Origin of the sequence: Flavobacterium chungangensis (assembly GCF_042654045.1) — a bacterium.
GTDB lineage: Bacteria > Bacteroidota > Bacteroidia > Flavobacteriales > Flavobacteriaceae > Flavobacterium > Flavobacterium chungangensis.
On sequence record NZ_JBHSFY010000021.1, the window covers coordinates 1 to 57,671 of the forward strand.

Annotated in this window: 53 protein-coding genes (1 of these 53 running past the window's edge); 39 read left to right on the plus strand and 14 right to left on the minus strand. The window is 33.3% G+C overall.

The window, feature by feature from the left end; genetic code table 11:
- Positions 1-14 precede the first annotated feature (14 nt).
- Positions 15-161, plus strand: coding sequence for an IS3 family transposase (locus ACFO3N_RS23350; RefSeq protein WP_379795188.1), 147 nt, complete (start codon positions 15-17; stop codon positions 159-161).
- Between the two features lie 95 nt (positions 162-256).
- Here the strand turns inward: ACFO3N_RS23350 and ACFO3N_RS23355 are convergent, their stop codons facing one another.
- Positions 257-1,516, minus strand: coding sequence for an aspartate kinase (locus tag ACFO3N_RS23355; RefSeq protein WP_095928265.1), 1,260 nt, complete (start codon positions 1,514-1,516; stop codon positions 257-259).
- Positions 1,517-1,705: 189 nt separating this feature from the next.
- The gene (locus ACFO3N_RS23360) at positions 1,706-2,194 is read right to left on the minus strand and encodes a GNAT family N-acetyltransferase (protein ID WP_379801280.1); all 489 of its coding nucleotides are present in this window, start codon (positions 2,192-2,194) and stop codon (positions 1,706-1,708) included.
- Positions 2,195-2,365: 171 nt separating this feature from the next.
- Here ACFO3N_RS23360 and fbp point away from each other — a divergent pair, with 171 nt between their 5' ends.
- Positions 2,366-3,370, plus strand: coding sequence for a class 1 fructose-bisphosphatase (gene fbp, locus ACFO3N_RS23365; protein ID WP_379801281.1), 1,005 nt, complete (start codon positions 2,366-2,368; stop codon positions 3,368-3,370).
- A 293-nt stretch (positions 3,371-3,663) separates the two neighbouring features.
- Here fbp and ACFO3N_RS23370 read toward each other — a convergent pair whose 3' ends face one another.
- Entirely contained in the window at positions 3,664-4,095 is a 432-nt protein-coding gene (locus tag ACFO3N_RS23370) for a TerB family tellurite resistance protein (protein WP_379801282.1), read from the minus strand.
- Between the two features lie 168 nt (positions 4,096-4,263).
- On the opposite strand from ACFO3N_RS23370, the gene ACFO3N_RS23375 reads away from it, so the two are divergent.
- The 6 genes from ACFO3N_RS23375 (at position 4,264) to ACFO3N_RS23400 (ending at position 8,313) form a co-directional block, all read left to right on the plus strand.
- Positions 4,264-4,857, plus strand: coding sequence for a HupE/UreJ family protein (locus tag ACFO3N_RS23375; RefSeq protein ID WP_095928261.1), 594 nt, complete (start codon positions 4,264-4,266; stop codon positions 4,855-4,857).
- Between the two features lie 5 nt (positions 4,858-4,862).
- A complete protein-coding gene (locus ACFO3N_RS23380; protein WP_379801283.1) occupies positions 4,863-5,294 on the plus strand; it encodes a deoxycytidylate deaminase in 432 nt (143 codons plus the stop codon).
- The gene (locus ACFO3N_RS23385; RefSeq protein WP_379801284.1) at positions 5,294-6,871 is read left to right on the plus strand and encodes a S41 family peptidase; all 1,578 of its coding nucleotides are present in this window, start codon (positions 5,294-5,296) and stop codon (positions 6,869-6,871) included. Before ACFO3N_RS23380 ends, ACFO3N_RS23385 begins: the two co-directional genes overlap by 1 nt.
- Positions 6,872-6,887: 16 nt before the next feature.
- Positions 6,888-7,253, plus strand: coding sequence for a nuclear transport factor 2 family protein (locus ACFO3N_RS23390; protein WP_379801286.1), 366 nt, complete (start codon positions 6,888-6,890; stop codon positions 7,251-7,253).
- A 91-nt stretch (positions 7,254-7,344) separates the two neighbouring features.
- A complete protein-coding gene (locus tag ACFO3N_RS23395; protein ID WP_379801287.1) occupies positions 7,345-7,662 on the plus strand; it encodes a hypothetical protein in 318 nt (105 codons plus the stop codon).
- A gap of 36 nt (positions 7,663-7,698) precedes the next feature.
- A complete protein-coding gene (locus ACFO3N_RS23400) occupies positions 7,699-8,313 on the plus strand; it encodes a hypothetical protein (protein ID WP_379801289.1) in 615 nt (204 codons plus the stop codon).
- 5 nt (positions 8,314-8,318) lie between these two features.
- Here ACFO3N_RS23400 and ACFO3N_RS23405 read toward each other — a convergent pair whose 3' ends face one another.
- The 3 genes from ACFO3N_RS23405 to ACFO3N_RS23415 form a co-directional block, all read right to left on the minus strand.
- Complete coding sequence (locus ACFO3N_RS23405; RefSeq protein ID WP_379801330.1) at positions 8,319-8,924, minus strand: FAD-dependent oxidoreductase; 606 nt, start codon at positions 8,922-8,924, stop codon at positions 8,319-8,321.
- Between the two features lies 1 nt (position 8,925).
- Complete coding sequence (locus ACFO3N_RS23410) at positions 8,926-9,129, minus strand: hypothetical protein (RefSeq protein ID WP_095928256.1); 204 nt, start codon at positions 9,127-9,129, stop codon at positions 8,926-8,928.
- A 107-nt stretch (positions 9,130-9,236) separates the two neighbouring features.
- Entirely contained in the window at positions 9,237-9,815 is a 579-nt protein-coding gene (locus tag ACFO3N_RS23415) for a MarC family protein (RefSeq protein ID WP_008465051.1), read from the minus strand.
- 408 nt (positions 9,816-10,223) lie between these two features.
- Here ACFO3N_RS23415 and ACFO3N_RS23420 point away from each other — a divergent pair, with 408 nt between their 5' ends.
- The 24 genes from ACFO3N_RS23420 to ACFO3N_RS23535 all read left to right on the plus strand — a co-directional run bounded on the left by ACFO3N_RS23420 (position 10,224) and on the right by ACFO3N_RS23535 (position 38,200).
- A complete protein-coding gene (locus ACFO3N_RS23420) occupies positions 10,224-10,793 on the plus strand; it encodes a DUF3109 family protein (protein ID WP_379801291.1) in 570 nt (189 codons plus the stop codon).
- A gap of 336 nt (positions 10,794-11,129) precedes the next feature.
- Positions 11,130-12,107, plus strand: coding sequence for a ribonucleotide-diphosphate reductase subunit beta (locus tag ACFO3N_RS23425; protein WP_248728436.1), 978 nt, complete (start codon positions 11,130-11,132; stop codon positions 12,105-12,107).
- 264 nt (positions 12,108-12,371) lie between these two features.
- Entirely contained in the window at positions 12,372-14,765 is a 2,394-nt protein-coding gene (locus ACFO3N_RS23430; protein ID WP_379801292.1) for a ribonucleoside-diphosphate reductase subunit alpha, read from the plus strand.
- A gap of 120 nt (positions 14,766-14,885) precedes the next feature.
- Positions 14,886-15,146 carry a histidine kinase gene (locus tag ACFO3N_RS23435; protein WP_379801293.1) on the plus strand — a complete coding sequence of 87 codons (261 nt, stop codon included), beginning with the start codon at positions 14,886-14,888 and terminating at the stop codon, positions 15,144-15,146.
- Between the two features lie 65 nt (positions 15,147-15,211).
- Positions 15,212-15,559: a type II toxin-antitoxin system RelE/ParE family toxin gene (locus ACFO3N_RS23440; RefSeq protein WP_379801294.1), complete on the plus strand. Its 348-nt coding sequence runs from the start codon at positions 15,212-15,214 to the stop codon at positions 15,557-15,559.
- A complete protein-coding gene (locus ACFO3N_RS23445; RefSeq protein WP_379801295.1) occupies positions 15,543-15,848 on the plus strand; it encodes a helix-turn-helix domain-containing protein in 306 nt (101 codons plus the stop codon). The genes ACFO3N_RS23440 and ACFO3N_RS23445 overlap by 17 nt, the downstream gene beginning before the upstream one ends.
- Positions 15,849-15,858: 10 nt before the next feature.
- A complete protein-coding gene (locus ACFO3N_RS23450) occupies positions 15,859-16,131 on the plus strand; it encodes a hypothetical protein (RefSeq protein WP_379801296.1) in 273 nt (90 codons plus the stop codon).
- A 195-nt stretch (positions 16,132-16,326) separates the two neighbouring features.
- Entirely contained in the window at positions 16,327-17,724 is a 1,398-nt protein-coding gene (locus ACFO3N_RS23455; RefSeq protein WP_379801297.1) for a DUF1800 domain-containing protein, read from the plus strand.
- Between the two features lie 12 nt (positions 17,725-17,736).
- Positions 17,737-18,903, plus strand: a complete 1,167-nt coding sequence (locus tag ACFO3N_RS23460) for a DUF1501 domain-containing protein (RefSeq protein ID WP_379801298.1) — start codon at positions 17,737-17,739, stop codon at positions 18,901-18,903.
- Between the two features lie 545 nt (positions 18,904-19,448).
- Entirely contained in the window at positions 19,449-20,288 is an 840-nt protein-coding gene (locus ACFO3N_RS23465; RefSeq protein WP_379801299.1) for a prephenate dehydratase, read from the plus strand.
- A gap of 180 nt (positions 20,289-20,468) precedes the next feature.
- Entirely contained in the window at positions 20,469-21,614 is a 1,146-nt protein-coding gene (locus ACFO3N_RS23470) for a pyridoxal phosphate-dependent aminotransferase (RefSeq protein WP_379801300.1), read from the plus strand.
- An 85-nt stretch (positions 21,615-21,699) separates the two neighbouring features.
- A complete protein-coding gene (locus tag ACFO3N_RS23475) occupies positions 21,700-22,815 on the plus strand; it encodes a DUF7151 family protein (protein ID WP_379801301.1) in 1,116 nt (371 codons plus the stop codon).
- A 63-nt stretch (positions 22,816-22,878) separates the two neighbouring features.
- A complete protein-coding gene (locus ACFO3N_RS23480) occupies positions 22,879-23,739 on the plus strand; it encodes a prephenate dehydrogenase (protein WP_095928248.1) in 861 nt (286 codons plus the stop codon).
- A gap of 12 nt (positions 23,740-23,751) precedes the next feature.
- Positions 23,752-24,834: a bifunctional 3-deoxy-7-phosphoheptulonate synthase/chorismate mutase type II gene (locus tag ACFO3N_RS23485; RefSeq protein WP_095928247.1), complete on the plus strand. Its 1,083-nt coding sequence runs from the start codon at positions 23,752-23,754 to the stop codon at positions 24,832-24,834.
- Between the two features lie 261 nt (positions 24,835-25,095).
- Complete coding sequence (gene rsgA / locus ACFO3N_RS23490) at positions 25,096-26,073, plus strand: ribosome small subunit-dependent GTPase A (RefSeq protein ID WP_379801302.1); 978 nt, start codon at positions 25,096-25,098, stop codon at positions 26,071-26,073.
- Positions 26,074-26,197: 124 nt separating this feature from the next.
- Positions 26,198-26,650: a D-aminoacyl-tRNA deacylase gene (gene dtd, locus ACFO3N_RS23495; RefSeq protein ID WP_379801303.1), complete on the plus strand. Its 453-nt coding sequence runs from the start codon at positions 26,198-26,200 to the stop codon at positions 26,648-26,650.
- 65 nt (positions 26,651-26,715) lie between these two features.
- Complete coding sequence (locus ACFO3N_RS23500) at positions 26,716-28,623, plus strand: DUF3857 domain-containing protein (RefSeq protein WP_379801304.1); 1,908 nt, start codon at positions 26,716-26,718, stop codon at positions 28,621-28,623.
- 32 nt (positions 28,624-28,655) lie between these two features.
- Positions 28,656-30,665 carry a transglutaminase domain-containing protein gene (locus ACFO3N_RS23505; protein ID WP_379801305.1) on the plus strand — a complete coding sequence of 670 codons (2,010 nt, stop codon included), beginning with the start codon at positions 28,656-28,658 and terminating at the stop codon, positions 30,663-30,665.
- A gap of 2 nt (positions 30,666-30,667) precedes the next feature.
- On the plus strand, positions 30,668-32,656 hold the full coding sequence (locus tag ACFO3N_RS23510; RefSeq protein WP_379801306.1) for a DUF3857 domain-containing protein: 1,989 nt from the start codon (positions 30,668-30,670) through the stop codon (positions 32,654-32,656).
- Between the two features lie 4 nt (positions 32,657-32,660).
- The gene (locus tag ACFO3N_RS23515; protein WP_095928239.1) at positions 32,661-32,987 is read left to right on the plus strand and encodes a nucleotide pyrophosphohydrolase; all 327 of its coding nucleotides are present in this window, start codon (positions 32,661-32,663) and stop codon (positions 32,985-32,987) included.
- Positions 32,988-33,121: 134 nt separating this feature from the next.
- Positions 33,122-34,351 (plus strand): 3-phosphoshikimate 1-carboxyvinyltransferase, encoded by a 1,230-nt coding sequence (locus ACFO3N_RS23520; protein WP_379801307.1) that lies wholly within the window; start codon positions 33,122-33,124, stop codon positions 34,349-34,351.
- A 406-nt stretch (positions 34,352-34,757) separates the two neighbouring features.
- Positions 34,758-35,807, plus strand: coding sequence for a tRNA preQ1(34) S-adenosylmethionine ribosyltransferase-isomerase QueA (gene queA, locus ACFO3N_RS23525; RefSeq protein ID WP_095928237.1), 1,050 nt, complete (start codon positions 34,758-34,760; stop codon positions 35,805-35,807).
- Positions 35,808-36,134: 327 nt separating this feature from the next.
- Entirely contained in the window at positions 36,135-37,409 is a 1,275-nt protein-coding gene (kynU, locus tag ACFO3N_RS23530) for a kynureninase (RefSeq protein ID WP_379801308.1), read from the plus strand.
- A 356-nt stretch (positions 37,410-37,765) separates the two neighbouring features.
- Positions 37,766-38,200, plus strand: a complete 435-nt coding sequence (locus tag ACFO3N_RS23535) for a YMGG-like glycine zipper-containing protein (RefSeq protein WP_379801309.1) — start codon at positions 37,766-37,768, stop codon at positions 38,198-38,200.
- Positions 38,201-38,257: 57 nt separating this feature from the next.
- Here ACFO3N_RS23535 and ACFO3N_RS23540 read toward each other — a convergent pair whose 3' ends face one another.
- Positions 38,258-40,054: a hypothetical protein gene (locus tag ACFO3N_RS23540; RefSeq protein WP_379801310.1), complete on the minus strand. Its 1,797-nt coding sequence runs from the start codon at positions 40,052-40,054 to the stop codon at positions 38,258-38,260.
- A 372-nt stretch (positions 40,055-40,426) separates the two neighbouring features.
- Positions 40,427-41,983, minus strand: coding sequence for a hypothetical protein (locus ACFO3N_RS23545; protein WP_379801311.1), 1,557 nt, complete (start codon positions 41,981-41,983; stop codon positions 40,427-40,429).
- A gap of 108 nt (positions 41,984-42,091) precedes the next feature.
- On the opposite strand from ACFO3N_RS23545, the gene ACFO3N_RS23550 reads away from it, so the two are divergent.
- Positions 42,092-44,482 carry a penicillin acylase family protein gene (locus ACFO3N_RS23550; RefSeq protein WP_379801312.1) on the plus strand — a complete coding sequence of 797 codons (2,391 nt, stop codon included), beginning with the start codon at positions 42,092-42,094 and terminating at the stop codon, positions 44,480-44,482.
- A gap of 340 nt (positions 44,483-44,822) precedes the next feature.
- Here ACFO3N_RS23550 and ACFO3N_RS23555 read toward each other — a convergent pair whose 3' ends face one another.
- The 4 genes from ACFO3N_RS23555 to ACFO3N_RS23570 form a co-directional block, all read right to left on the minus strand.
- A complete protein-coding gene (locus ACFO3N_RS23555) occupies positions 44,823-45,266 on the minus strand; it encodes a hypothetical protein (protein ID WP_379801314.1) in 444 nt (147 codons plus the stop codon).
- Between the two features lie 159 nt (positions 45,267-45,425).
- Complete coding sequence (locus ACFO3N_RS23560) at positions 45,426-46,874, minus strand: serine hydrolase (RefSeq protein WP_379801315.1); 1,449 nt, start codon at positions 46,872-46,874, stop codon at positions 45,426-45,428.
- 322 nt (positions 46,875-47,196) lie between these two features.
- Complete coding sequence (locus tag ACFO3N_RS23565; RefSeq protein ID WP_379801316.1) at positions 47,197-48,708, minus strand: serine hydrolase; 1,512 nt, start codon at positions 48,706-48,708, stop codon at positions 47,197-47,199.
- Between the two features lie 78 nt (positions 48,709-48,786).
- Positions 48,787-49,575, minus strand: coding sequence for a helix-turn-helix domain-containing protein (locus ACFO3N_RS23570; protein WP_379801317.1), 789 nt, complete (start codon positions 49,573-49,575; stop codon positions 48,787-48,789).
- 195 nt (positions 49,576-49,770) lie between these two features.
- On the opposite strand from ACFO3N_RS23570, the gene ACFO3N_RS23575 reads away from it, so the two are divergent.
- Complete coding sequence (locus ACFO3N_RS23575) at positions 49,771-51,222, plus strand: DUF1254 domain-containing protein (RefSeq protein WP_379801318.1); 1,452 nt, start codon at positions 49,771-49,773, stop codon at positions 51,220-51,222.
- Between the two features lie 50 nt (positions 51,223-51,272).
- Here the strand turns inward: ACFO3N_RS23575 and ACFO3N_RS23580 are convergent, their stop codons facing one another.
- Positions 51,273-51,866 (minus strand): GNAT family N-acetyltransferase, encoded by a 594-nt coding sequence (locus ACFO3N_RS23580; RefSeq protein ID WP_379801319.1) that lies wholly within the window; start codon positions 51,864-51,866, stop codon positions 51,273-51,275.
- A gap of 218 nt (positions 51,867-52,084) precedes the next feature.
- On the opposite strand from ACFO3N_RS23580, the gene ACFO3N_RS23585 reads away from it, so the two are divergent.
- The gene (locus ACFO3N_RS23585; protein WP_379801320.1) at positions 52,085-53,428 is read left to right on the plus strand and encodes an FAD-dependent oxidoreductase; all 1,344 of its coding nucleotides are present in this window, start codon (positions 52,085-52,087) and stop codon (positions 53,426-53,428) included.
- Between the two features lie 108 nt (positions 53,429-53,536).
- On the opposite strand, the gene ACFO3N_RS23590 is transcribed toward ACFO3N_RS23585, so the two are convergent.
- A complete protein-coding gene (locus ACFO3N_RS23590; protein WP_379801321.1) occupies positions 53,537-55,054 on the minus strand; it encodes a helicase HerA-like domain-containing protein in 1,518 nt (505 codons plus the stop codon).
- A 381-nt stretch (positions 55,055-55,435) separates the two neighbouring features.
- Between ACFO3N_RS23590 and ACFO3N_RS23595 the strand changes: the two genes are divergently transcribed.
- The 4 genes in view from ACFO3N_RS23595 to ACFO3N_RS23610 are tightly spaced (at most 41 nt apart) and all read left to right on the plus strand, a layout consistent with a single transcriptional unit that may run on beyond the window.
- On the plus strand, positions 55,436-56,260 hold the full coding sequence (locus ACFO3N_RS23595; RefSeq protein ID WP_008464979.1) for a MotA/TolQ/ExbB proton channel family protein: 825 nt from the start codon (positions 55,436-55,438) through the stop codon (positions 56,258-56,260).
- A 41-nt stretch (positions 56,261-56,301) separates the two neighbouring features.
- Positions 56,302-56,913, plus strand: coding sequence for an ExbD/TolR family protein (locus ACFO3N_RS23600; RefSeq protein WP_095928222.1), 612 nt, complete (start codon positions 56,302-56,304; stop codon positions 56,911-56,913).
- 19 nt (positions 56,914-56,932) lie between these two features.
- Positions 56,933-57,493, plus strand: a complete 561-nt coding sequence (locus tag ACFO3N_RS23605; protein ID WP_198855497.1) for an ExbD/TolR family protein — start codon at positions 56,933-56,935, stop codon at positions 57,491-57,493.
- Positions 57,494-57,531: 38 nt separating this feature from the next.
- Positions 57,532-57,671 carry the start of an energy transducer TonB gene (locus ACFO3N_RS23610; protein WP_379801322.1) on the plus strand. It continues 661 nt past the right edge of the window, so the window shows 140 of its 801 coding nt (coding positions 1-140); its start codon is at positions 57,532-57,534; its stop codon lies beyond the right edge, outside the window.

Sequence of the window (57,671 nt, forward strand, 5' to 3'; positions counted from 1 at the left end):
CATTAAAATCAGAGTTGTTTTATCTTAAAAAATACAGTTCCATTGGTCAATTAAAACAAGAGATTATTGAGTATATTAATTATTATAATAATGACAGAATAAAACTTAATCTAAAAGCAATGAGCCCCATACAATATCGAGCTCATTATTATAAAACTTAGTTATTAATTTGTCTAAACTTTTGGGTGCAGTCTATAATTAAGAAGAGCCTTTTCAATAATTTTTGAATTAAATAATTACCTTTTATAAAGCAATATTAGATTAATTCTTTAGTCACAATCTGCATCGTTTCGCGGCTAACTTGTTTCAATAAAACTTCTTTGTTAGCTTCAACCGTTTGAGCAGCTTCTTCTGTAAAGTGACGAATGGTATATAAGGTTACATTTTCGCTATATTCTACTTTGAATTTTTTAGAAAGAATCGAATTCAATTCTGGGAAATTTCCAAATTTATCTTCTACACAAACAGAGAAACTAATGGCAGAGTTCTGAATCAAGTTTACTTTGATTTTGAATTCGTGGAATAAACCGAAAATCTCACTGATGTTTTCTTCCATAATGAAAGAGAAATCAATTGATGAAAGCGAAATTAAAAGTTGTTCTCTTTTTACAATAAAACATGGATATTGTGGTTCCAAATCAACTCCTTTAGAAACACAAGTTCCTTTTAATAGCGGATTGATAAACGATTTTACGTATAATGGAATTTCTTTCTTCTGTAACGGCTGTAATGTTTTTGGGTGAATAACCGTTGCTCCGTAAAATGCTAATTCGATAGCTTCACGATATGAAATCTGGTTCAATAAACTTGCATTTTCAAAATAACGCGGATCGGCATTCATAACTCCTGGAACGTCTTTCCAGATCGTTACACTTTCGGCATTTAGGCAGTAAGCAAAAATTCCCGCAGTATAATCAGAACCTTCACGTCCAAGAGTTGTAGTGAAGTTATTTTCGTCGGCACCTAAGAATCCTTGCGTAATATTTAATTGTTTTCTAGGTACATTTTTGCTGATGTTTTGTTGCGTTGTTTCCCAATCAACCTCTGCATCTCTATAGTTTGCATTGGTTTTGATGAAATTGCGAACGTCAAGCCATTGTGTCTGAATTCCCATGAAATTCATAAAATGACTTAAAATATTAGTCGAAATCAACTCACCAAAACTAACAACCTGATCATAAACAAAGTTGTAATTTGGAGATTTATTATGTGCTAAGAAATATTCTAGTTCAGCAAACTGTGCATTTACAGCAGCAAAAACCGCATGATTTTCATCTTCAAACAAATCTAATAAGATTTGATTGTGGTATTTTTTGATTTCCTGAACAGAAGAATTCAATTCTGTCGATTTTTCAAAGTAATTCTTGATTACTACTTCAAGAGCATTTGTTGTTTTTCCCATAGCCGAAACTACAAGAATTACGTCTTCGTAACCTACTTTTTGTAAAACGTCGTATACGTTTTTAATTCCATCTGCATCTTTTACCGATGCTCCTCCAAATTTAAATACTCTCATTTTTTAATTAATAGATTTTTAGATTTTAGATTTCAGATTCAAATCGAAACCTATGTATTTTGTTTTTTTGCCACGAATTCACGAATTATTTTTTTCTAATCTTTACGAATAAAAATCGTGAATTCGTGGTTAATTGCCAAAGACTTTAAAATCATTTTAATCCTTATAATCTGTGGCTAAATATTTTTTTTATAATTTTTCTAAGAACGAATTAATGCCTGCCTCATCCATTTGAACCACTTGCCAGTCTTCTAGAATTCTGGCGCCAGAATTCTTGTAAAAATTAACAGCTGGTGTGTTCCATGCCAAAACATTCCACTCCACTCTTCTCACATTATCTTTTTTTCCTTGCTTCATGATTTCAGCATAAAGTGCAGAGCCCAAACCTGTGCCACGCATTTTTTCTTTTACAATTAAATCTTCAAGATGAATTGTCTTTCCTTTCCAGGTAGAATAGCGATAATAATACAATGCAATTCCAACAATTTCTTTCTGTTTTTCTTCGTTTTCGATCTCTGCTACAAAAACGTGAAATAATGGCTTTTCACCAAAACCATCACGGATTAAATCTTCTTCAGTAATGACAACCGCATCAGGCTCTTTTTCGAATATAGCCAGCTCCTGAATAAGCTCTAACACCGATTTCATGTCTTCAGGATTTCCTTTTCTAATATTCATATATTCCTATTTTTAACTATTTAATATCTAAAAAAGCTTCGTTTTATTGGTCACTTTTTGCAGATTATTAGCAAATATACAATAGTAACAAACTAACAAAATAATTTTTAAATCATTCTCACAAAATAGACGATATTTGTGACTTAAAAATAAAACTATAACGATTTAGCAATGGAAGAACGCAATAAAACACTGGGAGAGTTTATTATTGAGCACCAAAAAGCATTTCAGTATTCGTCGGGAGAACTTTCCCGAATTATTAACTCGATACGTTTGGCAGCAAAGGTTGTCAATCATAAGGTTAATCAAGCAGGTTTAGTAGACATTATTGGCGCCGTAGGCGAGCAGAATGTTCAAGGAGAAGACCAGCAAAAATTAGATGTCTATGCAAACGAAGTATTTATCCAGACGTTAATAAACCGTGAGATTGTCTGTGGTATTGCTTCTGAAGAAAACGACGATTTTATTACAGTTCAGGGGAGCGACAACTGTCATAATAATAAGTACGTGATCTTAATGGATCCGCTTGACGGATCTTCAAACATTGATGTTAATGTTTCTGTCGGAACTATTTTTTCTGTTTTCAGAAGAATTACTCCAATAGGAACCCCGGTAACTAGCGAGGATTTTTTACAGCCGGGAATCAATCAAGTTGCAGCAGGCTATGTAATTTATGGAACTTCAACGATGCTTGTTTATACGACTGGACATGGGGTGAATGGTTTTACACTAAATCCTGCGATTGGTACATTTTACCTTTCGCACCCAAACATGAAATTTCCAAAAAATGGAAATATTTACTCGGTAAACGAGGGGAATTATGTTCATTTTCCGCAGGGAGTAAAAAATTACATTAAATACTGCCAGCGTGAAGAAGAAGACAGGCCGTATACTTCGAGATACATTGGAAGTTTAGTAGCCGATTTTCACCGAAATATGATTAAAGGTGGAGTTTATATTTATCCAACAAGTTCAAAAGCACCAAAAGGGAAATTACGTTTGCTTTACGAATGTAATCCAATGGCGTTTTTGGCAGAGCAAGCTGGAGGAAAAGCAACAGACGGTTTCGGAAGAATTATGGAAATCCAGCCAACCGAATTGCACCAAAGAGTGCCTTTCTTCTGCGGAAGCTATAATATGGTAGAAAAAGCTGAGGAGTTTATGGCGGCTGAGTGAAAGTATTCAGTATTCAGTTTTTAGTGATCAGTCACAGTCGCAGTTTTCGGTCTGGACTATAAATAGCAAACCCGACAGGTTTTTTAAAACCTGTCGGGTTTTTGTTTGAAGTCGAATTTTTATGAATTATTGTATTAGTTTTTAGTGATCAGTCACAGTCGCAGTTTTCAGTATGGACTATAAATAGCAAACCCGACAGGTTTTTTTAAAACTTGTCGGGTCTTTGTTTTTTAATTTTCATTGGCAGTCAAGTTTCAGTACAAAACTGAAGACTAAAAACTGAACACTGAATACTATTTATGCATATGCTGCATTTCGTAGATAAAAGTATCTGCATCTACTTTTTTGTCAACCAATGACAATGCTTTTGCGATAATGTAATCTACGTTGCTTGGTGTGAATCCTAGTGCAACACTTATTTTTTTCAATAATACTTCTTGTTTATCTTCAAGATGATGATCAACATGAACCATTTTTGTTAAATCATATAAACGCTCTAAACGTTGAACATATGAATAAGGTGGATTGATAGGATATTTTAATGGATCGGTAAGAATTTCTTCGTATTCCGATTCTGTAATTTCTAAACGAGAAGCAAGTTTGTCCAAAAAGGCTTTTTCCTCTGGATATACAACTCCATCTGCTAATGCTACACGAACGATAGCAGAAAAGTGTCCTTTGTTTCTTTGCTTGAATTCGCTATCAAATAATTCTGAAAATGACATAATTATTAAGTTTTTATATCACAAATATAAATTTTATTTTACATTAACGATTTTAAATTTCTCATAAAATTTAACTTATTTTTATTGCAGGAATTGGATGCTTGAATCTTTAATTTTGAAAATTAATCGTAAGTTTACAACCCCTAATTATTTAATTACAATATACCTATGTCACAATTTTGGATTTATTTTCAAATAGGATTAAAACACGTTTTAGATATCAATGCTTACGATCACGTTCTTTTTTTAATCGCCTTAACCGTTCCGTATCTTTTTAAAGACTGGAAAAAGATTTTTCTTCTGGTTTCTATTTTTACAATTGGTCATACTTTGGCTCTAGTGCTTTCTGTTTACGGTATTATTGCCATAAAAGTAGATGTTGTAGAATTCCTGATTCCGATTACAATTCTCGTAACCGCTCTTTATCATTTGTTTACGGCTGGAAAGACCTCAAAAAATGATGGCGTAAATCTGGTATTTTTCATAACTTTATTCTTTGGAATTATTCACGGACTAGGTTTTTCTAATTATTTCAAAACAATTTTAGGCGGTTCTGCAACCTCAAAATTGTTACCTTTGGGAGAGTTTGCCTTAGGGATAGAAGCTGCTCAGCTTGTAGTGGTTTTTGTTGTTCTGGTAATTTCATATATAGTGCAGACGGTTTTTCGTTTTTCAAAACGCGACTGGGCGCTTGTAATGTCGGCTTTCATTATTGGAGTTGTAATTCCGATGATTATTGAAAGTCCAATTTGGAACAGATAAATTAAATGGAAGTAAAAAAAGTGAATAAATACGATAAAGCATATCTGCGAATTGCAAAAGAGTGGAGCCTGCTTTCTTACTGTAAACGTAAACAAGTTGGTGCCATTATCGTAAAAGACAGAATGATCATTTCTGATGGCTACAACGGAACGCCGTCTGGATTTGAAAATTGTTGTGAAGACGAAGACGGATTAACACGCTGGGATGTTTTACACGCCGAAGCAAATGCGATCCTGAAAGTAGCCAGATCAACGCAGTCTTGCGAAGGCGCAACATTGTATATTACGCTTTCGCCTTGCAAAGAATGCAGCAAATTAATACATCAATCTGGAATAAAAAGGGTGGTGTATAAAGATGGATATCGTGATGATTCTGGAATTCAATTTTTAATAAAAGCAGGCATAGAAGTAGAACATATTCCTGTTTTAGAAGAGTAATGAAATTTAACTCAAAATATTTACCAATAGTCATAGGAGCCACTTTTGCTCTTGGAACAATTGCCGGAAGCGTTATGAATGCTCCCGCAAGCGACCAGCTTTTGGCTAAAAATTACTCTAAAACCAAATTGAATAAACTTATTGATTTTATTAATACAGAATATGTTGATAGTGTCAATACCGATTCGATTGTAAATCTTACGGTCGATAATATTCTTTCTAAATTAGATCCCCATTCGGTTTATATTCCGCCAAACGAACAAGCTGAGGTTGCGGAAAGCATGAAAGGAGATTTTGTCGGAATCGGAATCAATTTTTATATGTATAAAGATTCGGTGGCCATTATAAAACCAGTTGAAAACGGACCTTCGGCAAAAGCGGGAATAAAATCTGGAGATCGTATTTTATTTGCTGGAAAAACAAAATTATACGGTAGAAAACTGCCTTCAGATAGTTTGTTTTCTAAATTAAAAGGGCTTCAAGGTTCAGAAATTGAGCTGACTGTTTTTAGGAAATCTGAACAAAAGAAACTAAAGTTTAAAGTTAAGCGGGACATCATTCCAATTAAAAGTGTAGATGCTTCTTTGTTATTAGGAAATAATGTTGGTTACATCAAAATTAACCGTTTTGCAGAAACTACTTTCAACGAATTCAAAACAGGTTTAACGAGATTAAAACAAAAAGGAATTCAGTCGCTTGTAATTGACCTTCGTGATAATGGCGGTGGTTATATGGAAGAAGCAATTGCTATTGCCGATGAATTTTTAAAAGATAAACAATTAATTGTTTTCACGAAAAGCAAAAACGGTTCTACCGAAAAAACATACGCGACAAAAGCAGGAAGTTTTGAAACAGGAAAAGTGTATGTTTTAATTAATGAAAATAGTGCTTCTGCAAGCGAAATTTTAGCAGGTGCTATTCAAGATAATGATCGCGGAACCATCGTTGGTCGCCGTTCTTTCGGAAAAGGATTAGTTCAAAGGGAAATGGATTTTAATGACGGATCTGCCGTGAGATTGACCGTAGCACGTTATTATACACCAACAGGAAGATCAATTCAGAAACCATATAAAAAAGGAAACGAAGAATATTTTAAAGAATCAGAATCTAGAATTGCTACTGGAGAATTTTATGCAAAAGACAGCATAAAAGTGGCAGATTCTTTAAAATTCAAAACTCCAAAGGGAAAAATAGTGTACGGCGGCGGCGGAATTGTTCCTGATGTTTTTGTGCCCTTAGAAGCAGAGCACGGGAATGAAAATGTTGCTTATTTGCTGCAAACGGGAATTGTGGGCCATTTTGTTTTTGAAGAATTGGATAAAAATAGAAATGCTTTTGCAGGGGATAGTTTTGCTGATTTTTTAGCTAAAATGAAAAGCTCAGACCTCTATTTCAAAAAATTCAAAAATTATATCTTGATGACGGGTCTGGATTTAAAAATGGATAAAACAAAAGCACTTGTCAACCGTCATATTACGGCTGAATTTGCCCGACAGCTTTATGGAGAATTGTACTATTATGATGTAATCTTAAAAGAAGACGCCATGATAAAAACAATTCTGACTCCAAAGAAATAACTTCAATCTTTATATCATGAAAATAGAAACCGTTGTTAATGCAGAAATCGAACTTCTAACTGCTATTAAAAAATCGGATGTTTTGGCTTTGGAAACCATCCTTCATGATGATTTATTGTTTAATATGCCCGACGGACAAACCATCACTAAAGATTACGATTTACAAACATACCATTCTGGAAAAATTAAAATTGATTCTTTGGAAGGTTCTGATCAAATTGTTAGCATAATTGGTGATTCGGCTGTAGTGACTGTTACAGTCGCTTTAAATGGAACTTATGATAACACTCCGATTAATGGCGTTTTCAAATACATAAGAGTTTGGAAGAAAATAGGGAAAAATCTAAAAGTTATCGCAGGAAGCTGCGTTCAGCTGGCATAAAGTTTGAAGCTGGAGAAATAATATTAACTTAAAACATAATTAGGCAATCTGAGTATAAATAAGAGCTTAATTTGCGGTAAAATTTAATTATATGAAAAATCTAAAAAGAATAAGTTTATTAGTGATTTTAATGACTTTTGTAATCTCTTGTAAAACAATGAAAAACGATACCAATATCGCAGTTTCTGGAAAAGTAGATTCTATTGAGGCAGGAAAAGACGGTTACACAGCAAAAATTACTACAGATGCTAAAGAAGTCTATTTTGCAACAATTAGTATCGTAAACGTTGGCGGTCCTCAAAACTACAAACAATTAAAAATTGGAGATGTAGTATCTGTAAAAGGAGAAAAATGGAAAAGTGAGGACGAAAACCATATTAAAGTAACCCAAATCGTTTCAGTGAAGTAAAGATTGAATTTCATTAAAAGAGATTAGTTTTATTGTATGAAAAAACTTCTGATAGGTTTGATATTTTTTAGTTTTGGATGTTCTTCAAATCAGAAAGATATTAGAAGTATTGAACTTATCTGTTATAACTGGGATTTAAAATATCCTACAGAGTCTTTTAAAGGGAAATTTTATATTCAGCCAAAATTATATTCGATTATAAATTTAAATGGGGAGAATCAAACTTATGTCTGCGAATTCTCTCCAAATAAAACTGAATTTTATTTTCATTCGAAGGTTGATGCGAAATTAATAACTGATTTGGTGAAGTGTTTACCTGAAATTGATAAAAACAAAGCTATTATAAGTTCGTATAAACAAGATGGATGTATGGAAAGTTCTCCAACGTTTAGGCTAAAAGTGCTTCATTCTAACAACGAAGAAAAGTATTATGAATATTATTTTCAAAAAAAGAACAATATAGATTCGGTTATAAAGAAATTATATGTCGCTTTAAAAATAAATCAGATTGAGAGAAAATATGAAAAGATAAAAGACACTCTTTCTTTTGCTGAAAAAAAGAAAGCTATAATATCTTTTTCAATGCATAAAGATACTTTATCAATGCCTTTGCCAGGATTGCCAACTTACAATAAAGTTAAATTCAAATAGTAATTTTATCGAATACTATCGTGAGCGTGAGTTTGCACGCCATTATTCCATAAAGTAAGAATATCTGTTGCTACTGCAGCGCCACTTCCGGCAGCAATTGCCAATTGACTTCTCCAGCCCGCCAAAGTCCCGATTACATAAATGCCGTCAGCAACTTTATGGTCTTCATTTTTAAGCTGAATACGTTGTTTTTCTGGTAGTGCTTTTTTATGTGGTTCAATGTATTGCATTAAACCTTCAATGTCAAAAGTATTGGCAGAACCAATTCCGACTACGATATTTTTTGTTTGGTATGAATTCTTGTTGGTTACAACAGTAAATTCAGGATAACTGCCCTCAATTTTCATTACTTTTTCATTTGGAATCTGAGTAATGTGTGGGTAAGCTGTAGCTAGATCCTGTGTGCTTTCAGTTAAAAGTTCAGAACCTAATTTCCCTGGTGTAATTCCGTAAGCGTTATAAAATATTGCTTCTTGTAAAGAAGAATTTTTCTGGTGGGTAAAAATTCCGATTTTTTTATCAGTAACAAAAGTTTTGTTTTTTGCGGACCCTAAGACAAGAGCACATGACATTCCTGATACTCCTCCTCCGATAATTAAAACATCAAACATATTATCTGTTGTCATTCATTTTTTCTTCAATTCTTTTTGAAATTCTAAAAATCAAAAGAATCAAAACAGCGCAAAATGAAGCGGCGATTCCAATAAAAGCTACCATACTATCTCCTTGAAAAGGGTTCTGAAAGTCTAATAGCGTAATATTAAAAACAATTAAAGCTAGTGCCAAAAGCACTAAGATTGAAGTGAAAATTTTCATAAGGTTGTTTTGTTTTTGCCTAAAATAATAAAGTAGAACTTTAATGGGGAAAATGCCTTAAAGTTGTATTTTAGAAATTTTACGGGGTAAATTTATAAAAATAAAATTTAGACAAACAAACCTTTAACATTAGCAGCGAATAATTTAACAGCAATCGCCAAAAGTATTACTCCAAATGTCTTGCGAACTACTCCAAGTCCGTTTTCTCCCAATAGATTTTCGATTTTTTTAGAAGACTTCAAGACAATGTAAACCAAGATAATATTTAGAACAATCGCGATGATGATATTAATGGTGTGAAATTGAGATCGAAGCGATAACAAAGTCGTCATTGTTCCTGCTCCAGCAATTAGCGGGAAAGCCAAAGGAACGATAGAGGCAGATCCTGGTTCTTCGTCACGGTAGATTCTGATTCCTAAAATCATTTCTAGCGCCAAAAAGAATAAAACGAAAGATCCGGCAACGGCAAACGAGTGAACGTCGATACCAATTAAGTTTAGTAAACCTTCTCCAACAAAGAGAAAAACAATCATAATAGCTCCTGCAACAATAGAAGCTTTTTCAGATTCGATGTGTCCAACCTTAGCTCTTAAATTCACAATAATCGGAATTGAACCAACAATATCAATTACGGCAAAAAGCACCATACTAACGGTAATGATTTCTTTAAAATCGATTTCTAACATATCGCTTTGATTTTTAGGGTTTAAAAAACTGCTGCAAAAGTAGTTAATAAAGTTAGGTGTTTTTTCGATACAATGTATTTTTGTTATAAAAACATGTTTTACGGGTTAAAAAAGTGATATTTGTAACAATTGTATGGTTTAGATTGCTAAATCAAAGACAACTCTGAAGATTTTTTTTGGATAGTATAAAAAATTTTCACGCAGATTTAGTGGATTTGAGCTGATTTTCAATTTTTCTAGATTTTAATATATAGCATAAATCATTTTCATCGTTTTTTAAGATTTGCCTAAAAAATAAATCTTTTTTTTCTGCTTGTATCTGCTAAATCTGCGTGAAAAAAAAAGAATAAAAATATATCTGTTTTCTTTGACTATCTTTGCATTTTAAAATTTACAGTATTTAATATCATGTTTCAGTTAGGTAAAACTATTATTTCAGAGGACATTCTGGAAAAAGAATTTGTGTGCAACTTGTCTGCTTGTAAAGGAGCTTGTTGTGTTGATGGAGATGCGGGCGCGCCTTTAAATGAGGCTGAAACTAAAATCTTAGAAGAAATTTATCCAAAAGTGAAACCTTTTTTAAGAAAAGAAGGAATCGAAGCAATCGAGGCTCAAGGTACCTGGGTAAAAGGAACCGATGGAGATCTCGAAACTCCGCTTATCGATAATAAAGATTGTGCTTACGTTATTTTTGACGGAAAAACTGCTCTTTGCGGAATCGAGCAAGCTTATAATCAAGGACTCGTTGATTGGAAAAAACCAGTTTCTTGTCATTTATATCCAATTCGTGTGAAAGACTTCACGGAATTTGCGGCTGTAAATTATGATAAATGGGATATCTGCGATGATGCTTGTTCATTAGGTGCAGCATTAGAAGTTCCAGTTTACAAATTTGTTAAAGAAGCACTGATAAGACGCTTTGGCGAAGATTGGTATTTGGAGTTGGAAAAAGTTGCCGAAGAACTTAAAAATTCATAAAAATCTACAGTTGAATTTATAGTCTTTTTGACTACATCTTTTGACTCAAAAAAATAAAGTTTTGACTCAAAAAAAACTTTTTAAAACTATTTAAAATTTCTTGCTTTTTATTCGAAAAAGTCTATATTTTACGGGGCTTTTGAAGTGTAAAATAGCTTTTAAATCATTCATTTGCAGTAAATTAATTATTGTCTGAAAAGTTTTTCAAATTTTAGGCTTTGTTAAAAACTACGTCCGATTGTGAATAAGTTTGGCTTTTATTTTTGCCGTTAATTGACAATCTTTGTAGTGCACTGAATGTGTAAAAATTCAATAAAAAAATTAACAGAATCTGTCATGTCACAAATCGAACCAATATTACAAGAAAATAAAAATCGTTTCGTTATTTTTCCGATTAAACATCATGATATTTGGGAGTGGTATAAAAAGATGGAAGCAAGTTTTTGGACTGCAGAAGAAATCGATTTACACCAAGATTTGACAGACTGGAATAACAAATTGAATGACGACGAAAGATATTTTATTAAACATATCTTAGCATTCTTTGCTGCTTCTGACGGAATCGTAAACGAAAATTTGGCTGAGAACTTTGTAAACGAAGTTCAATATGCTGAAGCAAAGTTTTTTTATGGTTTCCAAATTATGATGGAAAATATTCATAGTGAAACGTATTCTTTATTGATTGACACTTATGTGAAAGACGAAGCAGAAAAAGCAGAATTATTTAATGCTTTGGAAGTATTCCCAGCAATTGGTAAAAAAGCAGAATGGGCTTTAAAATGGATTGAGTCAGATTCATTTGCAGAAAGACTTATTGCTTTTGCCGCAGTTGAAGGAATCTTTTTCTCAGGAGCCTTCTGTTCCATTTATTGGTTGAAAAAACGTGGTTTAATGCCAGGTTTAACTTTCTCTAATGAGTTGATTTCTCGTGACGAAGGCGTACATTGTGATTTTGCAGTTCACCTGCACAATCATCACTTAGTAAACAAAGTGCCAAAAGAAAGAATTAAAGAAATTATTGTCGATGCCTTAGATATCGAAAGACAGTTTGTTACAGAATCTCTTCCGGTAAGTTTAATTGGTATGAATGCTGGTTTAATGACACAGTATTTAGAGTTTGTTGCCGATAGACTTTTGGTTGAATTAGGATGCGAGCGTGTTTACGGATCAGCGAATCCATTTGATTTCATGGACATGATTTCTCTTCAAGGAAAAACTAATTTCTTTGAAAAACGTGTTGCAGAGTATCAAAAGTCAGGTGTTATGAACAATGACAGTGATGCTCAAAAAATTTCATTCGATGCAGATTTTTAGACAACAAAAAATACTTTTAGCGTCTATCTTCTAGAGACGCTAAAAAAAAGATTACAGGAATATTTTAAAGGTTGAATCTCTTTCCCCAAGTCGTAGATTCAATAGCAATTTTTGACGCATTTAAATTCGAATTTCGAATTTGAAATGAGTAACTATTGAGAATTTGGTAATTCTCCAAAATTAATTTAAAAACACGCAATGTTTAAGTACTAGAGCTCGTTCTCTAGGTACTTTCATTTTTTCAATAACTAAAAAGGTAAGCTTATGTATGTAGTAAAAAGAGATGGCCACAGAGAGCCCGTAATGTTTGATAAGATTACAGAAAGAATCAAAAAATTGTGTTACGGCTTAAATGAGCTTGTAGATCCAGTTAAGGTAGCGATGAGAGTTATCGAAGGATTGTATGATGGGGTTTCGACTTCTGAGTTGGATAATCTTGCAGCAGAAACGGCGGCTTCTATGACAATTGCGCATCCAGATTATGCTCAATTGGCAGCTCGTATAGCTATTTCTAATCTACATTCAAATACTAAAAAATCTTTCTCTGAAACGATGAAAGATATGTACAACTATGTGAATCCAAGAAATGGACAAGACGCTCCATTAATTGCTGACGATGTGTACAAAGTGATTCAAGAAAATGCTGCTTTTTTAGATTCTCATATCATTTATACAAGAGATTTTAATTACGACTACTTCGGTTTTAAAACTTTAGAGCGTTCTTATCTTCTTAAAATAAACGGAAAAATCGTGGAGCGTCCGCAGCATATGCTAATGCGTGTTTCTGTTGGTATTCACTTAGACGATTTAAAATCGGTTATTGAAACTTACGATTTAATGTCGAAAAAGTTCTTTACGCATGCAACGCCAACGTTGTTTAATGCAGGAACTCCAAAGCCTCAAATGTCTTCTTGTTTCCTTTTGGCAATGCAAGATGATAGTATTGATGGTATTTATGATACATTAAAACAAACAGCAAAAATCTCGCAATCAGCAGGAGGAATTGGACTTTCTATTCATAACGTTCGTGCAACAGGATCTTACATTCGTGGTACAAACGGAACTTCAAACGGAATTGTTCCGATGTTGAGAGTTTTCAACGATACCGCTCGTTATGTAGATCAAGGTGGCGGAAAACGTAAAGGAAGTTTTGCGATTTACATCGAAACTTGGCATGCTGATATTTTTGATTTCTTGGATTTGAAGAAAAATACAGGAAAAGAAGAAATGCGTGCGAGAGATTTATTCTTCGCGATGTGGACTTCAGATTTATTCATGAAACGTGTTCAGGAAGATTCAACTTGGACTTTAATGTGTCCTAACGAATGTCCAGGATTATATGATGTTTACGGAGATGAATTCGAAGCATTATATACCGATTACGAATTTAGAGGAAAAGGAAGAAAAACAATTCGTGCTCGTGAATTATGGGAGAAAATCCTAGAATCTCAGATCGAGACGGGAACACCATATATGTTGTACAAAGATGCGGCAAACCGTAAATCGAACCACAAGAATTTAGGAACAATTCGTTCTTCGAACTTGTGTACAGAGATTATGGAGTTTACTTCTAAAGATGAAATTGCAGTTTGTAACTTGGCTTCTATCTCATTGCCAATGTTCATCGAAAATGGACAATTTGATCACCAAGCACTTTACAATGTTACAAAACGTGTAACTCGTAACTTGAACAAAGTAATCGACAGAAACTACTATCCAGTAAAAGAAGCGGAAAACTCTAACATGCGTCACCGTCCTGTTGGTTTAGGTGTTCAAGGTTTAGCAGATGCTTTCATTATGTTGCGTATGCCGTTTACAAGCGATGAAGCTAAAAAATTAAACCAAGAGATTTTCGAAACTTTATACTTCGCTGCTGTAACCGCTTCTATGGAAATGGCAAAAGAAGAAGGGCCATATTCAACTTTCGAAGGTTCGCCAATGTCTAAAGGAGAATTCCAATACAATATGTGGGGAATGAAAGATGAAGAATTATCAGGCCGTTGGGACTGGGCTTCATTAAGAAAAGAAGTGGTTGAACACGGAGTTCGTAACTCTCTATTGGTTGCGCCAATGCCAACTGCATCGACTTCTCAGATTCTTGGAAACAACGAAGCTTTTGAACCCTATACATCAAACATTTACACTCGTCGTGTATTGTCTGGAGAGTTCATTGTAGTAAACAAACACTTACTAGAAGACTTGGTAAAACTAGGTTTGTGGAACGAAGATTTGAAACAAGAAATTATGCGTCATAATGGATCTGTTCAAAACATTGATAGAATTCCGCAAGACTTAAAAGATCTTTATAAAACAGTTTGGGAAATGTCGATGAAAGATATTATCGATATGTCTCGTCAAAGAGGATATTTTATTGACCAGTCTCAATCTTTGAACTTGTTCATGCAGGATGCAAACTATTCTAAATTGACGTCAATGCACTTCTACGCTTGGCAGTCAGGTTTAAAAACAGGAATGTATTACTTAAGAACAAAAGCGGCTGTAGATGCGATTAAATTCACATTAAACAACGATAAAAAAGAAGAAACAGCTCCATCTTTAGTTGCAGAAACGGAAGCAATCAGCGTTGAGGATTATAAAGCAATGCTTTTAAAAGCACAAGCAGCAGATCCTGAAGATTGTGAGATGTGTGGGTCTTAATTGATTTTAGATTGTAGATCTGAGATTTTAGATTTTTAAAATATGAAAAGCAGTTATTGTAATGATAGCTGCTTTTTTTATTTTATATTTGTTTTTTTAATAGTAAAAATAGTACAAACAATGAAATTAGAAATTGAAAATTACAATAGAATTGCAAAACAATTAAAAGATAAATATTCAAAACTATCAGATTTTGAAATTTTATCATTAGCGATTCAAATACAGAGGAATCAAATTTTAGAAAATGGATTAGTAGTTAGTTCATCAGATAAACATCCAAGTGCGTTAGAAGCAATAGCTATTGCATTAGGTTATGAAGGAAGTAATTCAGTAACTATCACTGATGCTTTGCGAAATATTTCAAATAGAGAGGAGGTTTAACTGTTTCAAATGTTTTTTGAATTTACAAGTTGCACTTCGGTACAACTTTAATATATTTGTAATTTATGAATAATAATGAGAAGATTAGGTCTGTTTTTTTCTTTAAAGATTATTTTAAAAAGTTTTTTGATAATCAAGAGGAAAAAGTTAAAGCAAAAATAATCTGGATAATAAGAGTGATTGAATATGTTGAAAAAATCCCATCAGCATACTTAAAACATATTGAAAATACAGATGGACTTTTTGAAATTCGAATCCAGGTAGGAAGTAATATATTTAGGGTGTTTTGTTTTTTTGATGAAGGAAGATTAGTTGTTTTGGCTAATGGATTCCAAAAGAAAACTCAGAAAACACCAAAGAAAGAAATTAAAAAAGCGTTGAAAATTAAGAAAGAATATGAAAGCGAAAAATAAAAATTTGGTTAGCTTAGAAGATTTTGTAGAACAACATTATGGAAAAACTGGAACACCAAAACGTGACGAACTAGAAGCCGGTTATGAAATTTTTAAAATTGGGGTGTTGCTTCAAGAAGCGAGACTTCAAAAAGGAATGACTCAAGAAGAACTTGCTGTAAAGGCAGGAACAACAAGATCATATATTTCTAAGATTGAGAATAATATAAAAGAAGTTAAATTTTCGACACTACAGAAAATTGTAGAACTTGGATTAGGAGGTCATTTAGAGCTATCAATTAAATTATAATTTGAAATAAATGGATTTGCTAGAAAGAATATTTCATTATAAAAAAGAGTTTTACAGTCTTGCTTTGGAATATTTTCATAATATAAATTCCCAAGAACAAGAAAATATTGATTATGATGAAATTATTCCAAAATCTATTTCACTTTTAGTTGATCACGATTTTATTCCGACTCCTTGTATTGAAATCAAATTAGAACTTTCTAAAGATGAAAAAAAGAATGGGAACTATTTTCTTTATGTTAATGAAAACAAAGAATTCATAGATGAATTTTTAATAATATAACCCGTGGTTGAAACCACGGGCTATGTTTGATTATGATTATTAATATTAAAGAAACAATATCCCCAAAAATTCTCCGTTCTAATTATTACCAAAGACTTTTTCAAAACTTAGCACCTCAGAATCTTAGCGACTTAGCACCTTTTAAAATTAAACCTTTAAAAGAAACTCAAGTCTTATTGTAATAATTTCTGAATAATGAAAAAAAGCAGTCTTTGGTCCTTACGATTAGGTTTTTCAGGAAAACAAACTTCAAAAATTGAAAAACTCGGTTTAGAAAAATTTCTAAAGCAATCTTATAATTCAAAATTTGATACAGCACTTCCAGATTTTCTGCAAGATCAGCCTAAAACCACTTTAGAGTTGAAACAAGTGCGGGAAATAATCAAAACTTCAGGTCCCGAAACCAAAAAAGAAATTCAGAAAAAAGAAAATCAAGCCACTGCCGAATTTAAAAGATGGTGGATTGCTAAAATGCGCAATGATGAATTTCCATTGCGCGAAAACATGGTTTGTTTCTGGCACAATCACTTTGTTTCGACTTCTCAAAAAGTAAAAATCAATTACTGGATTTATCAGCACAATATGATTTTGCGCGAAAATGCCTTTGGCAATTTTAAAGAATTAACCAAACAGATTCTAAAATCAAATGCCATGGTTCGGTATCTCGATAATGGCGATAATAAAAAAGGAAAAGTAAACGAAAACCTAAGCCGTGAATTACTCGAATTATTCACAATTGGAATTGGAAATTATACAGAAAACGACATTAAAAATGGTGCAAAAGCTTTGGCTGGTCTAAATGTTGGAGATGAAGGTGCCGTTTATAGAAAAAATATTGAAGATAACAGCGATAAAATTTACTTCGGGAAAACCGGAAACTGGAAAGCAGATGATTTGGTCGATATTATTTTCGAACAAAAAAACATTCCGTATCTCATTACCCGAAAAATTTTGAAATGGTTTATTTATGATAATCCGCCCGAAGATTTGGTGGTTTATTATGGAGATTACTTTCGAAAGAAAAACTTCGAAATTGAACCTTTGCTGACTAAGATTTTTAACGAAGAATTTAAAAAAGAGAATTCAGGAAATAAAATCAAAAATCCGCTAGTTTATATTTTACAGCTTTGCGACGAGTTGCAGATGGAGAATGTTGATGATGCTGCAATTATGGCGTTTGTAAAACAGCAGGGAATGGATTTGTACAATCAGGTAAATGTAAAAGGCTGGGATGGCGGAAATTCATGGCTCACTTCGCAGATTTATCTCCAAAGAAATAATACAGCCGATTTATTATGCAGTGGAAAAAGTCTGAATCGAAAGGTTTTGAAAACGATGATGAATGGAGTTGAAAAAGAAAAATCAGAATACGAGAAAATCGATGTTAAAATAGCTTTTGATTCTGACGGAAATAACAAAACGATTATTTCTGAATTATCAGACCGGTTATTATTTGCCGTCAGTGATTCGGCTCAGAAAGACATGGAAAATCTTTTGAAATACGATTTTGATCCCAAAGATCCACACGCCGATTTTGCTGTGGTCCGACTTTTCAACTACATCACAAAACTTCCCGAATATCAATTAATCTAAAAAGCAGTAATCATGAACAGAAGAAATTTTCTAACATTGACCGGAACTTTTACAGGCGGATTACTTGTGCTTCCTGATTTTTTACATGCTTTTGGTTCTCAGAACAATTTGATTGTGGGAGAGCAATGTGTCGTTTTTGTACAGCTGAATGGCGGAAACGACGGTTTAAATACTTTTATTCCGTACGATGATCCTTTGTATTACGATTTACGAACCAAGATTGCTTTAAACAAAGATTTGGTTGTTGGAAAGAATAAAGGAATGGCATTTCACCCTTCGTTAAAAGATTTTGCCCAAATGCAACAAAATGGAGATTTAACCGTAATTCAGAATGTGGGTTATCCAGAACCTATTCGTTCGCATTTTAGAAGTCAGGAAATTTGGCAGACGGCAACCGATTCTAATAAATATATAAATGATGGCTGGCTCGGAAGATTTCTGGATTTGCAATGCAACGGTCATCAAGCAACAGCTGGAATAAATTTAGATTCGATTGATAATTTGGCTTTAAAAGGAGTAGAGCCGAATTTTATAACCGTAAAAGATCCAGATCGTTTTAAAGTAAAATCAAAAGAAGAAAATGTGACTTTATCTAAAAATCCGCATTTGGATTTTGTTCGAAAAATTGCCAATTCGGTTACGGAGGGTTCAGATGAAATCCAGAAAGCTTTAGTGAAGTCTAAAACGGAAATCAGTTATCCGAAAACAGAATTATCCAAAAACCTAGAATGGATTGCGCGATTGATAAAAGGAAATCTAAACTCAAAAGTGTATTATACGTCTCTGAACGGATTTGATACACACGATAATCAGCTCTCAATTCACGAAAGAAAATTGACAGATTTAAATGATTCCTTATATAGTTTTTATTCTGATTTAAAACAATCTCAATTATTGCAGAATGTCACAATAGTAGTTTTCTCAGAATTCGGAAGACGAGTAAAAGACAACGGAAACGGAACCGATCACGGAACTGCAGCGCCAATGTTTATCATCGGAGGAAATAATAAAGGAACGATTTTGGGCAAAAATCCAAATCTTGCAGACTTAGATAACGGCGATTTAAAATATGAAATAGATTTTAGAAGTGTATATGCCTCTTTATTAAAAGAAAAAATGAACTTCGATTATGCTAAAATCGGGATTTTGAATAAACCGGTTTCGGGGTTGTTTGGATAACCACAATCTTGTCATTTCGAGGCACGAGAAATCTTCGCAAGTAACTCCGCAATCAAAATCGCCAATCTTTGTCGAGCTACTTGCGAAGATTTCTCGTGCCTCGAAATGACAAAAATGGCGCATTAATATTGTCTATTGAATTAAATTACCAGAATAATTTGTGGGAATTTGTGTAATTCGTGGCGAAAAAAACTTAGCGCCTTAGCATCTCAGTACCTCAGTACCTTTAAAACCTCATTATAAATATCTCATTTTAAGCTCATATTTTTATATTATAATACAAAACCTGCTAAATTTGTTAAGAAATCCTTTTTTGTTTCATAAAATGCAATCTTTTTTTTGGTGCAGTAAAAATAATTTATACATTCGCAGAGAATTTACAAAATAACACAAACAAAATGGCAACTAACCGTTTTTATTTTAGCAACAACTTTTATTTCTTCTTTAGTAGAAGTGAGGATTGTGCTATGGTTATTTGAAAAATATAAAAGACAAATAAAACTAATATACAATCCTGATGCAAATCAGGATTTTTTTTTGAATATATGACAACGAAAATTGCAATACAAGGTATTAAAGGTTCATTTCATCATCAGGTTGTGAAGGAGTATTTCTCTGAAAATGTGGATATTGATGAATGTTTATCTTTTGAAGAATTGATCGACAGCCTTATTGCCGGAAAATCTGATCAGGCCGTTATGGCGATCGAAAATTCTATTGCAGGGCCAATTATTCCGAATTATGCTTTGATTGATAAGAATAATTTACACATAATTGGAGAGCATTATTTAAATATTCAGCAGAATTTAATGGCTTTGAAAGGTCAGAAAATTGAAGATATAAAAGAAGTTCATTCACATCCAATGGCACTTTTGCAATGCATGGATTTCTTGAAACAATATCCAAACATCAAATTGATTGAGGATAAAGATACAGCTGAAACAGCAAGAAGAATTCAGGAAAAACAATTGACAGGAATTGCTGCAATTGCAAGTGTAACAGCTTCTGAAATGTACGAGTTGGATATTATTGCATCTTCAATTCAAACAATTAAAAACAATATGACACGTTTCGTAATCATCAAAAAGCAAAATTCATTTTTGCCGGAAAGCGAAATCAACAGAGCGTCAATCAAATTTGAATTGGATCATAAAAGAGGAAGTTTAGCGGCGGTTTTAAATGTAATGAGCGATTGCAAACTGAATTTGACAAAAATCCAGTCGCTTCCAAAAATTGAAACACCTTGGAAATATTCATTCTTCGTAGACGTAACATTCGAGAAATACGAAGATTTTGCAAAAGCCAAAGCATTATTAAATATAATGGCAGAATATTTTAAAGTGTTGGGAGAATATAAAAATACAAAACCTTTAAGTGAGTCTTAAAGTTGGAAAGTTGATTTTAGATTGAAGATTAACGAATTAAGATTTCAGATTGTCAGGCTGAGCGAAGTCGAAGCCCACGTTCCAATTGGAAAGTCCTTCGACTTCGCTCAGGAGGACAAAAAAGAAAAAGCATATAGCTTACGGCCTAAAGCCTAAAGCATTTTTTAATAAAAAATAGAAATGATTACAACAGCAAAACGATTAGACACAGTTGAAGAATACTACTTCTCATCAAAACTAAGAGAAGTTCGTCAGTTAATGTCTGAAGGAAAATCGATCATCAATATGGGAATTGGAAGCCCTGATTTGAGTCCGTCAAAAGCAGTAATTGAAGCAGTTGCTGCAGCAATTCAAGACGAAAACGGGCATGGCTATCAAAGCTATCAGGGATTACCGGAAATGAGACAGGCGATGGCAGATTTTTATCGTGATCAGTTTGGTGTTGAAGTGAATCCGAATAATGAGATTTTGCCTCTGATGGGTTCGAAAGAAGGAATTATGCACATCTCGTTAGCATTTTTAAATGAAGGCGATCACGTTTTAATTCCGAATCCAGGTTATCCAACTTATACTTCGGTAACCAATTTAGTTGGAGCGGTTCCAGTTTATTATGATTTGAAAGAAGAAAATGGATGGGAACCTGATTTTGAAGCTTTAGAAAAACTGGATTTTTCGAAAGTAAAAATTATGTGGCTGGGATATCCGCACATGCCAACAGGAGCGAGAGGAAGTTTAGCGTTATTTGAAAAATTGGTTGCTTTTGCTAAAAAACACAACATATTATTAATCAACGACAATCCGTATAGTTTTGTTTTGAATGATAATCCGATGAGTTTATTGCAGGTTGAAGGAGCGAAAGAGGTGGCTTTAGAATTAAACTCTTTAAGTAAAACATTCAACATGGCAGGCTGGAGAGTAGGAATGGTTTTAGGAAATCCTGAAGTTATCGATGCAGTTCTAAAAGTAAAAAGCAACATGGACAGCGGAATGTTCTACGGAATTCAGAAAGGAGCAATTGCAGCGTTAAAATGTGATAAATCTTGGTTCGAAGATCAAAACAAAATTTACAGACGCCGTAGAGAATTGACGGAGAAACTAGCAGAAAAACTAAACTGCAAAGTGTATAAAGAAGGAGTTGGACTTTTTGTTTGGGCAAAACTTCCAGAAGGAATCGAATCGGCAGAGAAGTTCATTGACGAAATATTATATGAGAAACATATTTTCATTACACCGGGAACCATTTTTGGAAGCAACGGCGAAGGTTATATCAGATTCTCATTGTGTGTAAAAGAAGAAAAAGTACAAGAAGCGATAGATAGGTTTTAGAGTTTTCACTATAAATAAAACGATTATTTCTCAATTAAAAATTTTAAAAGAATTATAATAACAATCAAAAAACAAAATCAACAAAATGAAAAAACTGCAATTGTTTTATTTACTTATATCAATTTTATTTATAGCATGTGAAGGAGATGAAGGTCCTATTGGAGAAAAAGGATCAAGTGGAATAAATACTTTAGTAAATATGTCTGTTGAAAACCCTGGAATAAATTGTGAAAATGGAGGGATAAAAATTGAAACAGGATTGGATAGTAACTTTAATGGAGTATTAGATGGTGCTGAAGTTCAAAATACAAAATACGTTTGTAATGGAGTAAATGGAAAAAATAGCCTTACAACAGTTGTAAAAGAACCTTCAGGAGCAAGTTGTGAAAATGGCGGAATAAAAATAAATTCTGGTTTAGATTTAAATAGAAACGGGATTTTAGAAGAAAATGAAATAACTTCTACAGCTTATGTTTGTAATGGAGTTGACGGGAATACAAATTTAACAAGGACGACTAATGAGAATTCAGGTGGTAATTGTGGAAATGGAGGCTTAAAAGTTGAATATGGATTAGATGCAAACAAAGATGGGATATTAAATGACAATGAAGTAAAATACACAACTTATGTATGTAATGGAATTAATGGGAATTTAAGTCTTGTGAATATAACAGATGAAGCTAAAGGTGGAATTTGTGGAAATGGAGGAATAAAAATAGAATCTGGGATTGATGTAAACAATAATAAGATATTAGATCCAACTGAAGTTCAGATAACAAGATATGTTTGTAATGAGGATGGAGGTATAACAAGTGAGGAAATTAGAATAAAAATTGCAGAAGGTAATACTGGGACAACGTCAACTATTGGTTCTTATTTGAAGGGTATCACGTTTGATATCACAAAATACAAAAATGTAAATTCGATAATTTTTGAAGCTAATCCATATGTTTATTATGGGCCAAACGTTCCTCAGAACAATTTTGCACTGCTTGAACTCTATAATTTTACTGACAATTTACCAATTCCAAATTCTTTGATAAAAACAAATAACTTGGCTACTAATGTAGTTACTTTAAGATCAAATGAAATTATAAATGGAATTCCTAAGAAAGAAATTCAATTGGGATTAAAAATAAGATCAGAAATTCAAGGATTTGATTCAGTAAGCGGGTTTGGTTTTCTAATCTTGAAAAAATGAAATTAGCTTATAATTTGAAATTTAGTTCAATGTAATTTGCTAAGTTCCAAATAAAAAAAAAATATGAAAGTATACGTAATAGGAATAGGGTTAATAGGCGGTTCGATGGTGCTAGACATAAAAGGACGTTATCCTGATGCGACTATTTTAGGAATCGACAGTAACGAACAGCATTTGCAACAGGCAATTGAGTTGGGAGTTATTGACGAAGCTGGAAGTTTTGAAGATTTGCAAAAAGCAGATTTTGTAATTGTTTCGGTTCCAGTAGATGTAGCGCTGACAGTTTTGCCTAAAGTTTTGGATTCAGTTGGAGATAAAACGATTGTTTTTGAAGTAGGATCGACTAAAAAGCCAATCTGTGAAGCAGTAGCCAATCACCCGAAAAGAAGAAATTTTATTGCAACGCACCCAATTGCCGGAACAGAGTTTTCGGGACCATCAGCAGCAATAAGAGGTTTGTTTCAAGGAAAAACAAATATTATTTGCGAAGTAGAAAAAACTGCTTTTAAATTACAAGAGAAAGCATTAAATCTTTTTACTTCAATCGGAATGAGAATTCGATATATGGATCCCATTTCACATGATAAACACATTGCCTATGTTTCGCATTTATCGCACATTAGTTCGTTTATGCTAGGAAAAACGGTAATGAATAAAGAAAAAGACGAACAGGATATTTTTGATATGGCGGGGAGTGGATTTGAAAGCACCGTTCGTTTGGCAAAAAGTTCGCCCGCAATGTGGACACCCATATTTAAACAAAATAAAGAATACGTTCTGGAAACTTTAGAAGCTTATATATCAAACCTGAGTCGGTTTAGAGATTTGCTGAAAGAAGAAGATTACAACGCCATTTTTGAAGAAATGGAAAGCACAAATAAAATAAAAGAAATACTAAACGGATTAACAACAACTAAAAAGTAAATTAGAATTAAGATGGAAAATAAGAAAGAAATGAGAAAGTGGTTAGAAGATTTCAATTTAAATCACCCACTTGTGATAGCTGGACCATGTAGTGCAGAAACTGAAGATCAGGTTTTAAAAATCGCTCACGAATTAAAAGATTCAAAAGTTAGCGTTTTCAGAGCTGGAATCTGGAAACCAAGAACTCGTCCAGGAGGATTTGAAGGTGTTGGTGAAATCGGATTAAAATGGTTGCAAAAAGCAAAAGCCGAAACTGGTTTATTGATGGGAACTGAAGTAGCAACTGCAGCTCACTGTAAATTAGCTTTAGAACACGATATCGACGTTTTATGGGTTGGTGCACGTACAACTGCAAACCCTTTCGCAGTTCAAGAAATTGCAGATACGTTGAAAGGAACTGATAAAATCGTTTTGGTTAAAAACCCAGTAAACCCAGATTTAGCTTTATGGTTAGGTGGTGTTGAGCGTTTACACATGGCTGGAATCGAGAAATTGGGAGTTATTCACAGAGGTTTCTCTACTTACGAAAAAACAAAATACAGAAACATTCCAGAATGGCAGATTGCTATCGAATTGCAAAATAAATTCCCTGATTTACCATTAATCATCGACCCATCTCACATTACTGGAGATCGTAAAATGATTTTTGAAGTAACTCAAGAGGCTTTAGATTTGAACTACGATGGTATGATTATCGAAACGCACTACGATCCAGACAATGCTTGGTCTGATGCTGCGCAACAAGTAACTCCAGATTCTTTGAAACAAATTATTAAAGATTTGACGATTAGAAAAACAGATGATACTACAGACGAGTACAGCCAAAAAATGACTAAGTTAAGAGCTAACATCGACGTTTTGGATGCTAACTTATTAGAATTGTTAGGAAAACGTATGAAAGTAGCTGACGAAATTGGTCAGGTGAAAAAAGATGCAAACGTTGCGATTCTTCAAAACAACCGTTGGAACGAAATCTTAGGAAAAATGATTTTAGAAGGTGAGAAAAAAGGTCTTACTGAAGAATTCGTTTTAAGAATGTTCAAAGCAATTCACCAAGAAAGTATCGGTCACCAAGAGAAAATTTTCAACGCATAATTTTCTTCTAAATCATATAAGTGATATAAGTTAATTTGAGTTTATCCTAAATTTTGACCTTGAGTTTTCTTATATCACGATTTTAAAAATAGATTGTTTTTTTTAAATCCCTGTTACTTTGAAAGAAGTAACGGGGATTTTTGTTTTTTATAATATAGTCTGGGGTTTCAATCGTGGGCTATGTTTAAAATTATTCATTTATCTTTGCGAAGATTTAGGTTTTGAATATGAAATCTGAAATCAGCAATCTAAAATTAAAGAATGACAGGAACCGTATACAAATCTACAGGAAGCTGGTACACCGTAAAATCTCAAAATGGAGATTTTGTGGAATGCCGTATGAAAGGGAAATTCAGAATAAAAGGTATTAAAAGTACCAATCCTATTGCTGTAGGTGATATTGTTGATTATGAGTTGGATGAAACTTCAGATGCCATTACAGGAACAATTCATACTATTCACGAAAGAAAAAACTATATCGTTCGTAAATCGGTTAACTTATCAAAACAGATTCACATTATTGCTTCTAATATCGATCAGGTTTTTTTATTGATCACAATTGATAATCCGCCAACAACGACAAGTTTTATTGATCGTTTTTTGGTTACTGCAGAAGCATACGGAATTGAAGCCATTCTTGTTTTTAATAAAATAGATACTTTAACAGAGCAGACTTTAGACGATCAGCTATATCTGCAGCATATTTATTCTGAAATTGGATATAAATGTCTTCGTATTTCTTCGACAGAAAACAAAGGCGTTGACAAGCTAAAAGAAATGATGCTTGGTAAAGTGAGCATGTTTTCTGGACATTCTGGTGTTGGAAAATCAACTTTGGTTAACGCACTAGAACCGAGTCTACATTTAAAAACTTCAGTAATTTCAGAACAAAGCAAGCAAGGGCAGCACACTACAACTTTTGCCGAAATGTATGATTTGTCTTTTGATGCCCGAATTATTGATACGCCTGGAATTAAAGGTTTCGGGATTGTTGATATGGAGCCTTCAGAAATCAGCGGTTATTTTCCTGAATTCTTCAAACTGAAAGACCAATGTAAGTTTAACAACTGTTTACACAAAGAAGAGCCTCATTGTGCCATAAAAGCAGCATTAGAAAAAGACGAAATTGCTTGGTCACGATATAATAGTTACCTTAAAATTCTTGAAGGTGATGAAGAGCATTACCGCACCGATACGTATGGTGAAGATCGCGCTGCGAGTGATGAAACAAGAAAGTAATTAAAATTCCAATTTTAAAATTCCAAATTCCAAAACAGAATACAAGAATGATTTTATTGTAGAGATGCTGATTTTAAAATCTTTTTTAATCCTTGTAATCTGTGGCTAAAAATAAAAGTTAAGAATGAGAGTAGTTATCCAAAGAGTTTCCCAGGCATCAGTAACAGTTGATTCTAAAATTGTTGCCGACATTCAAAAGGGTTTATTGGTTTTAGTCGGAATTGAAGATGCCGACACACAAGAAGATATCGATTGGCTTGCTGGGAAAATCATTAAAATGAGAATTTTTGGAGACGAAAATGATGTTATGAATTGTTCGGTGCAGGATATTGACGGCGATATTATTGTTGTAAGTCAGTTTACACTTCATGCATCCACTAAGAAAGGAAACCGTCCTTCTTATATAAAAGCCTCAAAACCAGATTTTGCAATTCCGACGTATGAGAATTTTGTTCAAGCAATAGAAAAAGAGTTGGGCAAGAAAGTACAAACAGGAATTTTTGGCGCCGATATGAAAGTCAGTCTTCTCAATGACGGGCCCGTTACCATTGTAATGGATAGCAAAAACAGGGAGTAAAAATATTATTAAACATTTGTTAAGGATTTCTGAAAATAATATATATTTGACGAAAATCCCTACTAATGAAAAACCTTTTTTTTGCGTTATTTTTATTCTTAACAACCCTTAATTCATTCGCCCAAAAGAGCAATTATCCTATTCTTTCTATTCCCGATAGTTTAAAACAGAATGCCAATGCTGTTCTCCGTTTAGACCAAATGGATATTGTTATTGCTTCGCAAAGAAGTATGAATATTAAGACCCAAAGAGTGGTTTCTGTTTTAAATGAAAAAGGTCTAAATAATATTGATGCATTCTGTCATTACGATAAAACAACTTCAATAAAAAATATTGAAGCTGTAGTTTATGATGCATTGGGGAATGAAATTAAAAAAATCAAAAGAAAAGATTTTAAAGATCAGAGCGCTGTAGGCGGAAGTACTCTTTTTTCCGATAATCGAGTGCTTTATTTAAATTATACACCCATTTCATATCCTTTTACAATTGCTTACACCAGCGAAGTTGAAACTTCAAATACGGCATTTATACCAAAATGGTATTTTATTGGAGGATATTACTTAAGCGTAGAAAAATGCGTTTTGAATGTAACTTTCCCGAAAGGATTGGGCTTTAAGAAAAAAGAGTTCCAATTTGATAACTTCAACATAACCAAAACAGCCGATACAGATACAAATCTGAGTTATACAGCAACAAATATCACGGCTCAAAAACAAGAAGATCTTAGCCCTTCTCCTTCAGATCTTTTCCCTAAAGTCATGATGGGATTAGAAAACTTTCACTTAGAAGGAGTGGACGGAAATGCTACTACTTGGGAAGCATTTGGAAAATGGTATGAAGATAAAATCTTAACCGGTACGACTGTTTTGACAGAAGAGACCAAAGCAAAAATTAAAGCATTGGTTGGAGATGAAAAAGATCCTATCAAGAAAGCTAAAATCATTTACGATTATGTACAAAAAAAATCGCGATATGTAAACATTGCAATTGGTATTGGCGGCTGGAAACCTATGCTAGCCAACGATGTTGACCGTTTAGGATATGGAGATTGCAAAGCATTGTCAAACTATACAAAAGCGCTTTTAGAGGTTGTAGATGTTCCATCTTATAATACTATTTTATATGGTGACCGTTACAAAGAAAATATTCAATCTGATTTTGTTTCGATGCAAGGGAATCATATGATTTTGGCGATTCCTAATAAAGATAATTATATCTGGTTAGAATGTACGAGTCAAGACGATCCGTTTGGATATCAAGGAACTTTTACTGACGATCGTGATGTTTTGGTTGTAAAACCTGAAGGAGGCCAAATTGTAAGAACTAAAATCTATGATGATAAAGGAAACACGCAAGTAGGCAAGGGAGTTTACACAATTGATTCAACTGGAAATTTTTCTGGCACTTTAAAAATAGCCTCTCAAGGAAGTGTGTATGCTTCTAAATCTCGAGTAGAAACCATGCAACCAAATGAAAAAGAGGAACATTACAAAGAGTATTGGGATAATATCAACAACTTGAAACTAGGTAAAATTACTTTTACAAATGATAAAGAAAATATTCGTTTTACAGAAGATGTTCAGATAAGCGCTGTAAATTATGGAGCTATTACAGGTAACAAAATGATTTTTGTAGTCGATGCTTTCAATCAATATACAGGAAATGTAAAACGAATTAGAAACCGAAAAAATCCTTTTCAAATTCAACGCGGTTTTTTAGATACCGATGAAATTGAAATCAATCTTCCAGAAGGTTTCAGTATCGAATTTCTGCCTTCAAATTATGAGCTAAAAGGCAAATTTGGCGAATACAAAACCGAAATCATTAAAAAAGACAATAATAAACTGACTTACAAAAGATCGATGTTTTTAAATAAAGGAAAATATTCGAACAAAGAATATGATGAGTATCGCCTATTTATGGAACAAGTCTCGAGAAACGATAACGCCAAAATAATATTAACCAAGAACTAACAAGTGTAACCAAAGTAAACCAAAAATTACCAATGAAAATTATTAAATTATTTAGTCTCACTGTGCTTTTATTGATCGCTTCAAAAGCGATGTCGCAGGAATTTAAATTAGGAAAAGTGTCTATTGCAGAATTAGAACAAAAGGCACACCCGAAAGATTCGGCAGCTACAGCCGCTATTTTGTATAAAAAAGGAACTGCAAGAATTGAATATGATGTTAATGATGGTTTTGTCACAGTGACAGATGTAGAAACCAGAATTAAAATTTACAAAAAAGAAGGCCTAGATTGGGCAAATCAGGATGTTTGGTTCTATAATTATTCTGGTCTAAGAGAGAAAGTGTCTTTTTCAGATGCTGTAACTTACAACATAGTTGGCGGTAAAATTGAAAAAACGAAGCTTAAAAGTGATGGCGTTTTTGAGGAAGTACTAAATAAATATAAAAGCTTAAAAAAAATAACAATGCCTAATGTAAAAGAAGGTTCTGTTATTGAATTTAAATATAGTATTAAATGTCCACAGGAAATAATAAGAGATTGGGATTTTCAAACGAGTATTCCAGTGAACTATTCTGAGTTTTCAACATTCATTCCCGAATATTACACTTTCAGTCCAAGACAAAAAGGTTATTTTTTTCCTAAGGCAACAACAGCAAGGGTTGCCAAAAGTATCACTTTTAATAGCAAGGAAAGATCGGGTGGACGTGTGACATCGACTAATTTTTCTACTGATTACTTAACTTATATGGAAGATCAAGTTACGTACAAAGCGGTAGATTTTCCAGCAATGAAAGATGAGGCGTATGTTAACAATATTGATAATTATACATCGTCTGTTGCTCACGAATTGTCAATGACTAAATTTCCAAATCAGGTGCTTAAAGAATATTCTGCAGATTGGGCTTCGGTTGTAAGAACAATTTATGATTATGATGATTTTGGTCCTGAACTTAATAAAACAGGCTATTTTGAAGATGATTTGAAAAAAATACTTTCAGGAATCAATACGCCTGAAGAGAAAATCTTAGTTATTTTAAATCACGTAAAATCAAACGTAAAATGGAATAAATATTACGGTTACGGCTGTGATAATGGAGTTAAAAAGGCGTACAAAGAAAAAACGGGAAATATTGCCGATATAAATTTAATGCTTACAGCGATGTTGCGTTATTCAGGATTAACAGCAAATCCAGTTTTGGTAAGTACACGTTCAAACGGAATAGCGTTGTTTCCTAACAGAACAGCATTCAATTATGTAATTGCTGCCGTAGAAACTCCAAACGGATATGTTTTACTAGATGCGTCAGAAAAATTTACGGTTCCGAATGTTTTGCCATTAAGAGTTTTAAATTGGTCAGGAAGATTGATTAGAAAAGACGGTTCATCAGAAGAAATTAATTTAATGCCAGAAAAAACTTCTGTTGATAATGTTTTTATGAATTACAGTATCGATAGCGATGGAAAAGTTACGGGAAAAACAAGAAGACAATACATGGATTATAACGCCATGATTACGCGTGGAAATATTGAAGGCTTAAAAGAAGAAGAATATTTAGAAAAGCTAGAAAACAAAAACAAAAAAATCGAAATAAGCGATTATTCAAAAACAAACGAAAAGGATATCCTTCTTCCAATTATAGAAACTTATTCTTTTACTGGAAACGATTTGTGCGAAGTTATTGGAGGTAAAATTTATTTGAATCCAATGTTGTTTTTTGCAACAAATAATAATCCGTTTAAGCAGGAAACAAGAGAATATCCAGTAGATTTTAGTTTTCCATTTACAGATAAGTACAGTATTAATATTGAAATTCCAGAAGGCTTTGTGGTGGAAACATTGCCAGCCCCAGCTGCTGTAACAATGGAAGATAATTTGGGCGTTTTTAAATTTAACATCGCTGCAAACGACAATAAACTTCAGTTGTCTATTTTACATCAAATAAATGAAGCTATCGTATCTGCTGAAAAATATGAGATGCTGAAAGAGTATTATAAAACAATGGTAGAAAAAGAAACGGAAAAAATCGTTCTGAAACGTATTTAATTATGCTTAGATTCCTTCTAATTTGTATCGCCCTTTTGGGAAGTACAATAACTATTCAAGCTCAAAATTATGACTTGGGAAAAGTAACTATTGCAGAGTTAAATGAAAAAGTTCATCCTAAAGATAGCAGCGCACCCGCTGCTATCTTGTTTAAAAAAGGAAGAACTTATTTTGGCTATAATAAAGATGTTGGATTTTACGCCAACCATGTTTGCGAAGTGAAAATCAAAATTTATAAAAAAGAAGGTTTAAGCTGGGCCGACCAGAAAGTGCGTTTTTATATCGGTTACGATAAGTTAAACGAAGACCGTTTAGAATTTTCAGATGCAGTTACCTATAATTTAGAAAATGGCAACGTCGTAAAAACTAAATTAAATAATCAAGGCGAGTTTAAAAACAAAATCAATCAATATTGGAAAGAAAAGACGATTACTTTGCCCAATGTAAAAGTAGGTTCTATTATTGAATACAAATATCTTTTAAGATCTGAAAATCTGGTGAAGTTTCCCGATTTTGATGTTCAGTTCAGTATTCCTGTTGACTATTTTTATTACAAAACACAGATTCCAGAATTTTATATTTATAAACCCATTTTAATTGGAGGAATTCCGTTAGAAACAGAATCTAAATTTACAGCCGCCAGTCAAAGTTTTGATAATGCTTATAGTCAGACAAGTTCATTTAGCTATAAACAGATTGAAACCTTTTACAAAGGAAAAGATGTTCCGGCATTAAAAGAGGAGCCTTACATTAATAATCTAGAAAATTATCGCGGAAGCATTCAGCAAGAATTAGAAAGAGTGCGTCTTCCCGATCAACCTGTAAAAGATTACAGTTTAACTTGGGAAGGTGTTGCAAAAACTATTTTTAAAGATGACAGCTTTGGGAAACAATTAAATCAAGGCAGTTTGTTTACAGATGATCTGAATAAGTTATTGTCTAATGTAGAAGATAAAAAGGAAAGATTAAATCTGATTTTTACGTATGTTAAAAATCGAATGAATTGGAATGAGATTAATAGCTGTTATACAGAAAAAGGAGTCGAAAAAGCCTATAAAGATCAAACAGGTAATGTGGCCGAGATCAATTTTATTCTGATAAATATGCTTCGTGCGGCAGGTATAGAAGCCAATCCTGTTTTAGTAAGTACAATACAAAACGGACTTCCAGTGTATCCAACAAGAACGGGATTTAATTATGTAATAGTTGCAGCTGAAATTGATGGTAAAAAAACTCTTTTGGATGCAAGCCACAAACTTACAGCGCTAAACATTTTACCATTAAATGTTTTAAATTGGAACGGAAGATTAATCAAAAAAGATGGCAATTCTGAAGAAATTCAATTAGATCCAACACAACAGTCTAAAGAAATTTACAGTCTTATAGTCAAAATAAATCCTGACGGAAAAATGAATGGTCAGGCTAGAGTTCAACGAACAGATTATGATGCGTACAGTTTTAGAGAAGAAAATAATACTAAAACGGAAGACGCTTATCTTGAAAAATTAGAGAATAGATTGGGAGGTTTAGAGATTTCAAATTATGCAATCGAAAATCAGAAATCAAACTTAGATCAGTCGGTCATAGAAACTTTTTCTTTTGCTTCAAGCAATCGTTCGGATATTATTGATGGGAAGATTTTTGTAAATCCTTTATTGTTTTTTACCCAAAGTAAAAATCCGTTCAATCAGGAAAAAAGACAAATGCCAGTTTATTTTGGATATAAAAACATAGAAAAATTTAATTTGAATATTGAAATTCCGCAGGGATATATTGTAGAATCACTTCCTAAACCATTTAGAATATCTTCAGAGGACAAGCTGATGTCTTTTATTTTAAATTTTTCGGTTTCTGAAAACAAAATTCAAATTGTGAGCCAAAAAGAAATCAACAGTAGTATTTTTGCAGCTGAGGATTACGGAATGATAAAAGAGTTTTTTCAGAAGATGATCGTAAGCCAAAATGAAAAAATAATTCTTAAAAAGATATAAAAAGATGGATTTAAAAAATGCGCAATTAGCTGTTGATACTTGGATAAAAGAACATGGTGTTCGCTACTTTAACGAATTGACCAATATGGCACAGCTGACAGAAGAAGTTGGCGAAGTTGCAAGAATCATTGCGCGCCGTTATGGAGAACAATCTGAAAAAGAAAGTGATAAAAACAAAGATTTAGGAGAAGAATTGGCAGATGTTGTTTTTGTTGTGCTGTGTTTAGCCAACCAAACAGGAATTGATTTACAAGCATCTTTCGATAAAAAAATGGATCTAAAATCGGTTAGAGATAAAGATCGTCACAAAAACAATGATAAATTGAAATAATTGTGAAATATCGCTCATAAGTTTTGAATTATGAGTTTTGAATTTTGAATTATGAATGTGGAGTGGTAAATTGCGGGGCTGAATTATGTCTCTAATCATTCCTAATTCATAATGCACAACTTACAATTAAAAAAATGAATTTAAAATTAAGCACGAATTCAATATTCACTATTGATGATTCGCAACTAAATATCACTGGTTCTAAAAGTGAAACGAACCGCTTATTGTTATTAAAAGCATTATTTCCAAATATTACTTTAGCCAATACTTCCAACTCAGACGACAGCGAAGTAATGCAGAAAGCATTAGCGGGAAATGATGAAATTGTAGATATTCATCACGCAGGAACAGCAATGCGTTTTCTTACTGCTTATTTTTCGGTTAACGAAGGTAGAGAAGTGGTTTTGACAGGTTCTAGCAGAATGCAGGAGCGTCCGATTAAAATTTTAGTGGAAGCTTTGGCACAATTGGGTGTTGAGATTTCATATGAGAAAGAAGTAGGATATCCGCCAATTCGAATTAAAGGAAAAAAAGTTACAGATTCAAAAGTAACTTTGGCAGCCAATGTAAGCAGTCAATATATTTCGGCACTTTTATTAGTCGCTTCAAAATTAGACAACGGTTTAGAATTGACTTTAGAAGGAGAAATTACTTCGATTCCGTATATCAAAATGACTTTGGCTTTGTTAGCTGATTTAGATATTAAAACGAGTTTTGAAGGAAATGTGATTAAGGTATTCCCTAAAGAATCAGTTGAAACTAAAGAGATGGTGGTAGAGTCAGACTGGAGTTCAGCTTCTTATTTCTTTAGCCTTGTAGCTTTATCTGATGCGGCTAAAATTACTTTAAGCAGTTATAAAGAAAACAGTCTTCAAGGAGATTCTGAATTGGTTTCTCTTTATGAGAAGATGGGAGTGAAAACAACTTTCCAAAACAACAAAATGACTTTGGGAAAAGTTTCTGGATTCAATTACGAAGATGTAAATTTTGAATTGAACAATACGCCAGATATCGCTCAAACTATCGTAGTTACTTGTTTAGGTTTAGGAATTGGATGTCATCTAACAGGACTTCATACTTTAAAAATTAAAGAAACAGACCGACTAGAAGCTTTAAGAATTGAGCTTACAAAATTAGGAGCTAATATTTCTGTTACTAATGATAGCTTGACTTTATTGCGTTCCGAAAAAATAAATCATGATGTTCATATTGCAACTTACAACGATCACCGTATGGCAATGGCATTTGCGCCATTGGCAATAAAAGTTCCAATTATTATTGACGATGCCGAAGTAGTTTCTAAATCATACCCAGATTTCTGGAACGATTTAAAAGCTTTAAACTTTCAAATAACAGAATTGTAATTTTTTTTGAACCATATAAGTGATATAAGTTCAATTAAAATTCAATAAATCATAGCCTCTGGTTTTAACCAGAGGTTTTTTTATGCGTGAATTTGATTGTACTCACAAAGTTTGTCATTTCGACGAAGGAGAAATCTCCGCAAGAAGCTCTACAAAGATTAGCTTATTGGAATGGAGTTACTTGCAGAGATTTCTCCTTCGTCGAAATGACAATAATAGGTTGAAAATGTTTTTTGTAGAAAAAAAGCATTTTTTAGCCATCTCGAAACCTCACAAAATCAAGGACTTTTGAAAATAAACGTCAAAACACTTGACAACGCCTATCTCACAATCGTATATTTGCAACCGATTTAAATTTTTAGATAAACAAATCTAAAAGCTACACTCTAAAATCAACAATTCAAATATGAAATTATCACACTTCAATTTCAATTTACCGAAAGAACTTTTGGCTGAATTCCCAGCAGAAAATAGAGATGAATCTCGTTTAATGGTAATTGACCGTAAAAAAAACACTATCGAACATAAAATGTTTAAAGACGTGATCAACTATTTTGATGACGGAGACGTTTTAATTCTTAATAATACAAAAGTTTTCCCTGCACGTTTGTACGGAAACAAAGAAAAAACTGGAGCTAGAATTGAAGTTTTCTTATTAAGAGAATTAAATTCTGAGCAACGCCTTTGGGATGTTTTAGTTGATCCAGCTAGAAAAATCCGTATTGGTAACAAACTTTATTTTGGTGATGACGATTCGTTAGTTGCTGAGGTAATCGACAATACAACTTCTCGTGGTAGAACATTACGTTTCTTATACGATGGGTCTTACGAAGAATTCAGAAACAAATTGACAGAACTTGGAGAAACTCCAATTCCTAAATACATCAACAGAGAAGTAACTGCTGAAGATGCTGAAAGATACCAAACAATCTATGCAAAAGAAGAAGGAGCTGTAGCGGCACCAACTGCTGGTTTACACTTCTCAAAACACCTTTTGAAAAAATTAGAAATCAAAGGAGTGAACTTTGCTGAGGTAACTTTACACGTTGGTTTAGGGACTTTTAACCCAGTTGAGGTAGAAGATTTATCTAAACACAAAATGGATTCTGAGGAATTGATCATTACTCAAAAAGCGTGTGATATTGTAAACGAAGGAAAAGCAAAGAAAAAACGTATTTGTGCAGTTGGAACAACTTCTATGCGTGCAATTGAAAGTTCTGTTTCTTCTGCTAATACTTTAAATCCTTACGAAGGATGGACAAATAAATTTATTTTCCCTCCTCACGATTTCAGTATTGCAAACTGTATGATTACAAACTTCCACACACCAAAATCGACATTATTAATGATGATTTCTGCTTTCTGTGGACACGATTTAATGAAAAAAGCATACGATGAAGCGATCAAAGAAGGATATAAATTCTATTCTTACGGAGACGCGATGTTAATTCTTTAATTAGAATTTATATTATAAAGAAGACCCGGCAGTTTTTTAGAAGCTGTCGGGTTTTCTGTTGTTTAATGGTTTCAAGTTTCAGGTTTCAAGCTAATATACTTTGTGTCTTTTAACCGCAAAATTCGCAAGGATTTTTATCTAAGCTAACGTTTACAAACGCTAAGTTCGCAAAGCTTTGCGTTCTTTTGCACGTGGCAAACACAAACTGAGTAAAGAAAACCTTTGCGAACTTTGCGGTTAAAAGACACACCACCTATTAACTTGAAACCTTAAACCTGAAACAAAACAAACAATTTTTGTTATTTTAGCAGACAAAACAAAAACACAATGACTTTTCAAAATACACGCGAATTTGCACGAGAGCTAGATTCGAAAGACACACTAAACCACTATCAGGAACAATTTATTTTTCCAAAAGTAAACGACAAACGAGTAATTTATTTTACGGGAAATTCCCTAGGATTACAGCCAAAACGCACCAAAGCTTATGTTGATGAAATAATGGATGATTGGGCAAATTTGGCTGTTGAAGGTCATTTTTATGCTGAAAAACCTTGGTGGGATTATCAAGAAAGATTTGCAGAACCTTTGAGTAAAATTGTTGGAGCGCTTCCGTCAGAAGTTACGGTGATGAATACTTTGACTGTAAATCTTCATTTACTGATGGTTTCTTTTTACCAGCCAAAAGGGAAGCGTTATAAAATTATCTGCGAAGAAAAAGCTTTCCCATCAGATCAATATATGTTTCAAAGTCAGGTCAATTTTCACGGATACAGAACAGAAGATGCAATTGTAGAAATCAAACGTCGTGAAGGAGAACACAATATTCGCTTAGAAGATGTTTTAGCAAAAATTGAAGAAGTTGGAGACGAACTGGCTTTAGTTTTAATTGGTGGAGTAAATTACTATACAGGACAAGTTTTCGATATTAAAACCATTACAGCCGCAGGACAAAAAGCAGGAGCAAAAGTAGGATGGGATTTGGCACACGCTGCAGGAAATATCAAATTAGAACTTCATGATTGGAATGTAGATTTTGCTGCTTGGTGCAGTTATAAATATATGAATTCAGGCCCAGGAAATGCTTCGGGTTGTTTTGTTCACGAAAAACATCATAATTCAGACTTGCCAAGATTTGCAGGATGGTGGGGACACAACAAAGAGCGTCGTTTTAAAATGGAGCCAAACTTTGATCCGGTACACGGAGCAGATGGATGGCAGATTAGTAATCTTCCAGTTTTATCTTTAGCGCCCTATTTGGCTTCTGTAGAAATGTTTGCTGAGGTTGGAATGGATACTTTAATTGCAAAACGCGATCATATTACTTCTTACTTGGAATTTATTCTTCATGAAATTGATAAAGAAGTAGAAAGTACCTTCGAAATTATTACACCTTCTAACCCAGAAGAAAGAGCTTCACAATTATCTGTTTTCCTTCACGGAGAAGGAAGAGCCTTGTTTGATTATTTAATGAAAAACGGTGTCATTACAGATTGGCGCGAACCAAACGTTATTCGTTTAGCACCAGTTCCGTTATATTGCTCTTATGAAGATATGTATGACTTTGGACAAATTCTGAAAAAAGGAATTTTAGGGAAGTAAAAAATAATTTCGCAAAGGCGCTAAGACGCAAAGTTTTTTATTTAAAAAGAAATAATTAAGCGTACCATTTGTCATTTCGAGGAACGAGAAATCGCACTAGTTATTCCGCAAAGTAGGTAGCCAATCTTTGTAGAGTTTGTAGTGCGATTTCTCGTTCCTCGAAATGACAAAAAATGAGAATAAATCTTTGCGTCTTAGCGACTTTGCGAGATTAATTTCATTCAGCTTGAAAAATAAAACGTAGCGAGAAACATCAAAAACTTCAAATCTTATAAACTTTTCAAAAAATTCTGTAATAATTATTATAGCAGATATTAAGTACTTTGTGATGTATAATTTTTTTAAAACTTATAATCATGAAAGGCTTATATATTTTATTGACCGTATTATTTTTAACTTCTTGTCAACAACAAAACAAAGAAGATATAAATAAAGCTAAACAAGCCAGCATTGATTCAATGAAAGTTGAGATTAACAAACAGCGTGTTATCGATTCGATGAAGACTGAAATGGCGAAATTAAACGAGGAAAAGATCGAAGCTCAAAAGGAGAAAGTTGTCGTAGTGCATCAACAAGCCGCTGCTACAACAACAGCTGCTGCACCAGCAAAAAAGAAAGGTTGGAGTGCAACTGCTAAGGGTGCTGTAATTGGTGCTGGAGTAGGTGCTGCAACTGGTGCAATTGTCAGTAAGAAAAAAGGCGAAGGAGCTGTTATTGGTGGTTTAGCGGGAGCGGCATTAGGAACTGGAACAGGAGCTGTTATTGACAGTAAAAACAAAAAGAAAGAATAGTTATTCTATAAATAAAAAACAAACCCCAAATTAGTATCTAATTTGGGGTTTTCAATTTTAAACCAACTCTGAAACGGGAATTTTAATACCAACTAATTCTGATTTACAAGAATCGAGTTGATCAAGATGACCCTTAAAGACTGACGTCGATTCAAATAAATTTTTATAATATTCAATTCCATCTAACAGATTAGATTTAAAAGAATTCCATTTTTTAAGCTGAGCGGCTGTAAGTTCTCCAGAAATAGATTGTATTTCATTGCTAAAATACGTAATATACATTTTAAGCTCTTTTATAAACAAGTTTGGGCGCTCAGTTCTAATGATTGATTTTCCTTGATAAATATGCTGAATCATATCTTTTAAAGAGACTTCCTGATCAAAATAAGCTAAGTTTGGCCCAGGACAAATTACTACGCCTTGTGCCTGACCTTTTATTTTAATGTCATTTTCTAGATAAGAAGCATTGGCCAGACCAACACAAAGACATGATTTTTCGGTGATTTTGATTTTGCTTTTCTCAAATTCATCAATAGATATCGTATCTTTTTTTGCTTCTAATTCTTCCAGTTTAATATCCTGATATTTTTTTGAAGCCGTACAAATTCCGTGAGGGTCGTATTCTTTGCTTAAAGCTAAAAATTTCTTCGGACAAGAACTTCCGGCTTTGTTTTCATGAATTCGTTTTTGCTTTAAAAATTCATTAGTAGTTCCTTTCAAAGTATTAAAAGGAACTCCCAAAGGAGAAATATTACTTAAATAAAAATCATCTTCTTTGGCATTCATCAATAAATTACGAGTTTCTTTATCGACAGATGTCGCTTCGGGAACCAATAAAAATGGCGAACCCCAACCTACAGAATCAACGTTATATTCGTCTAATAAAAACTCATGTTCTGCTGCAGTTCCAACACCGCCCTGAACCGTAATTTTTAATTCTAAAGGATTTTCTGGAATAGGCTGATTTTTTGCCTGTAAAGCCTTAATCATTAAATCGTGGGCCGATTGTACCAATTGTTCTTTTTTCTGCTTAAATTCTTCTAAAATCGTGCCCAATAAGAGTCCGTCGGTTGCAAAGGCATGTCCGCCGCAGTTTAATCCCGATTCAATTCGATATTCTGAAACCCAAAGACCTTTTTTTGCCAAGAAATTTCCTTGAATCATAGCCGATCTAAAATCACTTACTTTTAAGATAATTTTCTTTTTCAGTTCATTATTTTCATTTGGAAAAAAATCTTTGAAGTTTTCGAAGTAACCAAATAATCTCGGATTCATTCCAGCAGAAAGAACGACAGAAGATTCCAAATTACTGTTGGCAAAACCTCTCAACGCAGCATGAGCATCATTGAACTCAATTGGAAGCTGTTCGTTTTTGACAAAATTATCTTTGTCCAATTTGGTCATAATGTTAACGTCGATTTCTCCTGGAAAAAGATTGGTTTCGATATAATTTTGGATGTTTTCTTTAAAAGCAATTCCGTCATCCAATAAATTATGAAATCCTTTTTTAATATCAGAAGTATTCGGCAGCATCGACATAAAGTTTTCTAAAGCCGTTTTGCTTTCTGCCAATTCTGTTTTAAAATTTTCGAATTTCTCTTTTACAATTTTATCGACTAAATTTAAATAAGAGGTAATTCTTTCAGCGCGGTAGTCGTGAAATTTTTGAGTGATTTCTTCGTAAGGAATATTGAATTTTGTGCTGTAAAAATTACGCATCTTCTCAATCAGATCATCGTCTGCCAAAGCAACAACCGACGAAATTCCGTACTGCGCTACTCGAATAGGACTGTCAATAGTATAAGCCAATCCCATTACTGGAATATGAAAAGTATGCAGTTTATTTTTTGTCATTTGTATTCGGATTAAAATAGGAACAAATGAAGAAAAATAAATTTTCCTAAAAGCTGATAATTGTCAGGTTTGTAAGTAAAGTTTTTGCGCCACGACTCTAGCGACAGCTAACAGGCGAAGCAATTCACGGTTTTTATTTAAAATGATTAGATTAAAAATATTTCTACGAATTGTAAAAAAATATAGCCCGCGGTTTCAACCGCGGGGAATGTATTGTGAGAATGTGTTATAGAAATGCGTTGAGGAAAATTTTTGTAGAAATTTGTTGCGTTCCTGCGGTTGAAACCGCAGGCTATGTTGCCAGAAAGATTGAAAAAATAATTAGTGAATTGCTTCGCCTATTCGCTGTCGCTCGAGTCGTGGCATAAAAAACTAAATCAAAATCTTCTTCAATGATTCTGCAATGCTTCTCCACAAAAGATTGTAGAACGATCTGTCTTGAAGACGTTCTACCTCGACTTCAGCGGATTTGGGTTTTTCTTTCGAATCGTTTTTGACTAATAAATTAGCAACTGCCGTTTTGAGTTTGGCTTCTTTTTCAGGATTTTTCTTTTGGTATAATTTTACTTTCAGATCTTCATAATCCAATGAAGCATTTCCTTTCGATCCGTTGTCGTTTCCGTAGAAATTAAAGCGGTATCTATTGAAAGTTCCGGTAAAAGTACTGTTGATGTAAGGTTTAGTGAATCTTGTCATAGCTCCAACATCAAAATTTGAAATCACACCTTGAATATGAAATCCGTCACTTTTGTCTAAAACATTAAAACGCCAATCTACATCAAGCGGAGAATTCTTCATGAAAATACATTTGACTTTAATTTTTACATCATCCGTTTTTTTCAGACCAAAACCGCTTCGCAGATTCGTGGCTTGTAAATTGAATTTGTCAAAAGTTAGCATTCCTGGCCCTTTAGCAAAATCAAGTTCTTCTTCATAAACCAATTTCGATTTAAGAACTTGCAAAGTATCAATTTGAAGAGGGAATTTTAGATTTCGCAATAAATGATTGTAAAGATATTTTTTGCTTGGATCGTCTTTTACCGTTTTTCCGCGGTAAATATTAGCATCAAAATGATTAATCACCAGCGAATTGGCTTTGAAATAAAAACGGTCGTTTTTGAAACCCCAATCCATTTTTTCAACTTGCGCCGAGTCAAATTTTAAATTATAAATATCCTTTTCTTTTTCAAGGCGTTTTGTAAATTCTCTTCGGCTAAACTGAGGAAGATTAGAGAAATTATTAATCTTTAAAAAATTCTTTTCAGTACTTATTTTTCCAATGTTGATATGATAGAAACCATTTGGTCTGTAAAATAAACTGTCACAAACCAAAGCATAGCTTTTATATTGAAGCGGAATTTTTTCTTTTAAAGTGGCATCAGTAATTAATATGCCTTCCAGTTTTAAAAGAATTTTTTTAATGCTGAAAATCGGCTTTTCCGTATCGAGAGAAACCACATCGACCGTTCCATCGTTCAGGTAAATATTGGAAACGGCTATAATTTTACGAAAAGGATCTACAATTTCGGTTCTAATACTTTTGCTGTTGTTGATCAGTTTCTCGCCTTTTTTATATAAAATGACTCGCGGTTTATTGATAATAATACTTTCGGCTTGAATAATGTCGCGAAACGCTAAGTCCCAAATATTAAAATGTTTAATCGTAATAGACTCAATTTTGGCGAAAAGCCCATTTTTACTGTCTTTTGGCTCATTTTTAGGGCTTACCAATAAAGTCTGTGCATTAATATTTCTGGAAAAAAGAGAAACTTCTATTTTTTCATAATTAATATTATATGCAGTTTTATTTTTTTCGTGAATAATGATGGGAAGCTGTTTTTTGATCCAGTAATTCAGCCCGATGTTGGCAAGAATTACAAGTGCAAGAAGAGAAATTACGACAATCGCTATTTTTTTATATACAGACATTTATAGGATTAATTTTAAATACATAAATTTAGACTTTTAAAGACTGTTGTCTCTTATAAGATTTTGAAGAAAAGTTACATTATTACGAATTTCATCCTTTTTTAGAATATGAGAATAATTAAAAAAATCCTGCTGACATTATTGGTGGTTATTGTAATTCTTGCGATTGGTTTGTGCGCTTATATTTTTCATCTAAAACCAAAATATGAAGGCTCAGTACAATTAAATAATTTGGAAAAGGAAACCACAGTCTATTTTGATGATTTTGGAATACCTCATATTTATGCAGATTCTGAAAAAGATGCCATGACTGCACTTGGTTATGTACACGCGCAGGAAAGATTATGGCAGATGGAATTGTTACGCCGAATTGCGCCTGGACGTTTGTCTGAAATCTTTGGAGGTGTTGCGCTTAAAAATGATAAATTTTTTGCTGGAATTGGAATCGAAGAAGCTTCAGCGAAAGCCATTGCCAAATTGGATAAAAACAGCGAAAGTTATAAACTAACTCAAGCTTATCTGGATGGAATTAATCAATATCTGGAGGAGGGCGCTACGCCGATAGAATTTACTTTGGTTGGTGTAAAAAAACAAAAGTTCACCATAAAAGACGTTTATAATATTTTTGGCTACATGTCTTTCAGTTTTGCCATGGCGCAGAAAACAGATCCTTTGTTAACTGATATTAAAAATAAATATGGTGTCGCTTATTTGAAAGATTTAGGTATTGAAGGAGAATTCAATAATACGAAAATTAAAATCTCAAAAGAGAAGACTGAAGAATATACCGAGATTTCAAAATCTATAACAGCAATGCTGGATCAGTCTCCGATTCCGCCATTTGTTGGAAGCAACAGCTGGGTTGTTGGGCCACATAAATCGAAAACAGGAAAAGTTATTTTTGCAAATGATCCGCATATCGGATTTTCACAACCTGCAACTTGGTACGAAGCACATATTGTAACGCCAAAACAGGAATTGTATGGGTGTTATTTGGCTGGAACTCCTTTTCCGCTTTTGGCACATAACAGAGATTATGCCTATGGTTTAACGATGTTTGAAAATGATGATATCGATTTTTACCAAGAAAAAAATAAAGCAGACGATGCTTCTCAATATCAGACCCCAACAGGTTTCAGTAAATACGAAATCAGAAAAAAAACAATAAAAGTAAAAGATTCTTCAGATGTTGTCTTGACAGTTAAGATTACGCGTCATGGTCCCGTTATGAATGATTTTATAGATCGTTTAGAAAAGAAAAATCCAATTGCAATGTCTTGGACTTATACCAGAGAGCCAATCCAGATTCTAGACGCGGCTTATGGACTTTCGCATGCCAAAAACACTACTGACTTTAAAAAGGCAGTTTCTTTAATTGCAGCGCCAGGATTAAACGTTATGTATGGCGATGCTAAAGGAAATGTGGCTTGGTGGGCGAGCGGGAAATTGTACCGACATAATGAAGGCGTTAACACGCATTTAATTTTAGACGGTTCAAGCGGAAAAGATGATATTACCAGATTTCTAGATTTCGAGCAAAACCCGTCGGCTGAAAATCCAGAATGGGGATATGTTTATTCTGCCAATAATCAGCCGGAAGCTATAGATAATGGTTATTTATATCCAGGATATTATTTGCCAGAAGATCGCGCCAAAAGAATTTCTGGGATTTTAGATGCCAAATCAGATTGGGATAAAGAAGCTATCAGTAAAATGATTTATGATAATACTTCAGATGTTTCAGTTGAAGTTTCCAAAAATTTAATAGCAAGTTTAGATAATAAGCCACTTTCTAATAATGAGAAGCAAGTTTTAAACGTTTTAAAATCTTGGAAAGGAACAACAAATATTGAAGATGTTGCGCCAACTATTTACAACAAATGGATTTACTTGTATTTGAAAAATACGTTTGAAGACGAAATGGGTAAAGACAACTTCAATTTATTTCTAGGAATTTCTTTAGGAAAACAAGTTATTGCCAATCAGATAAAAAATGAAAATTCGGTTTGGTGGGATAATATCAAAACAAAAAATGTAAAAGAAACTAGAACAGACGTTGTTTCAAAATCTTTTCATGATGCTGTTATTGCTTTGCAGAATCAGCTGGGAGAAAATGTTTCAGAATGGAATTGGGGAAAAGTACATACGGTAGAACACGAACATCCGCTAGGAAAAGTCAAAGCGCTTCGCGGATTGTTTAATGTGGGACCTTTTAATTCTCCAGGTTCAAATGAGGTAATCAATAATTTATTCTTCGGATTTAATGATGAAGGAAAATATTACACGAAAGGCGGACCTTCAACAAGAAGAATTGTCGATTTTGCAGATATAGAAAACAGCTGGAGTATTTTACCAACAGGACAATCTGGAAATCCTTTCAGTAAACACTACGACGATCAAGCCGAAATGTACAACGCAGGAAAGTTTAGAAAAATGAAATTGAATAAAGAAGAGATTATAAAGACTTCGACCAAACTGATTTTGAAACCTAAGAAGTAGCTTTTTTGTTTTAGGTTTTAAGTTTCAGGTTTCAAGTTGCAACCTTTGTCATAGTATAGAACTTAGAGTGTAAGGAACTTTGATAAAAAAAATATAATGAAGTTGGTTTGTGCATTTTTGTGATTTGAGAAATAACAAACTATAAGTTAATTTAATTCCTATCTTCAAATATAGCCCGTGGTTTCAACCACGGGAACACAATACGAGGTATGATAATATTGCATCCCCGTGTTTGAAACCACGGGCTATGTTTAATTAATTTGCATGTAAAAAATGAAAAAGATGTTGTGAATCAAAAACACTTTGAACATTTGTCCCTTTGTAACTTTAACTCTAAACCTTACTTAGAAATATACTTCCCAAGCACAATATCATTTGCAAAAATGTTCAAATTATTAATCAGAACTTTATTGTTGGTCATCACATTTTGTGTTTGATAAGTTGGGTCTTTTTCATAGGCTTTTAATAAGGTTTCTAATTCAACTTCGTCAAATACAACAAAACTGTTGTAAATCGCATCTCTAAAATTTTTGTAGTTAATACTTTGGGTAATTTCCATTGCCTTTTGGTCATTCCAACCTTCTTTTGCTGTTGCTTCATTTATTTTTGAAAGACAAAAATCAATAACATAGTTTTTATACCGAGTTGCTTCAACAATTTTATCGATTATGATTTTGTTCTGCTGACTAGGCATCAATGGCTGATTGCTTTGAGATAAAGATTTAGAAGAAATAAAAAGACAAAGCAACGCAACCAGAAAATGGTTTTGGTTTAAATTTTTCATAGGTTATTCAATTATTTTGGGTGAGGCTAAAATACTATTTTTAAAAAATAATTTCCCAATTTCGAATGTCCCAAGTTGTAACAAAAAACGCCGATACAACAACTTTTAGAGCTATTGTATCGGAGCCATTGTAAGAATTTAATCTAGAATACGCTGTCTTTATTTTTTAGAAAGTTCTTCTAAAACTTTTTTTCCACCTTCATTTGTAGGATCCAATTCCACCGATTTCTTGTAGTTAGCAATGGCCAGTTTTTTATCTCCATCAGCCAAATAAGCTTCACCTAAACTATCATAAACATTTCCAGATTTTGGGAAAGTATCAACGTTGATTTTGAAAACTTCGATAGCTTCTTTCTTTTTTCCTGTTTGAAGTAATTGATATCCAACTCTATTCATGTCACCTTCTTTAATGGCATAAGTTGGATCGTTTTTTAGTTTTTTGTAAGTTTCTGTTCCTGCTACTGCACCTTTTTCGTTATAAACATCTAATAAATCAAGAGCCAGTGATTTTTTTGGCTGGTTAAAAGGCTGATTGTATAATATTGAACGTATTGCAGTATTCATTTCTCCCAAAACAGTTCCTCCAGTATTATTCAATAAAACCACAAGATTTTTATCTTTCGGAATGCGAGAAATAATAGTATTAAATCCGTTGATACCGCCACCGTGTTCAATAACAGATAATTTATCATTTCCGTTTGGCACTTCGTAAGTTGACCATCCGTATGCGTAAAAACCATTCCATGCTTTAATGTAAGGTTTGAACAAAGATTCCATAGATTTTTCAGAAAGCAATTTATTGGTATAAAGCGCCTGATCCCACAAATACAAATCTTCTACAGTAGAATACAAAGATCCTGCAGCGTAAGGAATACTCATATCAATATAGGCCGCATTTACAATTTTCTTTCCTTCTTTTTCATAACCAGCAGCTCTGTTTTTTAGAATTATGTCACTGTGATCGTAACCGGAGTTAACCATTTTTAAAGGAGTGAAAATAGTTTCTTGTAAATTCTGCTCATATGTTTTGCCTGTAATTTTTTCTATAATGTACCCCAATAAAAAATAACCCGAATTACTGTAATTAAATTTTTCGCCTGGAGTGAATTCAAGTGGCAAACTAGAAAATGTCTTTACAAAAGCTTCTGGAGCATAAGGATTTCTTGCTTTATCTTTAAAGAAGTTAGGCGCACTGGTATAATTTGGAATTCCAGACGTATGTGTCAATAAATGATGAATGGTGATTTTATCTCCGTTTTCTTTTGGATAATCTGGAAGATAAGTGGTAATAGGCACATCTAGTTTTATTTTTCCCTCTTCTGCCAATTTTACGATTAAAAGAGCAGTAAACTGTTTGCTGATAGAACCCAATCGGAATTTGGTATCAGACTGATTCGGAATATTCCATTCCATATTGGCAGAACCAAAACCTTTTTTGAAAATTACTTTTCCGTTTTCTGCCACCAAAGCCGAACCGTTAAATTGTCCGTATTCGTTGTATTTGTTTAAAAGTTGTTCGATTTGCTGTGCTTTATCTTGAGCAAATGTGCTAAATGACGAAAGCTGAAAAGCGACAAAAAGCACAATAAGTTTGATTGATTTTTTCATAGTGGATTGATTATGGTTTAGATTAATGAAATTTGTTTTTGATTGATGATTGAAACTTCTTGAATGAAATAAACAGATGTTCTAAAAGGTTAGACGATTGATTTGCGATTTGGTTTCAAGATTAACTCAAAATTTTTATTTTTTTTCGAATATAAAAAAGTAGAGCACAGACCTTTTACTTAAAAAGTAGGCCTATGCTCATAACTAACAAATATTTTTAGTGCTATTAAGCAGTTAAAATTTTACTTATGTATACTAATAAAAGGATAAATAATTTGGACATGTTATTCAGATTAAAGTTAATATCTGATGGCGATAGCCATTATTTGGTTTCGATATCGACTATTTTTCTGCCGTTTTCTCCTAAATAATGAACAACTATATTTTCATAAACTTTGTAGCCATCATCAACATTGGTAAAAATGATTAAACCTTGTTTCGTTTTTGGAAGCATAAAAACAATAGTTTGAACGCCTTTATCGGCTCCGCTGTGAGAAAGCGCATAATTTTCGTTTCCTAAATCATAGATTTCAAAACCCAAACCAAAATATTTGTTTTTTTTCGTCTGGACTTGATGCGAAATCATATCGTCAAAAACCTTTTTGCTTAATCCTTCGCTGTTCATTACACTAGATAAAAATCTGCCGTAATCTTCAACTGTAGTCAAAAAATCGTCTGCAGCGCTTGCGGTTTTATTTTTAGTCGGATCGTAAGCATTACCGTCTTTGTCATAATTAACGGCATATCTCGAAAGATCAATTTTATCATTCCATATGAATTGAGAATCGTTCATCTTTAAAGGAACTAAAACTAATTCTGAAGCCAATTGATCTAATGTTTTGTGAAATTTTTTCTCTAATGCCTTTCGCAGATATTCAAAACCTTCTCCAGAATATTGGTATTGCGTTCCAGGTTTAAATTTGAAATCTAATTTTTTAGATTCATTAAAATCCCTCCAATTCGGAAAACCAGTTTGATGGCTTAAAATAATTCTTGTCGTTAATAATTTATGATTAGGATTTTTAGCTATATCTGGATCAATCCAATATTGATCAAGCGGTTCGTCTAAATTCCATTTTCCTTGCGAAACCAATTTCAAAGCAACAATTGCAGTTACTGGTTTGGTTAGCGAAGCAACATTCCAAATCGTGTTATAAGGCGCGGGAACATTTCGTTTCAGATTACCAAAAGTTTTTATTTGCTTCAGTTTTCCATCCGAAATAATTCCAATTCCTAAAGCAGAAACATTATTTTCTTTTAACCATTTTTCCGTTACTTGATCATTGTCAAAAAGATCAGATAAGCCCGCCGTAGAACTAGTCATTTGATGATTGTAGCTTAGCGATCTTGCCAATTTCCACTCTTTATTTTTTAAAAGCCAAAGATGCGTGAATTTGGCAAAGCTTCCTGCTTGTTCTGGATTACCAGCAGAAGTTTCATAAAAGCGATGCGTTCCCATTTGAATCGCGCCGTATAAAATGCCATTTTTAAATAATGGATAAATTTCGGTACTCCCAGAAATTAGTTCTCTGCGATAATTATATTTTCTAGTTGGAGAACAAATACCACTTTTAAAAGTCTTTAAAAACCTCGCTTTATCCGAAACGCTGTCTTTGTCATGATAAAACTCGAAATCTTCAGTATATAAATTTTCGAATTGTTTTATATCGCAAGTATTAAAACCAATATCAAATAAAAGACTGTCTTTTGACATAATAGTTTTATACAAAGTAGAGGTTTTTTCTTCTTGAGAAAAACCAATTTGTATTTGAAAGAGTAAAATTCCAACTAAAATACTTTTTAATTGAAACAAAAAGGGATTGATAATTTTCATTTTGATGATTGATTGACGATTATTGATTCTGCAAGAATACTTCAATCAAAAGTACCAAAATTGTATAAAAGCGAAATTTTATCTTTTTTGCGAAAGAAAATACAAATCAGGATTGAACATTTTTGGAGTTGTTTTGGTCACATCTTTAAACTTTCTGATAAAATGCGATTGATCGAAATATTTATTATAAAGTGCAATTTCGGTTAAACTCATTTTCTCTAAATCGGCGTTCAGCATTTGATCGACCGATTTTCTGAATTTTAAAATCTGAATGTATTTTTTTATCGTAAGTCCAGTCGCGGTTTTAAATTTTATTTGAAGTAAACGTTGTGAAGAATTCAACAACTTTCCTATTTCAGAAACCGAAATTTCATCTTCGCGAAGTCGTATAATTTCACAGATTTTTTCAATTATATTTTGATGCGAATCTGCTAATGCTTCAAAATAAGCATTAATTGTTTTTAATAGTATTTCAATATCAGATTTAATCTCCACTTTAAAAGGCAATTCGGCTGAATTAATTTTAATAATCGAATCTGTAAAATTGCTCAAATCGTACTTAGGAAACAGAGAAAGCGTCCAAGTATGCAACTGGATTATAGTAACTTTTGTTTTCGGCTGAATATTAACGAGCACTTTATTAGTCATTTGAGAGCAGAAATAAATGTCTTCATTCATTTCGTATTTGTTTTTACTCGTATGAACTTCGATTGCATTTCCGCTCACAATTGCCAAATTAAAACAGCCATTTGGCAAAACCAGTTTATTTTCAATCAGGCTTTCGCCGATGCTGTTATTGAGACACCAAATTTTATTGACAAATCGTTCTGCTTTAGGACTGACGTAATGTTCTGAATATAATTGCATTTTAAGTTTGATTTGCCAATTTGATTTCAAATTTAGGCTAAAAATAGGATGAAGTAAAAATGAATGCCCATAAAAAAATAGGTTTCATTTTATAACTTGAAACCTATTTGAAGAGTGTAAGTAGCTAATATTGTATGGACTAGATTTAAATTTGATTGGAGTTTTGTCCCTAATTTAAGTTTAAATTTAATTATTATGAAAAAAATCATTCCTTGTTTGTTTTCTTTACTGCTCTTTTCAACAGCTTGTAAAAAGGAAAATACGTCCGAAACCAACGCGGATAAAAATATTGGCAAGTCTCAGAAAACTGAATTTCATGCTGATAATATTAAAGATAAAATACTATATCAGAGAGCTGTTGACGCTGCAATTTGGGGAATTCCTGCAGTCAATTTCCAGTTAATGTACAAAGAGCTGGAAAAGATTAATGGTTCTTATAATCAAATTGTGTACTGGCCTGGTCTGCTTAACTGGAAAAACCAGACATTGACTCCAAATCCTGATGTTATTTATTTAATGCCTTTTTTTAATACCGAAAAAGGACCTGTTGTACTTGAAATTCCTCCTGCTGATAATGGGGTTTTTAACGGAAGTGTTATGAATTGCTGGCAGGCGGCAATTGAAGATGTTGGTCCTGGAGGAATGGATAAAGGAAAAGGAGGAAAATATATTATTCTGCCTCCAGGTTATGATAAAGCAAAAATTCCTTCTGGTTACTTTGTAATGCAGTCTGATACTTATCGCGGTTATGCGCTTTTGCGTTCTGTGCTAAAGAGCGGAAGCCCTATAGATGTAAAAGCAGCAGTTGAATATAGTAAAAGAGTAAAATTATATCCTTATTCTGAAGCTTCAAATATTCCAGAAACAATATTTGTAGATGCTACAAAAACAATTTATGATTCTTCTATTAAGTACGATGAGAGCTTTTATGCATCACTAAATGAAATTGTGCAGGAAGAACCTTTTTTGGAGCGTGACAGAGCCATGATTGATCCGCTAAGAACTATAGGAATTAGCAGGGGAAAAAGTTTTGCTCCAGATGCAAAAACCAAGGAAATATTTAAAGCAGCTGTAAATGAAGCTAGAGATTGGCTCATTTCTAATTACGAAGGTAATAAGCCCTTTTATGAAGGTACTAATTGGTTTTTTCCTGCAGATGAAGAAAACATAAAGAGTGTAAAAAGTTCTTATCAAATAAAAGAAATTTATCCGATTGATAACCGAGCAGTTTGTTATATGATTGCGTTTTTTAGTGCAAAACATATAGGAGAATCTCAATATTATCTTATGGCTATTAAAGATAAAGACGGCAATGTACTAAATGGTAATACTTCATATCGTGTAACAGTGCCAGCAAATGTTCCCGTAAAACAATATTGGTCAATGACAGTTTATAATAGAGAGACCCATACATTTATTAGAGAGGCTAAATGGGCAGGGCGATCGTCTCAAACGCCTGGCATTAAAAAGAATAGTGATGGGGCCGTAACGCTGTATTTTGGGCCAAAACCACCCGCGGAAGGTGAAAGCAATTGGATTCCGACAGATCCGAAAGGAGATTTTGAAATACTCGCAAGATTCTATGGTCCAACCAAAGAATTGTATGATCAATCTTGGAAGTTAAATGATATAGAAAAGGTTAATTAATTCAAAACAGAGCCGGTTTTTAAGAATCGGCTCTGTTTTTTGTCTAAGTTTTAAATAAATTGTAAAAAATACTCTTCTTTAGTATTTTCCCATTCTTCAGAAATAATACTAAAATAAACGTCATCTTTACTCTTTCCCTCAGAATCGACGTAATTGTTTCTGAAAATGCCTTCTTTTACAGCGCCCAGTTTTTCAATAGCTTTTTGCGATCTTATATTTTCAAGATCGGCGCTGAATTGTATTCTTCTAAATTGAATTTGTTCGAAACCAAAATTTAGCAATTCAAATTTACAAGCTTGATTTAATCCTGTTCCTTGAAATGCTTTTCCGTACCAAGTCCAGCCAATCTCACATTTTTGACTAGCGTGATTTAAGTAACCGTAACGTGTACTTCCTGCAACTTTGTTAGTCGCTTTGTCAATTATTAAAAATGGATAACAAATGCCGTCTGCTTTCTGTTTTAATGTGCTTTTTATATAATTTTCGAAATCTTGATCGTTTCGAACGTACATTCCCATATATTTCCAGATTTCGTCGTCAAATATAATTTCTTTGAGTTCTATATTTCTTTCGTTTTCAAAAGGAATCAAAAGCACTTTCTCGTTTTCTAAAATAATCTCCGATTGGATAATTTCGCTGTTCATGAATTTTGTTTTTTATGGAATGAATTAAATCGAAAGCAAAATTAGTTGTTTAATTTTTGCGAATAAATCCAATAAAATAACAATTTGTTATATTTTTAAAATATCAAAAAAGAGGATAATCTTTGTGAATCACTATTTACAAACAATTTGTTCATTTATTTTAAGGCTCATGTATAATTATTAGTTATTTTTACGACCCAATATTAGATTTTCCCTCGATGCAAACATCTTTAAAAATTGCTGTTGTTGGTTCTGGACTTGTAGGATCGTTACTGGCAATTTATCTTAAAAAAGCTGGTCACTCTGTTCATGTCTATGACCGTAGTCCAGATATCCGAAAAATAAATTTTTCTGGACGTTCTATTAATTTAGCAATGTCCAACCGTGGCTGGAAAGCTTTGGATGCAGTTGGTGTTGGCGATTCAGTTCGAGAAATTGCAATTCCGATGGATAAACGTGCCATTCACTTGGTAGACAAACTAAATTTTCAGAATTACGGTCAAGAAGGAGAATCTATATATTCTATTTCAAGAGGAAAATTAAACAGAAAAATGATCGATCTTGCTGAAGAAGCTGGAGCAGAATTTCATTTTGAACAGAAAGTTTGGGACGTTACTTTAAACGATGCTACACTTCATATTGGCGAAAGCGAAAGAGGCGAGTGGGAAGAAAGAAAGTTCGATATGGTTTTTGGTGCCGATGGCGCTTTCTCTAGAATTCGTCACAGAATGCAGCGCCAGAGCATGTTCAATTATTCTCAGGAATTTTTGAATATGGGATATAAAGAACTAAATATTCCAGCAAATCCAGACGGAACACATAAATTAGATAAAAACTCATTTCATATTTGGCCACGAGGCGAGTACATGTTAATTGCGCTTCCAAATCTTGATGGAAGTTTTACTTGTACTTTGTTTATGCCTTTTGAAGGCAAAAACTCATTTGAATCATTGATAGACCGTAAAATGGTCGAAGATTTCTTCGAGAAAAATTTTCCAGACTCGATTGAAGTAATTCCAGAACTGGCAAATGATTTCTTTAAAAATCCAACCAGTACTTTGGTTACTATGAAATGTTTTCCGTGGACTTACGAAAATAAAATTGCCTTAATTGGAGATGCTTGTCATGCCATAGTTCCATTTTACGGACAAGGAATGAATGCTGGGTTTGAAGATATCACCGTTTTGAGCGAAATGATTGAAAAGTACCAAGACGATTGGAAAAAAATATTTGCAGAATATCAGATCTCAAGAAAACCAAATGCAGATGCCATTGCAGAACTTTCCTATCGAAATTTCTTAGAAATGAGTACCAAAACAGCAGATGAAAAATTCTTACTGCAAAAGAAAATAGAAAAAGTCTTTTCAGACAAACATCCAGACAAATGGATTCCGCTTTATAGCCGTGTTACTTTTAGTGATCGTCCATATGCTGAAGCTTTGGCAATAGGAGACTATCAAAACGGAATTATGGAAGAGGTTCTTAGAATGGAAAATATAGAGAACATCTGGAACAGCCCAGAAGTTGAAAACAAGATTTTAGCATTATTAGAGCAGGCTTAAGTTTTTATACCTATTTATATACGTAAATATAATCTTTACACATAATAATAAACCCGACAGATTTTCAAGAATTTGTCGGGTTTTATATTGTAAGTTGGTTTAGTTTTTTTATTTTTTAAAGATTTTAGTCAAGACACCAAAAACACCTCTTATAAAAGTAGCGCTAGTTACGACTTTCAAAACAGACTTTGTAACAACTTCTGTAGTGCTTGGTCCTGTTTTTGAAGATTTAGTGGGAGCTTGTGCTTCTTGTTGTGCTGCAGCTTCTGTCGCTTCTGCCAGTTTTTTGTTTAAAATTTCAAAAGCACTTTCGCGGTCAATTTCTTCGGCATATTTTTTAACTAGTTTCGATTTGCCGTTTATTTCATCAATTTCAGATTGAGATAAAACATCCATTCTGCTCATTGGCGCTCGCATCATGGTCGCAACAAGCGGAGTCGGAATACCTTTTTCGTTAAGCGCCGTAACTAAAGCCTCTCCAATTCCTAAACTCGTTAACAATTCATCGGTCTTATAATAAGGAGAAGTAGGGTAGTTGTCGGCTGTCTTTTTAATTGCCTGGCGGTCATTTGCTGTAAAAGCTCTTAGCGCATGCTGAATCTTTAGTCCCAACTGAGCTAAAACACCGCTTGGAACATCCATCGGGTTTTGGGTAACAAAATAAATTCCAACACCTTTAGAACGAATTAATTTTACGATTGTTTCGATTTGCTCTAATAGCGCTTTACTCGCCTCATTAAAAATTAAATGCGCTTCGTCAATAAAGATGACTAATTCTGGTTGCTCTGCATCTCCTTTTTCGGGCATTTTCTGATAAATTTCAGCCAAAAGACTTAACATGAAAGTCGAGAATAATTTAGGCTTATCTTGAATATCCGTCAAGCGGATGATATTAACGTAGCCTTTTCCATTTTCATCAATTCGCATTAAATCATCGGTTTCAAAAGACAATTCTCCAAAAAACAAATCACCGCCTTGCTGCTCTAATTCTATAATTTTTCTAAGAATGGTTCCTGTTGTGGCAGTTGAGATCTTACCATAACTAGCAACAATTTCATCTTTACCTTCCTCAGTAATATAATTAATTACTTTTTTGATGTCCTTTAAATCCAATAAAGGCATTTGTTTATCATCGCAATATTTGAAGATAACCGCTACAACTCCAGCCTGCGTATCATTTAGGTCTAAAATTCGAGAAAACAGTACAGGGCCAAATTCAGAAACTGTAGCACGTAGACGAACTCCATTCTGTTTAGACAAAGACATTAATTCAACAGGAAAAGCAGCTACATTATAAGGTACATTTATTTTAGCATGACGTTCTGTAATAAAACCCTCCTCTTTACCTTCTTTGGCTATACCGCTAAAATCTCCTTTAATGTCCATCATTAATACAGGAATTCCGGCATTAGAAAGTTGCTCCGAAAAAACCTGGATTGTTTTGGTTTTTCCGGTTCCAGTTGCACCAGCAATTAATCCATGGCGATTTAAAGTTTTCAGCGGAATTTTGACATGTGCTTCCGCAATTGGCTCACCGTCAAGCATTGCGCCTCCAAGTATGATGCTGTCTCCCTTTGAAGAATACCCTGTATTTATATCTGCAATAAAATTCTCTTTTTTATTCATGTTTTTATTTGTAATTTAGATTGTTATATGAGTATTGCTTTGTTTTTGGATACTTTTTATATGGTTTTTTTTAGTAAGAAAAAGCTTTTTTTGATTGAAAATTTAATAAAAAAAAAATTCGCAGCTTTTTAAGAAGATATCAAAGGAATCTTTGAATATTTACTAAAACGTTGTAATTTTTCTAATTATCGTCCTTTTTTTTGTTTTATTTAAAAAATGACGCCGCCAATTTAATGAGATATTTTTTAAATCGAAGTTAAATTTCGGTCAATTAAATTAAAAAAAGTTTTTTTATTTAAACTAAACGTATAAATTTGCTCCTCTACAAGTTAAATATAACTAAAAAATAAAAATTATTTAAAACTATTAAAATTAAAAAAAATGGCAAACGTTAAAGTTAAAAAAGAAAGCACTTCAAATGGCGGAGGAATGATCACAGGAATCATTATTGTAGCGTGTATCTTAGTAGGGGTGTTTATTTGGAAAGTAATCATGGGGGATTCTGCTAACTTCGAAGGAGGTAATCCAGAAACAGGACATCCAATCAATACATTAGGTCAAGTATATAAAGGAGGTTTCATCGTACCAGTATTATTAGGTATGTTTTTAATGGTTGTTGTTTTTTCTATCGAAAGATTTATTGTTATTGGTAAAGCTGCTGGAAAAACTAACCTTGACAAATTCATGAAAAGCGTTCAAGGAAGTATTAAAGAAGGAAACATCGAAGCTGCTATCGCTTCTTGCGATAAACAACAAGGTTCAGTTGCAAACGCAATTAAATCTGCTTTGGTAAAATACCAAGATGTTAAAAAAGAAGGATTCAACAGTGAAGAAGCTTCTGAAGTAATCCACAAAGAAATTGAAGAGGCAACTTCATTAGAAATGCCAATGTTAGAGAAAAACATGACTATTATCTCTACTTTAGTATCTTTAGGTACATTAGGAGGATTATTAGGAACTGTATCTGGTATGATTAAAGCGTTTGGTGCGTTAGCTTCTGCTGGTACTCCTGACCAAGCTGCTCTTGCAACAGGTATCTCTGAAGCACTTATTAACACTGCTACAGGTATCTCTACTTCTATCTTAGCAATTGTTTCTTACAACTTCTTTACTGCTAAAATTGACGATTTAACTTACTCTATCGATGAGGCTGGTACTACAATCGTGAATACTTACAGAAAATTCAGAGGAAGTTTAAGACAATAATTAATTTTTGATTTTATATCAAAAAAATAAAATAAAAGATAATGGCTAAAATAAAAATGAAAAAAAAGTCTACATCGACAGATATGACTGCGATGTGTGATGTAGCGTTCCTTTTGCTAACGTTCTTTATTTTGACCGCTACTGCTAAAGTGCCTGAGGCATTGCCTGTAGATATGCCTGCTTCTGTTGCAATAAGTAAACTGCCAGATACTGATTTGGCTATTATTACAATAGGAAAAGGGAAAGTATTTTTTGACATCAAAGGAAGAGAAGTTCGTAAAAGAACTCTTGAAGGAATGGGGGCAAAATATGGTATTGAATTTTCAGAAGAAGATAAAACCAAATTTGCTCTTATGGATGATTTTGGTGTGCCAATTACAGGTTTGAAGCAAATCATTGATATGAAAGCGGCTGACAGAACCAAAGCAAACCAGCCTGGAATTCCTTTGGACTCATTAGATAATCAATTAAAAGAATGGCTTCTAATTTCTAGAAGAGCTACAATTGATTTGGATGACAAAGAATTGCAGATTGCGATTAAAGGAGATGCTAAAGAAGAATATCCAAGAATTAGAAAAATCATGGATATTTTGCAAGATCAGAAAATCAATTCCTTTAACTTAGTTACTGGTAAGAGAGGAAGAGACTTTTAATTAAAAAATATACACTAAGATGGCTGAATTAAATACCGGCGACGGCGGTGGTGGTAAAGGTGGTAAAGTAAGAAGTAAAAAGCAGAATTCGAAAGTCGATTTAACAGCGATGGTGGATTTGGCATTCTTATTGATTACATTCTTTATGTTAACTACTTCGTTGTCAAAACCTCAATCGATGGATTTGTCATTGCCAAATAAAGATGATGATCCAAATAAGAAAACTGAGGATACCAAAGTAGACGAGAATCGTACTATGACAGTAATGTTAGGTGGCGACAATAAGATGGTTTACTATATGGGGTTATTGGCGACACCAAAAGTGGGGCCGAAAGATATTGCATATGGTAAAGATGGTATCCGTAGAGAATTGTTGAAACAAAAGAAAAATGTTTTAGCATATTCTGCAGCTTTAGGGAAACCTAAAAACGGAATCATTGTGATCATTAAACCAACAAAAAAATCAAATTACCGTAATTTGGTTGATATCTTGGACGAAATGGCTATCACTGGAGTTGAGACGTATGCAATTGTTCCTGAGTTTACACCAGAAGAAGCAAAAGTGATAGATAAAAAATAAGAGCAATCTTAGTTTTATCGACTTAAAAATCAAGAAGTATGAAATTAGATATTATAAAAAATCAGTGGCTTGATATCGTATTTGAAGGACGTAATAAGATATATGGAGCATACGAGCTGAGAAAATCAAACGGAAAAACAACTGTGAAAGCACTTGTTATTGGTTCTCTTATCTTTAG

Coding starts and splice junctions, on each gene's coding strand:
- ACFO3N_RS23485 (WP_095928247.1), top strand. CDS start 23,752: ATGGAAAATAAGAAAGAAATGAGAAAGTGGTTAGAAGATTTCAATTTA.
- ACFO3N_RS23400 (WP_379801289.1), top strand. CDS start 7,699: ATGAAAAAACTTCTGATAGGTTTGATATTTTTTAGTTTTGGATGTTCT.
- ACFO3N_RS23595 (WP_008464979.1), top strand. CDS start 55,436: ATGGCAAACGTTAAAGTTAAAAAAGAAAGCACTTCAAATGGCGGAGGA.
- ACFO3N_RS23420 (WP_379801291.1), top strand. CDS start 10,224: ATGTTTCAGTTAGGTAAAACTATTATTTCAGAGGACATTCTGGAAAAA.
- ACFO3N_RS23475 (WP_379801301.1), top strand. CDS start 21,700: ATGAAAAAACTGCAATTGTTTTATTTACTTATATCAATTTTATTTATA.
- ACFO3N_RS23415 (WP_008465051.1), bottom strand. CDS start 9,815: ATGTTAGAAATCGATTTTAAAGAAATCATTACCGTTAGTATGGTGCTT.
- ACFO3N_RS23390 (WP_379801286.1), top strand. CDS start 6,888: ATGAAAATAGAAACCGTTGTTAATGCAGAAATCGAACTTCTAACTGCT.
- ACFO3N_RS23455 (WP_379801297.1), top strand. CDS start 16,327: ATGAAAAAAAGCAGTCTTTGGTCCTTACGATTAGGTTTTTCAGGAAAA.
- ACFO3N_RS23570 (WP_379801317.1), bottom strand. CDS start 49,575: ATGCAATTATATTCAGAACATTACGTCAGTCCTAAAGCAGAACGATTT.
- ACFO3N_RS23575 (WP_379801318.1), top strand. CDS start 49,771: ATGAAAAAAATCATTCCTTGTTTGTTTTCTTTACTGCTCTTTTCAACA.
- ACFO3N_RS23600 (WP_095928222.1), top strand. CDS start 56,302: ATGGCTAAAATAAAAATGAAAAAAAAGTCTACATCGACAGATATGACT.
- ACFO3N_RS23585 (WP_379801320.1), top strand. CDS start 52,085: ATGCAAACATCTTTAAAAATTGCTGTTGTTGGTTCTGGACTTGTAGGA.
- ACFO3N_RS23565 (WP_379801316.1), bottom strand. CDS start 48,708: ATGAAAATTATCAATCCCTTTTTGTTTCAATTAAAAAGTATTTTAGTT.
- ACFO3N_RS23545 (WP_379801311.1), bottom strand. CDS start 41,983: ATGTCTGTATATAAAAAAATAGCGATTGTCGTAATTTCTCTTCTTGCA.
- ACFO3N_RS23435 (WP_379801293.1), top strand. CDS start 14,886: ATGAAATTAGAAATTGAAAATTACAATAGAATTGCAAAACAATTAAAA.
- queA (WP_095928237.1), top strand. CDS start 34,758: ATGAAATTATCACACTTCAATTTCAATTTACCGAAAGAACTTTTGGCT.
- ACFO3N_RS23500 (WP_379801304.1), top strand. CDS start 26,716: ATGAAAAACCTTTTTTTTGCGTTATTTTTATTCTTAACAACCCTTAAT.
- ACFO3N_RS23510 (WP_379801306.1), top strand. CDS start 30,668: ATGCTTAGATTCCTTCTAATTTGTATCGCCCTTTTGGGAAGTACAATA.
- ACFO3N_RS23395 (WP_379801287.1), top strand. CDS start 7,345: ATGAAAAATCTAAAAAGAATAAGTTTATTAGTGATTTTAATGACTTTT.
- kynU (WP_379801308.1), top strand. CDS start 36,135: ATGACTTTTCAAAATACACGCGAATTTGCACGAGAGCTAGATTCGAAA.
- ACFO3N_RS23580 (WP_379801319.1), bottom strand. CDS start 51,866: ATGAACAGCGAAATTATCCAATCGGAGATTATTTTAGAAAACGAGAAA.
- ACFO3N_RS23520 (WP_379801307.1), top strand. CDS start 33,122: ATGAATTTAAAATTAAGCACGAATTCAATATTCACTATTGATGATTCG.
- ACFO3N_RS23425 (WP_248728436.1), top strand. CDS start 11,130: ATGTCACAAATCGAACCAATATTACAAGAAAATAAAAATCGTTTCGTT.
- ACFO3N_RS23355 (WP_095928265.1), bottom strand. CDS start 1,516: ATGAGAGTATTTAAATTTGGAGGAGCATCGGTAAAAGATGCAGATGGA.
- ACFO3N_RS23470 (WP_379801300.1), top strand. CDS start 20,469: ATGATTACAACAGCAAAACGATTAGACACAGTTGAAGAATACTACTTC.
- ACFO3N_RS23385 (WP_379801284.1), top strand. CDS start 5,294: ATGAAATTTAACTCAAAATATTTACCAATAGTCATAGGAGCCACTTTT.
- ACFO3N_RS23465 (WP_379801299.1), top strand. CDS start 19,449: ATGACAACGAAAATTGCAATACAAGGTATTAAAGGTTCATTTCATCAT.
- ACFO3N_RS23460 (WP_379801298.1), top strand. CDS start 17,737: ATGAACAGAAGAAATTTTCTAACATTGACCGGAACTTTTACAGGCGGA.
- fbp (WP_379801281.1), top strand. CDS start 2,366: ATGGAAGAACGCAATAAAACACTGGGAGAGTTTATTATTGAGCACCAA.
- ACFO3N_RS23560 (WP_379801315.1), bottom strand. CDS start 46,874: ATGAAAAAATCAATCAAACTTATTGTGCTTTTTGTCGCTTTTCAGCTT.
- ACFO3N_RS23605 (WP_198855497.1), top strand. CDS start 56,933: ATGGCTGAATTAAATACCGGCGACGGCGGTGGTGGTAAAGGTGGTAAA.
- ACFO3N_RS23535 (WP_379801309.1), top strand. CDS start 37,766: ATGAAAGGCTTATATATTTTATTGACCGTATTATTTTTAACTTCTTGT.
- dtd (WP_379801303.1), top strand. CDS start 26,198: ATGAGAGTAGTTATCCAAAGAGTTTCCCAGGCATCAGTAACAGTTGAT.
- ACFO3N_RS23445 (WP_379801295.1), top strand. CDS start 15,543: ATGAAAGCGAAAAATAAAAATTTGGTTAGCTTAGAAGATTTTGTAGAA.
- ACFO3N_RS23360 (WP_379801280.1), bottom strand. CDS start 2,194: ATGAATATTAGAAAAGGAAATCCTGAAGACATGAAATCGGTGTTAGAG.
- ACFO3N_RS23405 (WP_379801330.1), bottom strand. CDS start 8,924: ATGTTTGATGTTTTAATTATCGGAGGAGGAGTATCAGGAATGTCATGT.
- ACFO3N_RS23380 (WP_379801283.1), top strand. CDS start 4,863: ATGGAAGTAAAAAAAGTGAATAAATACGATAAAGCATATCTGCGAATT.
- ACFO3N_RS23480 (WP_095928248.1), top strand. CDS start 22,879: ATGAAAGTATACGTAATAGGAATAGGGTTAATAGGCGGTTCGATGGTG.
- ACFO3N_RS23550 (WP_379801312.1), top strand. CDS start 42,092: ATGAGAATAATTAAAAAAATCCTGCTGACATTATTGGTGGTTATTGTA.
- ACFO3N_RS23410 (WP_095928256.1), bottom strand. CDS start 9,129: ATGAAAATTTTCACTTCAATCTTAGTGCTTTTGGCACTAGCTTTAATT.
- rsgA (WP_379801302.1), top strand. CDS start 25,096: ATGACAGGAACCGTATACAAATCTACAGGAAGCTGGTACACCGTAAAA.
- ACFO3N_RS23555 (WP_379801314.1), bottom strand. CDS start 45,266: ATGAAAAATTTAAACCAAAACCATTTTCTGGTTGCGTTGCTTTGTCTT.
- ACFO3N_RS23540 (WP_379801310.1), bottom strand. CDS start 40,054: ATGACAAAAAATAAACTGCATACTTTTCATATTCCAGTAATGGGATTG.
- ACFO3N_RS23430 (WP_379801292.1), top strand. CDS start 12,372: ATGTATGTAGTAAAAAGAGATGGCCACAGAGAGCCCGTAATGTTTGAT.
- ACFO3N_RS23515 (WP_095928239.1), top strand. CDS start 32,661: ATGGATTTAAAAAATGCGCAATTAGCTGTTGATACTTGGATAAAAGAA.
- ACFO3N_RS23440 (WP_379801294.1), top strand. CDS start 15,212: ATGAATAATAATGAGAAGATTAGGTCTGTTTTTTTCTTTAAAGATTAT.
- ACFO3N_RS23590 (WP_379801321.1), bottom strand. CDS start 55,054: ATGAATAAAAAAGAGAATTTTATTGCAGATATAAATACAGGGTATTCT.
- ACFO3N_RS23370 (WP_379801282.1), bottom strand. CDS start 4,095: ATGTCATTTTCAGAATTATTTGATAGCGAATTCAAGCAAAGAAACAAA.
- ACFO3N_RS23505 (WP_379801305.1), top strand. CDS start 28,656: ATGAAAATTATTAAATTATTTAGTCTCACTGTGCTTTTATTGATCGCT.
- ACFO3N_RS23450 (WP_379801296.1), top strand. CDS start 15,859: ATGGATTTGCTAGAAAGAATATTTCATTATAAAAAAGAGTTTTACAGT.
- ACFO3N_RS23375 (WP_095928261.1), top strand. CDS start 4,264: ATGTCACAATTTTGGATTTATTTTCAAATAGGATTAAAACACGTTTTA.